At 65.1% G+C, this 57671-nt stretch carries 46 protein-coding genes and 1 pseudogene (2 of these 47 only partly in view); 23 read left to right on the forward strand and 24 right to left on the reverse strand.

Features of this window, described 5'->3' with window-relative positions; all coding sequences use genetic code 11:
* On the forward strand, positions 1-1489 hold the 3' portion of the coding sequence (locus FHS03_RS15505) for an HDOD domain-containing protein (RefSeq protein WP_183441848.1). 5 nt of this gene lie to the left of the window's left edge; only the last 1489 of its 1494 coding nucleotides appear in the window; the start codon falls outside the window, past its left edge; its stop codon occupies positions 1487-1489.
* On the opposite strand, the gene FHS03_RS15510 is transcribed toward FHS03_RS15505, so the two are convergent.
* Together FHS03_RS15510 and aroC are read right to left on the reverse strand one after the other, a co-directional pair.
* Positions 1490-2665 (reverse strand): MFS transporter, encoded by a 1176-nt coding sequence (locus FHS03_RS15510; RefSeq protein ID WP_183441849.1) that lies wholly within the window; start codon positions 2663-2665, stop codon positions 1490-1492.
* A gap of 72 nt (positions 2666-2737) precedes the next feature.
* The gene (gene aroC, locus FHS03_RS15515; protein WP_183441850.1) at positions 2738-3841 is read right to left on the reverse strand and encodes a chorismate synthase; all 1104 of its coding nucleotides are present in this window, start codon (positions 3839-3841) and stop codon (positions 2738-2740) included.
* A gap of 277 nt (positions 3842-4118) precedes the next feature.
* Here aroC and FHS03_RS15520 point away from each other — a divergent pair, with 277 nt between their 5' ends.
* Entirely contained in the window at positions 4119-6383 is a 2265-nt protein-coding gene (locus tag FHS03_RS15520; protein ID WP_183441851.1) for an EAL domain-containing response regulator, read from the forward strand.
* Between the two features lie 75 nt (positions 6384-6458).
* On the opposite strand, the gene FHS03_RS15525 is transcribed toward FHS03_RS15520, so the two are convergent.
* Positions 6459-6917, reverse strand: a complete 459-nt coding sequence (locus tag FHS03_RS15525) for a CBS domain-containing protein (protein ID WP_050408066.1) — start codon at positions 6915-6917, stop codon at positions 6459-6461.
* Between the two features lie 171 nt (positions 6918-7088).
* Between FHS03_RS15525 and FHS03_RS15530 the strand changes: the two genes are divergently transcribed.
* Together FHS03_RS15530 and FHS03_RS15535 are read left to right on the forward strand one after the other, a co-directional pair.
* Positions 7089-8399 (forward strand): O-acetylhomoserine aminocarboxypropyltransferase, encoded by a 1311-nt coding sequence (locus FHS03_RS15530; protein WP_183441852.1) that lies wholly within the window; start codon positions 7089-7091, stop codon positions 8397-8399.
* Position 8400: 1 nt separating this feature from the next.
* Positions 8401-9207, forward strand: a complete 807-nt coding sequence (locus tag FHS03_RS15535) for an alpha/beta fold hydrolase (RefSeq protein WP_183441853.1) — start codon at positions 8401-8403, stop codon at positions 9205-9207.
* Position 9208: 1 nt separating this feature from the next.
* Here the strand turns inward: FHS03_RS15535 and FHS03_RS15540 are convergent, their stop codons facing one another.
* Positions 9209-10579, reverse strand: coding sequence for a YihY family inner membrane protein (locus tag FHS03_RS15540; protein WP_183441854.1), 1371 nt, complete (start codon positions 10577-10579; stop codon positions 9209-9211).
* Positions 10580-10750: 171 nt separating this feature from the next.
* On the opposite strand from FHS03_RS15540, the gene FHS03_RS15545 reads away from it, so the two are divergent.
* From FHS03_RS15545 to FHS03_RS15595, 11 genes are read left to right on the forward strand one after another with little or no spacing between them, the layout of a single operon-like run.
* Positions 10751-11173: a helix-turn-helix domain-containing protein gene (locus FHS03_RS15545; RefSeq protein ID WP_183441855.1), complete on the forward strand. Its 423-nt coding sequence runs from the start codon at positions 10751-10753 to the stop codon at positions 11171-11173.
* A gap of 55 nt (positions 11174-11228) precedes the next feature.
* Complete coding sequence (gene wrbA, locus FHS03_RS15550) at positions 11229-11837, forward strand: NAD(P)H:quinone oxidoreductase (protein ID WP_050408069.1); 609 nt, start codon at positions 11229-11231, stop codon at positions 11835-11837.
* Positions 11837-12241: a DUF2069 domain-containing protein gene (locus tag FHS03_RS15555; RefSeq protein ID WP_183441938.1), complete on the forward strand. Its 405-nt coding sequence runs from the start codon at positions 11837-11839 to the stop codon at positions 12239-12241. The genes wrbA and FHS03_RS15555 overlap by 1 nt, the downstream gene beginning before the upstream one ends.
* A 21-nt stretch (positions 12242-12262) precedes the next feature.
* Complete coding sequence (locus FHS03_RS15560) at positions 12263-13693, forward strand: FAD-binding oxidoreductase (protein WP_183441856.1); 1431 nt, start codon at positions 12263-12265, stop codon at positions 13691-13693.
* Entirely contained in the window at positions 13690-14121 is a 432-nt protein-coding gene (locus FHS03_RS15565; RefSeq protein ID WP_183441857.1) for a DUF4124 domain-containing protein, read from the forward strand. Before FHS03_RS15560 ends, FHS03_RS15565 begins: the two co-directional genes overlap by 4 nt.
* Positions 14109-16709, forward strand: a complete 2601-nt coding sequence (locus FHS03_RS15570; protein ID WP_183441858.1) for an ABC transporter permease — start codon at positions 14109-14111, stop codon at positions 16707-16709. The genes FHS03_RS15565 and FHS03_RS15570 overlap by 13 nt, the downstream gene beginning before the upstream one ends.
* Positions 16709-17800 carry a lipocalin-like domain-containing protein gene (locus FHS03_RS15575; RefSeq protein ID WP_183441859.1) on the forward strand — a complete coding sequence of 364 codons (1092 nt, stop codon included), beginning with the start codon at positions 16709-16711 and terminating at the stop codon, positions 17798-17800. Before FHS03_RS15570 ends, FHS03_RS15575 begins: the two co-directional genes overlap by 1 nt.
* A 29-nt stretch (positions 17801-17829) precedes the next feature.
* Positions 17830-19680, forward strand: coding sequence for an ABC transporter transmembrane domain-containing protein (locus FHS03_RS15580; RefSeq protein WP_183441860.1), 1851 nt, complete (start codon positions 17830-17832; stop codon positions 19678-19680).
* Positions 19681-19694: 14 nt separating this feature from the next.
* On the forward strand, positions 19695-20792 hold the full coding sequence (locus tag FHS03_RS15585) for a threonine aldolase family protein (RefSeq protein WP_183441861.1): 1098 nt from the start codon (positions 19695-19697) through the stop codon (positions 20790-20792).
* Positions 20789-22288 (forward strand): DEAD/DEAH box helicase, encoded by a 1500-nt coding sequence (locus FHS03_RS15590; protein WP_183441862.1) that lies wholly within the window; start codon positions 20789-20791, stop codon positions 22286-22288. Before FHS03_RS15585 ends, FHS03_RS15590 begins: the two co-directional genes overlap by 4 nt.
* 48 nt (positions 22289-22336) lie before the next feature.
* Positions 22337-23308: a thymidylate synthase gene (locus FHS03_RS15595; RefSeq protein WP_183441863.1), complete on the forward strand. Its 972-nt coding sequence runs from the start codon at positions 22337-22339 to the stop codon at positions 23306-23308.
* A 6-nt stretch (positions 23309-23314) separates the two neighbouring features.
* Here FHS03_RS15595 and FHS03_RS15600 read toward each other — a convergent pair whose 3' ends face one another.
* The 4 genes and pseudogenes from FHS03_RS15600 to carA all read right to left on the reverse strand — a co-directional run bounded on the left by FHS03_RS15600 (position 23315) and on the right by carA (position 30826).
* A complete protein-coding gene (locus FHS03_RS15600; RefSeq protein ID WP_183441864.1) occupies positions 23315-23941 on the reverse strand; it encodes a DJ-1/PfpI family protein in 627 nt (208 codons plus the stop codon).
* A gap of 104 nt (positions 23942-24045) precedes the next feature.
* A complete protein-coding gene (locus FHS03_RS15605; RefSeq protein ID WP_183441865.1) occupies positions 24046-25806 on the reverse strand; it encodes a methyl-accepting chemotaxis protein in 1761 nt (586 codons plus the stop codon).
* Positions 25807-26513: 707 nt separating this feature from the next.
* A pseudogene (gene carB / locus FHS03_RS15610) lies at positions 26514-29676 on the reverse strand (carbamoyl-phosphate synthase large subunit); the annotation flags it as partial.
* Complete coding sequence (carA, locus tag FHS03_RS15615; RefSeq protein WP_183441867.1) at positions 29669-30826, reverse strand: glutamine-hydrolyzing carbamoyl-phosphate synthase small subunit; 1158 nt, start codon at positions 30824-30826, stop codon at positions 29669-29671. The pseudogene carB and the gene carA, both read right to left, overlap by 8 nt.
* A gap of 278 nt (positions 30827-31104) precedes the next feature.
* Between carA and FHS03_RS15620 the strand changes: the two genes are divergently transcribed.
* The 6 genes from FHS03_RS15620 to FHS03_RS15645 all read left to right on the forward strand — a co-directional run bounded on the left by FHS03_RS15620 (position 31105) and on the right by FHS03_RS15645 (position 39479).
* Complete coding sequence (locus FHS03_RS15620; protein WP_183441868.1) at positions 31105-31593, forward strand: dihydrofolate reductase; 489 nt, start codon at positions 31105-31107, stop codon at positions 31591-31593.
* Between the two features lie 30 nt (positions 31594-31623).
* The gene (locus FHS03_RS15625; protein ID WP_183441869.1) at positions 31624-32244 is read left to right on the forward strand and encodes a DUF4337 domain-containing protein; all 621 of its coding nucleotides are present in this window, start codon (positions 31624-31626) and stop codon (positions 32242-32244) included.
* A 134-nt stretch (positions 32245-32378) separates the two neighbouring features.
* Complete coding sequence (locus FHS03_RS15630; protein ID WP_183441870.1) at positions 32379-34634, forward strand: arginine/lysine/ornithine decarboxylase; 2256 nt, start codon at positions 32379-32381, stop codon at positions 34632-34634.
* Positions 34635-34845: 211 nt separating this feature from the next.
* Complete coding sequence (locus FHS03_RS15635) at positions 34846-36552, forward strand: DUF1800 domain-containing protein (protein WP_183441871.1); 1707 nt, start codon at positions 34846-34848, stop codon at positions 36550-36552.
* An 8-nt stretch (positions 36553-36560) separates the two neighbouring features.
* Positions 36561-37988: a DUF1501 domain-containing protein gene (locus FHS03_RS15640; RefSeq protein ID WP_183441872.1), complete on the forward strand. Its 1428-nt coding sequence runs from the start codon at positions 36561-36563 to the stop codon at positions 37986-37988.
* A 102-nt stretch (positions 37989-38090) separates the two neighbouring features.
* A complete protein-coding gene (locus FHS03_RS15645) occupies positions 38091-39479 on the forward strand; it encodes a sigma 54-interacting transcriptional regulator (protein ID WP_183441873.1) in 1389 nt (462 codons plus the stop codon).
* Here FHS03_RS15645 and FHS03_RS15650 read toward each other — a convergent pair.
* The 10 genes from FHS03_RS15650 to FHS03_RS15695 form a co-directional block, all read right to left on the reverse strand.
* On the reverse strand, positions 39436-40164 hold the full coding sequence (locus FHS03_RS15650; protein WP_183441874.1) for an amidohydrolase family protein: 729 nt from the start codon (positions 40162-40164) through the stop codon (positions 39436-39438). The genes FHS03_RS15645 and FHS03_RS15650 overlap by 44 nt on opposite strands.
* A complete protein-coding gene (locus FHS03_RS15655; RefSeq protein WP_183441875.1) occupies positions 40161-40718 on the reverse strand; it encodes a hypothetical protein in 558 nt (185 codons plus the stop codon). Before FHS03_RS15655 ends, FHS03_RS15650 begins: the two co-directional genes overlap by 4 nt.
* Before the next feature lie 26 nt (positions 40719-40744).
* Positions 40745-41524, reverse strand: coding sequence for a GIY-YIG nuclease family protein (locus FHS03_RS15660; protein ID WP_183441876.1), 780 nt, complete (start codon positions 41522-41524; stop codon positions 40745-40747).
* Positions 41521-42561 (reverse strand): PLP-dependent aminotransferase family protein, encoded by a 1041-nt coding sequence (locus tag FHS03_RS15665; RefSeq protein WP_183441877.1) that lies wholly within the window; start codon positions 42559-42561, stop codon positions 41521-41523. The genes FHS03_RS15660 and FHS03_RS15665 overlap by 4 nt, the downstream gene beginning before the upstream one ends.
* 8 nt (positions 42562-42569) lie before the next feature.
* On the reverse strand, positions 42570-44771 hold the full coding sequence (locus tag FHS03_RS15670) for a hypothetical protein (protein WP_183441878.1): 2202 nt from the start codon (positions 44769-44771) through the stop codon (positions 42570-42572).
* Positions 44772-44785: 14 nt separating this feature from the next.
* Positions 44786-46084: a hypothetical protein gene (locus FHS03_RS15675; RefSeq protein WP_183441879.1), complete on the reverse strand. Its 1299-nt coding sequence runs from the start codon at positions 46082-46084 to the stop codon at positions 44786-44788.
* Between the two features lie 5 nt (positions 46085-46089).
* Positions 46090-46821, reverse strand: coding sequence for a hypothetical protein (locus tag FHS03_RS15680; RefSeq protein ID WP_183441880.1), 732 nt, complete (start codon positions 46819-46821; stop codon positions 46090-46092).
* A 75-nt stretch (positions 46822-46896) separates the two neighbouring features.
* Positions 46897-47175, reverse strand: coding sequence for a hypothetical protein (locus tag FHS03_RS15685; RefSeq protein ID WP_183441881.1), 279 nt, complete (start codon positions 47173-47175; stop codon positions 46897-46899).
* 368 nt (positions 47176-47543) lie between these two features.
* Positions 47544-48299: a hypothetical protein gene (locus FHS03_RS15690; protein WP_183441882.1), complete on the reverse strand. Its 756-nt coding sequence runs from the start codon at positions 48297-48299 to the stop codon at positions 47544-47546.
* Positions 48300-48321: 22 nt separating this feature from the next.
* Positions 48322-48870 (reverse strand): Spy/CpxP family protein refolding chaperone, encoded by a 549-nt coding sequence (locus FHS03_RS15695; RefSeq protein WP_183441883.1) that lies wholly within the window; start codon positions 48868-48870, stop codon positions 48322-48324.
* A gap of 185 nt (positions 48871-49055) precedes the next feature.
* Between FHS03_RS15695 and FHS03_RS15700 the strand changes: the two genes are divergently transcribed.
* Positions 49056-49748, forward strand: a complete 693-nt coding sequence (locus tag FHS03_RS15700) for a response regulator transcription factor (protein WP_183441884.1) — start codon at positions 49056-49058, stop codon at positions 49746-49748.
* 4 nt (positions 49749-49752) lie between these two features.
* The gene (locus tag FHS03_RS15705; protein ID WP_183441885.1) at positions 49753-51189 is read left to right on the forward strand and encodes a HAMP domain-containing sensor histidine kinase; all 1437 of its coding nucleotides are present in this window, start codon (positions 49753-49755) and stop codon (positions 51187-51189) included.
* A gap of 3 nt (positions 51190-51192) precedes the next feature.
* Here the strand turns inward: FHS03_RS15705 and dcd are convergent, their stop codons facing one another.
* The 6 genes from dcd to lolD all read right to left on the reverse strand — a co-directional run.
* The gene (gene dcd, locus FHS03_RS15710) at positions 51193-51759 is read right to left on the reverse strand and encodes a dCTP deaminase (RefSeq protein ID WP_176345954.1); all 567 of its coding nucleotides are present in this window, start codon (positions 51757-51759) and stop codon (positions 51193-51195) included.
* Positions 51760-51855: 96 nt separating this feature from the next.
* On the reverse strand, positions 51856-52701 hold the full coding sequence (locus tag FHS03_RS15715) for an alpha/beta fold hydrolase (protein WP_183441886.1): 846 nt from the start codon (positions 52699-52701) through the stop codon (positions 51856-51858).
* A gap of 319 nt (positions 52702-53020) precedes the next feature.
* Positions 53021-55522 carry a DNA internalization-related competence protein ComEC/Rec2 gene (locus FHS03_RS15720; RefSeq protein ID WP_183441887.1) on the reverse strand — a complete coding sequence of 834 codons (2502 nt, stop codon included), beginning with the start codon at positions 55520-55522 and terminating at the stop codon, positions 53021-53023.
* A gap of 79 nt (positions 55523-55601) precedes the next feature.
* Positions 55602-56654, reverse strand: coding sequence for a hypothetical protein (locus FHS03_RS15725; RefSeq protein WP_183441888.1), 1053 nt, complete (start codon positions 56652-56654; stop codon positions 55602-55604).
* A 130-nt stretch (positions 56655-56784) separates the two neighbouring features.
* Positions 56785-57597: a TatD family hydrolase gene (locus FHS03_RS15730; protein WP_183441889.1), complete on the reverse strand. Its 813-nt coding sequence runs from the start codon at positions 57595-57597 to the stop codon at positions 56785-56787.
* 9 nt (positions 57598-57606) lie between these two features.
* Positions 57607-57671, reverse strand: partial view of a lipoprotein-releasing ABC transporter ATP-binding protein LolD gene (lolD, locus tag FHS03_RS15735; protein ID WP_183441890.1) — the 3' portion only. Its footprint extends 634 nt past the window's final position; 65 of the gene's 699 nt are visible here — the last part of the coding sequence; the start codon falls outside the window, past its right edge; the stop codon is at positions 57607-57609.

The following is a 57671-nucleotide window of genomic DNA, read 5'->3' on the forward strand; positions in this document are numbered from 1 at the left end:
CGGACAATTCATCGCCGGTACCAAGCTGGGCGAAAAGACCCTGAACAAGCTGTGGGAATGCACCCGGCTGCAGGGCGATATGCCGGGCTTCGCCAAGGCCATCACCGCCATCCTGGGCGCCATGCGCGGCGAAGACGACCAGGAATTCAGCATGGCCGGCACCGTGCTGTCCGATCCCGTCTTGACGCAGAAAGTGCTGCGCCTGGCGAACAGCAGCATGTATTCCGCCTTCGGCCAGCACGTCAACACCATCACCAAGGCCGTGCTGGTGCTCGGCACCGAGGCGATCGGCCACCTGGCCCTGGGCTTGAAGCTGATCGAAGAGCTGTCGAACGCCTCGCCCGATTCCGGCATCGCCCATATCGAGATGGAAAAAGCGGTATTGGCCGGCATGGTGGCGCGCGAAGTGGCCGGCAGCGCCGATCCGCGCTCGGCGGAAGAAGCCGTGGTGTGCTCCATGCTGCAAACCCTGGGCCGCATGATGCTGACCTTCTATATGCCGGAGCGCTGGACCGAGCTGCAGGAACGCGCCGGCGAAGGCAAGGAAGGCGATGCCGCGCTGGAGCTGCTGGGCCTGAGCATCGAGGAAATCGGGCGCGCCACGGCCATCCACTGGGGCTTGCCGAAAAACCTGATCGCGGGCATGCGCAATGTCGGCCCGATCGATCCCGACGCCGGCATCGGCCACCAGGACTGGATCGCCGGCATCTCCACCATGTCGCGCCTGTGCGCCGAGTCGCTGTGGCACGACAATGAAGCCGGCGCCGCCGAGGTGCTGCGCCTGACCGAGGACTATGCCGGCATGCTGGGCGTCTCGCCGCAGCAGCTGCAGACGGCCATCGAACAGGCCAAGGTGGTGGCGGCGGCCGATCTGTCGATCGCGCCCCTGTCCAAGCCCGCCGAGCGGCGCGCCAAGGCGCTGGCCCGCACGCGCCAGCGCCAGGAGGGCAATAAGATCCTGCTCAGCGGCTTGGCCGATATGCGCGACGTGGTCGATAGCGCCAGCCCGGGGCAGATGGTGTCGATCGCGCTGGAAACCGTGTTCCAGGGCCTGGACTTCTCGCGCGCCGTCGCCTTCGTGCACAACCGCCGCGAAGGCCGCTACGCCGCGCGCATGTGCTTCGGCGAAGGCATGAAGGAAAAACTGGGCCAGATGGTGTTTGACGACGCCTATGAACCGAACGTCTTCCATGCGGCGCTGACCAGCGACCGCGTGATCTTCATCGAAAATGCGCACGATCCGAAGTTTGCCGCCAAGCTGCCGGCATGGTGGAAAGCCACCCTGTCCGAGGCGCGCAGCTTCATCGTGCTGCCGCTGTCGGCGCATGGTCATCCGGCGGGCTTCATTTACGGCGACTGGGACGAGTCCTTCCCGCCGATCGAATTGAGCCAGACCGAATTCAGCCTGCTCAACGATATGCGCGCCCTGGTTGCCAAGGCGGTCGAGCACCGCCAGCAGCTGGAAACGGCCAGCAACCGCGTGGCCTGATCAGGCCACGCCCGCCGGCTTGCTTCCGGGCTGGCTGCGTGCCTGCCAGCGGAAAGACAGCGCGGCGGCGCCCAGCGACAGCGCCGCCAGTCCCGACGCCACATAGTAGACCGATTCCGGTCCCATCTTCTCCCAGCACTGCGACAGGAACAGGCCGCCCAGCGTGCCGCCCACGCCATAGGAAATGCTGATGTAGAGGGCCTGGCCGCGCGCCTGCAAGGGGCCGGCGAACCAGCGCTGCATGGTCATCACGGACGAGGAATGATGCAGGGCGAAAGTGGCCGCATGCAGCAGTTGGGCCGCGAGCAGCAGCGCCAGCGACGTTGCGCCGGCGCCGATCAGGGCGAAGCGCAGCACGGCCACCGCCAGCGTCAGATACAGCATGCGCCGCGCGCCCCAGCGCTTGAACAACGGCGCCTGGAAATAGAACAGCAGCACTTCAGCCACCACGCCCAGCGACCACATGGCGCCGATCATCGCCTTGCTATACCCTGCCCGCTCCAGATACAGCGAATAGAAGGTGTAGAGCGAAGTATGGGCCGCCACCATCAAGGCGGTCGACAGGAAGAAGGCCAGCACCTCGCGCTGGCGCAGCACGCTGAGCAAGGCTGGCGGCGCTTCCCGGTGCGGCGGGCGCGGCACGTCCTTGAGGCGGAAGGCGGCGCCGAAGACGCACAGCAGCAGGCCGCCCGCCACCCAGGGCAAGGCATTGGTGCCGTAGGCGTCGAGGGCGAACGCCGCGCCCATCGAGGAAATGATGAAACCGATCGAGCCCCATAGCCGAATACGTCCATAGTTACTTAGGTCGCCGCGCATCTCGGACAGCATCAGCGCCTCGCAGATCGGTCCCTGCGCGCTGGTGAAGAGATTCAGGAGCACCATGGCGATAAAGAAGTGGACGAAGGTAAAGCCGAAGAAGAAGCCGGAAAACGCCGTCAGCGCGGCCGCGCCGGTCAGGCGCAGCACCAGCACGCGGCGTTCGGAATGGTCGGCCACATAGCCCCAGACATTCGGCCCGAAAATGCGCAGCACCTGGATCAGCGACATCAGCACGCCGATCTGCGCCACCGTCATGCCCTTGCCGGCGAAGAACAGGCTGGCGTAGGTGGAGAACGTACCGGCGTGGGCGTAATAGCAGAACAGGAAGAGCGCGAAACTGACGGACTGGCTAGGCATGGCGGAGCGCCTCGCGGCGCGGTAAAAACAAAGGCCGCGCGTGGCGGCCATGAATCAAGGAAGCCGAAACGCTTACTTGTGCTTCGAAATATCCGGCGTGGACACGCGCACATCGCCGCACTGGGCGCGGTGCATCAGGGCGTGGTCCATCAGCACCAGGGCCAGCATCGCTTCGGCGATCGGCGTGGCACGGATGCCGACGCAGGGATCGTGGCGGCCGAAGGTTTCCACCATCACCGGATTGCCGTCCTTGTCGATGGAGCGGCGCGGCGTGCGGATCGAGGACGTGGGCTTGATGGCGATCGAAGCGGTGATGTCCTGGCCGGTCGAAATGCCGCCCAGGACGCCGCCGGCGTTATTGCCGACAAAGCCTTGCGGCGTCAGCTCGTCGCCATGTTCCGAGCCTTTCTGCGCGACACAGCGGAAGCCGGCGCCGATCTCCACGCCTTTGACCGCGTTAATGCCCATCATGGCGTAGGCAATGTCGGCGTCGAGCTTGTCGTAAATCGGCTGGCCCAGGCCCACCGGCACGTTCTGCGCCATCACCTCGATGCGCGCGCCGATGGAATCGCCATCGCGGCGCAGCTGGTCCATGGCCTCTTCCATGCGCGCGATCAGGGCCGCGTCGCCGGTGGCGGCGAAGAAGGGATTGTCGGCCACATGTTCCCAGCCCTGGAAAGGAATCTCGATATCGCCCAGTTGGCTCATGCAGCCCATGAAGACGGTGCCGTACTGCTGCTTGAGCCACTTCTTGGCAATCGCCGCCGCGCCCACCACCGGCGCCGTCAGGCGCGCCGAGGAACGGCCGCCGCCGCGCGGGTCGCGCACGCCGTACTTATGCCAATAGGCGTAGTCGGCATGGCCGGGACGGAAGCTGTCGACGATATTGCCGTAATCCTTGCTGCGCTGGTCCTGGTTGCGGATCATCAGCGCAATCGGGGTGCCGGTGGTCACGCCCTGGTAGACCCCGGACAGGATCTCCACCGTGTCCGGCTCCTGGCGCTGGGTGACGTGGCGCGAGGTGCCGGGCTTGCGGCGGTCCAGCTCAGGCTGGATATCGGCCTCGGACAATTCCAGCCCCGGTGGGCAGCCATCGATTACGCAGCCGATCGCCGGGCCGTGGGATTCGCCAAAAGTGCTAACGGAAAAGAGTTTGCCAAAAGAGTTGCCGGACATAATTTTCTTATCGTGGGTGGGCGGGAAAACAAGCCATTCTACCAGCCCTGCGCCCGCCTGCCCGCCTCCCAGTATCAAGTGCAAATTCCGCATGGAAACGACGTCCCATATATGCAAAATTTCTTATAAGAATTACACTGCTTTGCAGTACAATTCCACCTAAACTTGCATTAGGGAAGTCGGCGGTGTTGGGAAAGCGATGAATTAATCGTTCTCTTTAACAATTCGCTATATACTTAAACACAGAAACGCCCGTGCAATCCTGGAGAAGCCACACATGCCCCCATCGATCACGCCCCTTGACGAGAACGCCAAGGACGATCACGACGACCTGGTGTTTTTAGAGGAGCATCCGGCGCCCCAAGCGGCAGCCGCAACGCGCAGTGTCTGGCGGGTGATGATTATCGACGATGACGAAGACGTCCATTCCACGACCACCTTCGCCCTCGGCAACCTCGACATGCAGCATCGTCCGCTGGAGTTCGTGCACGCCTATTCGGCGGCGCAGGCGCGCGAGCTGCTGAAGCAGGAACAGGAAATCGCCGTCATCCTGCTCGACGTGGTGATGGAGCAGGACGACGCCGGCCTGCACCTGGTGCGCTATATCCGCGAAACGCTGCGCATGGCCGACGTGCGCATCATCCTGCGCACCGGCCAGCCCGGCTATGCGCCCGAGATCGACGCCATCCGCGATTTCGACATCAACGATTACAAGACCAAGTCCGAGCTCACGCGCATCAAGCTGTACACCACGGTGACGGCGGCGATCCGCTCGTATGAACAGATCCGCAAGATCAACGACAGCCGGCGCGGCCTGAACCAGATCATCAACGCCAGCACCGAACTGATGGCGCTGCACGGCGTGCACAATTTCGCCGCCGGCGTGCTGGCGCAGATCGCCACCCTGCTGGGCCAGGAAGCGAGCGGCGTGCTGTGCGCCCAGGAGTGTCCGGACAGCGGCTGCCGCGAACTGCACGTGATCGCCACGGCCGGCCAGTACCGCCACCTGGAAAACGCGGTGATGACCACCACCATCGATGCGCGCATGGCCGATTCGATGGAACGCACGCTGGCCGAGCACCGCAACCAGTACCGCGACGAATACGTCACCCTGCACTTCTCGGGCAAGGCCAGCCGCGCATTCGTCGCCTACCTGGACCTGCGGCGCGCGCCGACCGAACTGGAAGAGCGCCTGCTGGAAGTCTTCTGCGGCAATGTGGCCGTGGGCCTGGAGAATGTGGAACTGGTGTCGCACCTGCACAAGGCGGCCTTCTACGACACCCTGTCCAAGCTGCCCAACCGCACGCGCCTGATCGAGATCCTGGACGCCACACTGGCCGGCCCGGCCAAGCAGGACGCCACCCTGTCCCTGGTCGACCTCGATCACTTCGCCGAAACCAACGACGCCCTGGGCCACGAATTCGGCGACATGCTGCTGGTGGCGGTGGCGGCGCGCCTGCAAAACAGCCTGGGCCAGCAGCTCACGGTGGCGCGCATCGGCGGCGACATCTTCTGCCTGCTGGGCGACTCCAGCCAGATCAATCCAGCCTGCATCCTGTCGCTGTTCCAGACGCCGTTCAGCATCGAGGGCCAGGATGTGCAGCTGTCCGCCACCCTGGGCCTGGTGCGCCTGGCCGAGCATGACGGCAGCGGCGCCGATGCGCTGAAAGATGCCGACATCGCGCTGAAACGCGCCAAATCGCAGCAGCGCGCCGGCCACTTCTACTTCTCGCGCAGCATGGGCGTGGAAATCCGCGAACGCGTGCGCATGATGCACGCGCTGCGCACGGCCTTCGGCCAGAACCAGCTGTTTGTCGTGTACCAGCCGCAGATCGACCTGTTCTCGCGCCGCCCGGTCGGCGCCGAAGCCCTGCTGCGCTGGCAGACGCCGGACGGCAAATTTATCTCGCCCGACCGCTTCATCCCGATTGCCGAGTATTCCGGCCTGATCATCGAACTGGGCGAATGGGTGATGCGCACCGCCTGCCGCGAGCTGGTGGCGCTGCGCGCCGCCGGGCATGAAGACTTCACCATGTCGATCAATGTGTCGCAGGTGCAGTTCCGCCACCCGCACTTCCTCGATATGCTGCGCCGCGCCCTGAGCGATACCGGCGCGCCGCCCGAGTATGTGGAGCTGGAGATCACCGAATCCATGGCCATGGAAGAGCCGGACCTGCTGATCAAGATGCTGGCCCAGATCAAGCAGACCGGCGTCACCATCGCCATCGACGATTTCGGCACCGGCTTCTCCTCGCTGTCCTATCTGCAGCGCCTGCAGATCGACCGCCTGAAGATCGACCGCGCCTTCGTCACCGAAATCACCGGCTCGGCGCGCGGCAGCAGCATCGCCGAGATGGTGATCCAGCTGGGCCGCAACCTGGGCCTGGCCGTGATCGCGGAAGGCGTGGAGGACGAGCGCCAGGCGCAGATCCTGCACACGCTGGGCTGTCCGCTGGCCCAGGGCTTCCTGTTCGCCCGTCCGATGACGAACCAGGCCCTGCTGGGCTGGCTCGGCAACGATGCGCTGGCCGGCGTGGCCTGACGCAGCGCCGCTGCCCCAATAAAAAACGCTACCGGGTGGTAGCGTTTTTTGTTTGAGCGGCTGGCGCAAGCCGGCTCAGTTCTGCGCCTCATCGGCCGCTTCGGCCGGCCAGTCGCGGATATAGGCTTTCAGCATGCGGTTCTCGAAGCTCTGCGCTTCCAGCACGGCGCGCGCCACATCGTAGAAGGAAATCACGCCCAGCAGCGTTTTGGCGTTCATCACGGGCAGGTAGCGCGCATGCTTTTCCAGCATGATGCGGCGCACCTCATTGACTTCGGTATCCGGGGTCACGGTGATCGGATGGTCGTTCATATGCTTGCGCACCGTGCCGCCGCCCACCGAACCCTGGTTCGTATGCAGCGCCTGCAGCACTTCGCGGAAAGTCAGCATGCCGACCAGATCGCCGAATTCCATGACCACCAGCGAACCGATATCTTTCTCGGCCATGGTATTGGCCGCTTCCACCAGGGGTTGATCCGGCGAGATCGTGTAGAGAATATTGCCTTTGACTTGGAGAATTTCGGAGACTTTCATTTGGGGCCGTCCTGTGGATGATGTCGGTTTGGTTTTATTGTAAGCCGTACTTGGAATGTAGCGTAAGACAAATGAAAAATCCAGAGTTCCGCATAATTAAATAACAATACTATTCATCTCTTTGATAACGCTGTAGCATCCTGAGCATCCAATCACAGCGAAGGGAGCAATATGAGCGGTCCCCAGTACCCGGGTTTCGATACCCTTGCCCTGCATGCCGGCGCCGCGCCGGACCCCGCCACGGGGGCGCGCGCCACCCCGGTGTATTTCAGTTCCTCCTTTGCCTTCCGCGATTCCGACCATGCCGCGGCCCTGTTCAATATGGAGCAGGCCGGCCATGTATATTCGCGCATCTCGAATCCCACCAATGCCGTGCTGGAAGAGCGCATCGCCGCGCTGGAAGGCGGCGTGGCCGGCATCGCCACGGCCAGCGGCCAGGCCGCCATGCACCTGGGCCTGAGCACCATCGCCGGCGCCGGCTCGCATATCGTCGCCTCGCGCGCCCTGTACGGCGGCTCGCACAATCTGCTGGGCTATACGCTGAAGCGCTTCGGCATCGACACCACCTTCGTCGATCCGCGCGACCTGGACGCCTGGCGCGCCGCGATCCGTCCCAATACCAAGGTCTTGTTCGCCGAGACGCTGGGCAATCCCGGCCTCGACGTGCTGGATATTCCGCGCGTGGCCGAGCTGGCGCACAGCCAGCATCTGCCGCTGATGATGGACGCCACCTTCACCACGCCCTACCTGCTGCGTCCTTTCGACCATGGCGCCGACCTGGTGTTCCACTCGGCCACCAAATTCCTGTGCGGGCATGGCACGGCCATCGGCGGGCTGCTGGTCGATGGCGGCACCTTCGACTGGCAAGCCGCTTACGACCAGAGCGGTCGCTTTGGCGAGTTGTGCGAGCCGTATGATGGCTTCCACGGCATGGTCTTCGCCGAGGAATCGACTGTGGCGGCGTTCGCGCTGCGCGCGCGGCGCGAAGGCTTGCGCGACTTCGGCGCGGTCATGAGCCCCCACAACGCCTTCGCCGTGCTGCAGGGGATCGAGACCCTGAGCCTGCGCATGGAGCGCCATGTGGCCAATACGCGCAAGGTGGTGCAGTTCCTGTTGTCGCATCCGGCGGTGGAGTCGGTGTCTTATCCGGAACTGCCCGAGCATCCCGACTATGAGCTGGCCAAGCGCCTGCTGCCCAAGGGCTGCGGCGCGGTGTTTTCCTTCAACCTGAAAGGCGACCGCGCGGCGGGACGGCGCTTTGCCGATGGGCTGAAAGTGTTCTCCCATCTGGCCAATGTGGGCGACGCCAAGTCGCTGGTGATCCATCCGGCATCGACCACCCATTTCCGCGTCCCGGCCGATCAATTGGCGGCCTCCGGCATCGCGGAAGGCACGATGCGCCTGTCGGTCGGCCTGGAGGATGCGGACGACCTGATCGAAGATTTGGCGCGCGGCCTGAAACTGGCGCAGAAAGGAGGCTGAGATGCTGCTCAATGTACAAGGGGCGCAAGCCTACTGCTATACCGGCGGCAAGGCCTTCGATGCGCAGCTGCCGACGCTGGTCTTCATCCACGGCGCGCAGAACGACCATTCGGTGTGGGGCTTGCAGTCGCGCTACTTGGCGCACCACGGCTACAGCGTGCTGGCGGTCGACCTGCCGGGCCATGGCCGCAGCAAGGGCGCGGCCAAGCGCAGTGTCGAGGAGCTGGCCGACTGGCTGATCGCGCTGCTGGACGCGGCGGGCGCGCTGCGCGCGGCGCTCATCGGCCACAGCATGGGTTCCCTGGTCGCGCTGGAAGCGTCGCAGCGCGCGCCGCAACGGGTCAGCCATCTGGCGCTGCTGGGATCGACCTATCCGATGAAGGTGTCGGACGCCTTGCTGGAGGCGGCGCGCAGCGAGGAGCAGACGGCCATCGATATGGTCAATATCTGGTCGCTGTCCTCGCAAACCATGCCTTGCGCCGTGCCGGGCGTATCGCTCAGCGGCAGCGCGCGGCGGCTGATGCAGCGCATGTCGCGGCTCAATCCTGAACAGCTGTTCCATACCGACTTCAGCGCCTGCAATGCCTACGCCGGCGGCGAAGCGGCGGCGCGCGCGGTCAGCTGCCCCACCCTGTTCGTCTTTGGCGGCAAGGACATCATGACGCCGCCCAAGTCCACCAAGCTGCTGCGCGAAACGATTGCCCATGCGCAGACGGTGCAGGTGGACGCCGGCCACCAGATGATGGCCGAGCAGCCCGACGCCGTGCTGGCCGCGCTGCGCGGCTTCCTCAAGCAGGACAGCGCTTGAACTAGTCGCGGCTGTATTGGGCAAAGTGCTGGGACAGCGTTTTGCCCAGCCCTTCTTCCACCGCCGCTTCGGCCTGGCGCGCCAGCCCGGCGGCTTCGCGGCTGGCCTGCTGGTCGCGTTCATCGTCCGAATCGGCGATCACACCGGCGTTCAGGGCCATGCCGCCGAAGACGAACAGGCGGTAGACATCGGCCAGGGTCAACATGTCCGGATTGACCAGCAGCACCCAATGGTCGGCGCCATCGCTGGCGTGCTTGCCCCATTGGACGCGCGGCGGCGCCTCGACCTTGACCTTGCCGACCCAGCCCTGGCCCAGCATCTTTTCCAGCAGCACATCCATTTCATCGAAGCCTAAGCGGGTACGGGCGCGGATGGCGCCCGCGTTCACCAGCGCCGTCTCGCCGTGGCGGCTGGCGCCGTACAGCACCTTGAGCACGGCCATGGCGTCGACAAAGGCGCCGCCCGGCACTGCCTCATGCCACCAGCGTTCGTACTTCACCACTGGCAGCGCCGCCGTCAGCAAGGCGCCCAGCAGCGTCACCAGCCATGAGAGGTAGACCCACAGCAGGAAAATGGGCAGGGCCGCCAGCGCGCCGTAGATCTTGGAATACGTCGGAAACTGGGCGATGAAGAAGGCGAAGCCGCGCTTGGCCAATTCGATGCCGAGCGCCGCCAGCAGACCGCCGCAGATGGCGTCGCGCCAGTCCACCATGCGGTTCGGCACCGCCATATACAGCAGCGTGAACACGGCTGTGGTCAGCCCGATCGACAGGATGGTGGCAAACAGCGCGCCATACACATCGCCCACCAGATTGCTGGTGGCGCTGAAAAAGTGCGAGGACAGCGTCAGCGACACGCCCGCCACCAGCGGCCCGAGCGTGATCAGCGCCCAGTAGACCAGGATGCGCCGCGTCCAGCGCCGCTCGGCCTTCACGCGCCAGATGCGGTTGAAGGCCTTTTCGATGGTGGCCATCATCGCCACGGACGTCAGCAGCAGCGTGATCGCGCCCACCGCCGACAGGCGCGTGGCCTTGTCGGCGAAGGTGGTCAGGTAATTCAGGATGGTGTTCGAGATCGCCTTCGGCATCAGGCTCTGGATGAAATACGCCTCCAGCGCCGTGCGGAAGCTCTTGAACATCGGGAAGGTGGTGAAAATGGCAAGGGCGATCGTCAGCACCGGCACCAGGGCGAAGACGGTGGTGAACGTCAGGCTGCCCGCCACTTGCGGCAGGCTTTCCTCGCGCAGGCGGCGGCGGGCGAACAGCACCAGATCGCGGATCTCGTGCCAGGACAGCGCGCGCAGCTCGGCCATGCCGCTGTGGTAGCGGCCGGAAAGGTGTTGGAAAACGGGAGAGATGTACTTTGCAACCATGTAGTGTTTTGTTTTATCGTTGGCAGACGGTCTATATGCCGCCCTCTAAAGCGCCATATGATAGCAACAACGCCGCCGCAGGCTCGTTATCTCTACATTAATAGCTGTGCCATCATTACTATCCTTGCAATAGAAACGTGTATTCTTGAAGCTGATACAGGAGGGCAAGCAATGGAACCCCTGACGGATAACCCAGTGATTGCAGAAATCACCCACCATTTCCTGGCTCTGCAGGCATATGTGCCGCTTCGCCCTATTCACACCGAAGAGAGCTATGAACAAGCGATCGGCAGCTTGAATGCGCTGCTGGACCAGGGCGCGGCAAACGATGGCCATCCCCTTGCAGACTTGGTCAACGCCTTGGGCGCCATGATCGAACAATATGAGGCGATTCACTACCCTCAGGAAGCAGTCTCTCCGACAGATATGCTGCGTATGCTGATGGATCAGCATCGGCTTTCGCAATCCGACTTACCGGAAATTGGCGCGCAAAGCGTGGTGTCGGAAGTACTGAGCGGCAAACGCGAACTCAACGTCCGCCAGATCCGGGCACTTGCGGCTCGTTTCAAGCTCCCTCCTGGTGCGTTCTTCTGATTCCCGCCCGCGTCATTCCTCTCGGAGCAAGGGCAATATGACATAAAATAGCAGGATGATTTCATCCAACCTGACTATTCTTGTATTGTTTTATTCGAGGCATGGCTCTACCCGCAAGCTGGCCGAGTTGATTGCGCAGGGTGTGGAGAGCGTTCCGGGCTGCGATGCCCGCCTGCGCACCGTGCCCGCCGTGTCCACCGTGGCCGAGGCGACGGCACCGGAAGTGCCGGCCGAGGGCGCGCCCTATGTGGAGCTGGATGATTTGCAGGATTGCGCCGGATTGGCTCTCGGTTCGCCGACCCGTTTCGGCAATATGGCTGCGGCCATGAAGTATTTTTGGGATGGCACCTCGGCCCAGTGGCTGTCGGGCACCCTGGCGGGCAAGCCGGCCTGCGTGTTCACGTCCACCGGCAGCCTGCATGGCGGCCAGGAGTCGACGCTGCTGTCGATGATGATCCCGCTGCTGCACCATGGGATGATGATCATGGGCCTGCCCTACACCCATCCCGAGCTGATGACCACCGCCAGCGGCGGTTCGCCCTACGGCGCCAGCCACTGGTCTGGCCTGGATGGCAAGAAGCCGCTGAGCGAGGATGAAAAGCGCCTGGCCGTGGCGCTGGGCCGCCGTCTGGCCGAAACGGCAGTGAAGATGCGGAGCGCATGATGCAAGACCTAAAACAGAAAATCTTCCACTGGGGCGCCATCGGCAGTCTGGGCCTGCTGATTCTGTGGTGCGTGGCCTGGGAAATGTGGATCGCGCCTTTGAAGCCGGGCGGTTCCTGGATGGTGCTGAAGGCGGCGCCGCTGCTCTTTCCCCTGCTGGGCGTGATCAAACGCGATCTCTACACGCTGCAGTGGACGTCGATGATGATCCTGCTCTATTTCACCGAGGGCGTGGTGCGCGGCTGGAGCGACAAGGCGGCGCCCTGGCTGGGTTGGGGCGAGGCGGCCATCGTGGTGGTCTACTTCCTGTGCGCGATCCTGTATGTGCGGCCGTACAAAAGGGCGGCCAAGAAGGCGGCCAAGGAATTGCTGGACAAAATCAACCCCGTCAAGCATAGCGATTAAGCGGCCAGCCCGCAGCACCACATGAGCGCAAACTCCCCCCAGACCTCCTCCGATTTTCTCGCCGCCTGCCGCGCCTTGAGCGGCGCGGCCCATGTGCTGGACGATCCGGCCGATATGGCGCCCTTCCTGCGCGACTGGCGCGGGCGCTTCACCGGCCAGGCCTTGGCCGTGCTGCGGCCCGGCAGCGTGGACGAGGTGGCGGGCCTGGTGCAGCTGTGCGCCGCATACCGCATTCCCCTGGTGCCGCAAGGCGGCAATACCGGTCTGGTGCTGGGCAGCGTGCCCGATGCCAGCGGCAGCGCTGTGGTGCTGTCGCTGGCGCGCCTGAACCGGGTGCGCGCCATCGATGCGGTCAACCGCACCATGACGGTGGACGCGGGCTGCATCCTGCAGCAGGTGCAGGAGGCGGCAGCGGTCGAGGGTTGTCTATTCCCCCTGTCGCTGGCGGCCGAAGGCAGTTGCACCATCGGCGGCAACCTCTCCACCAATGCCGGCGGCATCGCCGTTCTGCGCTACGGGAATACGCGCGAGCTGTGTCTGGGCCTGGAAGTGGTCACGCCGCAGGGCGAGGTGTGGAGCGGCTTGCGCGGCCTGCGCAAGGACAATACCGGCTACGATCTGCGCGACCTGTTCATCGGCGCCGAAGGCACGCTGGGCGTCATCACGGGCGCGGTGCTCAAGCTGTTCCCCCAGCCGAAAGCCAGCATCACGGCGCTGGCCGCCCTGCCCTCGCCGCAAGCGGCCTTGCAATTGCTGACCATGATGCAGGATAGCTGCGGCGCCAGCCTGACCGGCTTCGAACTGATGTCGGCTTACTGCCTGGAGCTGGTGGCACGCCATTTCCCGCAATTGCAGCAGCCTTTCGCGCACAAGCATGCGCAATACGTGCTGCTGGAGCTGTCCAGCAGCGAATCGGAAGAACACGCCGTACAACTGCTGGAACGCGGCATCGGCGCGGCGCTGGAGGCTAGCGTCATCGAGGATGCGGCCGTCGCCTCGTCGGTGGCGCAGTCGCTGGCCCTATGGCAGTTGCGCGAGCATATCCCGCTGGCGCAGGCGGCCGACGGCAAGAACATCAAACACGATATTTCGCTGCCGGTGTCGCGCATCGGCGAATACATCGCCCATACCGAGCCGCTGCTGCAGCAGGCGTTTCCAGGCTGCCGCCTGGTGTGCTTCGGGCACCTGGGCGACGGCAATCTGCATTTCAATGTGGCGCCGCCGGCCGGCATTGCCAGCGAAGCCTTCCTGGCGAACCAGGACGCGGTCAACCGCGTGGTGCACGACGCCGTGGTGGCGTTCGGCGGTTCGATCTCGGCCGAACATGGCATCGGCGCGCTGAAACGCGATGAGCTGGCGCGCTATAAATCGCCGGTGGAGCTGAACCTGATGCGCGCCATCAAGGCCGCGCTGGACCCGCTGGGCATCATGAATCCAGGGAAAATCCTATGAGTCGCCTGTTCTGTGTTCTGGCTGGACTGTGCCTGGCGGCGCAGGTTTCGGCCCAGACCATGCACAAATGCGTGGTCGATGGCAAAACGATGTATAGCGAAGCGCCTTGCGCCGATGGCCGCGGCACGACGCTGGCCACGCCGCCCGTGCCGCCGCCCGATCCGCAAGCCAAGGCCGAGCTGAAACTCCAGCAGCGCGAGTTGAAGCAGTTGCAGAAAGAGCGCAAGCAGCGCGCAGCCCGGGATGAAGCGGACCTGCAAAGGCATGAGCACCGCGCCGCCGAAAAACGCAAGCGCTGCGACCGGCTCGCGCTCGACAAGAAATGGGCGGACGAAGATGCCCGCGCCGCCGTCGGCTCGAACGCCGACAAAGCCAGACAACGCGCCCAGCGCACCGGCGAAAAGCTGGCGCTGGAATGCCCGCGTTGAGTCCCGCGCCCGGCAAGCAGCAGGCCGCCGCGCTGCGGCGCCTGTCGCGCTGGCTGCTGCTGGGCGAATGGCGCGCCCATCCGCTGCGCGCGCTGATGGCGATTGCCGCCATCGCCGTGGGCGTGGCGCTGGGCTTCGCCATCCACCTGATCAACGGCGCCGCCTTCAACGAATTCTCCACCGCCATCAGCAGCCTGTCCGGCCAGGCCGATCTGCAGGTCAGCGCCACCGAAGCGTATTTCGACGAAGAGATTTATCCGCGCCTGGCGCAAAAGCCGGAAGTAGCCGTGGCCTCGCCGGTGTTGCAGCTGGATGCCGTCGTCCCTGGCCAGAAACAGCCGCTGCGCATCATCGGCATGGACAGCTTCCGTTCGATGTTCATCACGCCAGATCTGCTAGCTGTGCCGGCCAGCGGCGACCCGACCGACAGCATGGCGGCCGACGCCCTCTTCCTGTCCGGCGCGGCGGAAAGCTGGCTGGGGCCAAAGGCGGGCAGCATGGTCGCCTTCCAGTCCGGCACCCGGCCCGTGGCGCTGCGCTTCGCCGGTTCGCTGCAGCGCGCCCGTGTCGGCCAGCGCCTGGGCGTGATGGACCTGGGCGCCCTGCAATGGCGCTTCAATAAGCTGGGCCAGTTGTCGCGCATCGACCTGAAACTGCGCGATGGCGTGGACCGCAAAGCTTTCCAGGCGCAGTTGACGCAGGAACTGCAAGCCGCCTACCCCGGCCGTTTCCGCGTCAGCCAGCCGAACGACGAGAACCAGAATAGCCGCAACAGTAATCTGAGCCGGGCTTACCGCGTCAATCTCAGCGTGCTGGCCTTGGTGGCCCTGTTCACCGGCGCCTTCCTCGTGTTTTCTACCCAGGCCCTGTCCGTGACGCGCCGCCGCAGCCAGTTCGCCCTGCTGCGCGTGCTGGGCCTGGAGCGCCGCCGCCTGCTGCGCCAGGTGCTGCTCGAAGGCCTGAGCCTGGGCATTCTGGGCGCGGCGCTGGGCATCGGCGCCGGCTACGCTTTTGCCGCCGCCGCGCTGCGCTTTTTCGGCGGCGACCTTGGCGCGGGTTATTTCTCGGGCGTGCAGCCGGCGGCGCAATTCGACCTCGGCGCCGCCATCGTCTACTTCCTACTCGGCGTGGGCGTGGCCTTGCTGGGCTGCGCCGGTCCGGCCTGGGAAGCGGCGCGCGCCACGCCCGCCGTGGCGCTCAAATCCGGTTCGGACGAAATGGCGCTCAGGCGCCTGGCCAAGGCCTGGCCAGGCCTGGCCTGCCTCGCGGCGGCCGCGCTGATGGCGCTGGCGCCGCCGGTAACGGAACTGCCGCTGTTCGGTTATCTCTCGATTGCGCTGCTGCTGATCGGCGGCATCTCGTTGATGCCGCGCCTGGCCGCCCTCACCTTCCGCCTGGCGCACCGGCGCTGGCAGGCGGCAATGGCCGGCCGCAGCGCACCGCCCGCTGTGCCGACCTTGACCCTGGCCCGTCTCGCCAATGCCTCGGGACAGGCGGGTGTGGCGCTGGGCGGGGTGCTGTCCAGTTTCAGCCTGATGGTGGCGATGGCCATCATGGTGGCCAGCTTCCGCGTGTCGGTGGACGACTGGCTGCTGCAGATCCTGCCCGCCGACCTGTACGCCAATGCCGGCGCGGGCAGCACGGCCGGCCTGTCGCCGCAGAACCAGCAAGCCATCCGCAGCCTGCCGGGCGTGGCGAAAGCTGATTTCATGCGTCTGCGCTCCGTCTCGCTGGCGCCCGACCGCGCCAATGTCATGATTATGGCGCGCAATATCGATGAAGCCCACCTGGACAAAGCCATGGTGCTGACCAGCGAGGTGCGGGTCCAGCCGGCAGGCCGCAAGCTGCCGCCGGTCTGGGTTTCGGAGGCGATGGCCGACCTGTATCGGGCCAAGCCGGGTGGCGTGCTGACCCTGCCACTGCAGGGCCGGCCGCATGAATTCTTCGTCGGCGGTATCTGGCGCGACTACGCGCGCTCCACCGGCGCGGCGATAATCCAGCTATCCGACTACCGCGCCATCACCGGCGATATGGAAGTCTCCGGCACCGCCATCTGGCTGGAGAAAGGCGCCAGCGCCGCCACAGTTCAGCAGCACCTGAAAGCCCTGGAGTTCGGCGGCGCGCTGGAAGTCACATCGCCCGGCGAGCTGCGCGCCCTGAGCCTGAAAATTTTCGACCGCAGCTTTGCCGTCACCTATCTGCTGGAGGCCATTGCCATCGTCATCGGCCTGTTCGGCGTGGCCGCGACCTTCTCGGCCCAGACCCTGGCGCGGGCGCGCGAATTCGGCATGCTGCGCCACGTCGGCCTGACGCGGCGCCAGATCCTGGGCATCCTGGCGCTCGAAGGCGGCACGCTGACGGCGCTGGGCATCGCCACCGGCTTTGTGCTCGGTCTGGCCATCAGCGTGATCCTGGTCTACGTCGTCAATCCCCAATCCTTCCACTGGAGCATGCAGATGCACTTCCCCTGGGCCTTGCTGGCCAGCGTGGCGGGCGCCCTGCTCGTCGCGGCCGCGCTCACCGCCCTGTTCGCAGGCCGCCAGGCCTTGTCGGGCGGCCCGCTGCGCGCCGTGCGGGAGGATTGGTGATGCGCATCTTATTGGCCCTGCTCCTGCTGTTCGCCAACGCTATCGCATTGACCGCGCCGCCCCAGTTTACGCCGGTCACGCCGCTGGCGCCGGGCAAAACCCTGGACTTCCCCCATGATTTCGGCGCGCATCCCGGCTTCAAGACTGAATGGTGGTACGCCACCGGCTGGCTGACCACGGCCGATGGCAAGGCGCTGGGCTACCAGGTCACGTTCTTCCGCAGCGCCACCGGCCATGATCCGGATAATCCCAGCCGCTTCGCACCAAAACAGCTGGTGATCGGCCATGCCGCCCTGTCCGATCCGGCCATCGGCAAGCTGCTGCACGACCAGCGCAGCGCGCGCGAGGGCTTCGGACTGGCTTTCGCCAAGGAAGGCAATACCGACGTCAAGATCGATCACTGGCGCATGCGGCGTGGCGAAGATGGCAATTATCAAGTCGACATTGACGCCGCCGATTTCAGCCTCCATCTGCAGCTTGCACCCAGCCAGAAACCCCTGCTGCAGGGCGAAAACGGCTTCTCGCGCAAAGGACCGCAACCGCTCCAGGCCAGCTACTACTACAGCGAGCCGCAGCTGCGCACCAGCGGCAGCATCAAGGCCAAGGATGGGACGGTGCGCGCGGTCAGCGGCGTGACCTGGCTCGATCACGAGTGGTCCAGCCAGGTGCTCGACGAAAACGCGGCGGGCTGGGACTGGGTGGGCATCAATCTGGACGACGGCGGCGCGCTGATGGCTTTCCAGATCCGGAGCAAGGGAAAAGACGGCGCAAGTGGTAAACTATGGGGCCATGCGACATGGCGCGACGCATCCGGCAGGATCACGCACTATGCGCCGGACCAGGTCAGCTTTACCCCGCAAGCGCGCTGGCGTTCGCCGCGCACCAATGCCGAGTATCCCGTTGCCACCCAGATCGCCACCGGCAGCACGCTGTGGCAGGTCGCGCCCTTGCAGCAGGACCAGGAGCTGGACTCGCGCCGCTCGACCGGCTCGGTGTATTGGGAGGGCGCGGTGACGGTCAGCCGCGACGGCAAGCCGGTCGGCCGCGGCTACCTGGAGTTGACGGGCTATGCCCGTCCGATGAAATTATAAAGACGCTTACTAACAATACTGCGAACACAATGAGCAACAGCAACACAGCCAATACGGCCACCAACAACGCAGCGAGCAAGCCGCAGTCCGAAGCACGCGAATTGGAGAAAGGCAGCCTGGGCGCCCTCAAGGGCCTGGCGCCTTTTCTCAAGCCCTATTTGCGCCAGTTCGTCATGGCCGGCGTCGCCCTGGTGGTGGCGGCCAGCGCCACCCTGGCCATTCCCTACGCCTTCAAGCAGATGATCGATCTGGGCTTCGGTTCGCACGCGGGCGTGCATAGCGCCGAGCATGTGAACCTGGTGTTCCTGGCCCTGTTCGCGGTCGCCAGCGTGCTGGCTTTGGCGACGGCGGCGCGTTTTTATACCGTGTCCTGGCTGGGCGAGCGCGTAACGGCCGATATCCGCGCTGCCGTCTACCGCCACGTGGTGCAGCAAAGTCCTGAATTCTTCGAAACGACGCAGACCGGCGAAGTCCTGTCGCGCATCACCACCGACACCACCCTGATCCAGTCGGTGGTCGGCTCCAGCATTTCGATCGCGCTGCGCAATGTGCTGCTCTTCCTGGGCGGCCTGGTGATGCTGTTCGTGACCAGCCCCAAGCTTTCCTCCATCATCATCGGCCTGCTGGTGCTGACCGTGCTGCCGATCATGATGTTCGGCCGCCGCGTGCGCAAGCTGTCGCGCGACTCCCAGGACCGCGTGGCCGACGCCTCGGCCATGGCGGGCGAAATCCTGAACGCCATGCCGACCGTGCAGGCCTTTACCCACGAGAAGCAGGAAACCGCGCGCTTCAGCGCCTCGGTGGAAGACGCCTTCAAGACCGCGATGAACCGCATTCGCGCCCGCGCCATGCTGACCATGCTGGCCATCGTGCTGGTATTCGGCACCATCGTCTTCGTGCTCTGGCTCGGCGCGCACGCTGTGCTGGAAGGCTCGATGACGGGTGGCGACCTGGGCCAGTTCATCCTGTATGCCTCCATCGTGGCGGGCGCGATCGGTGCCCTGTCCGAGGTGATGGGCGAGGCGCAGCGCGCCGCCGGCGCCACCGAGCGCCTGCTGGAGCTGATCTCGGTGAAGTCCGAAATCCAGTCGCCCGCGCAACCGCTGGCGCTGCCGCCGCGCGCCGCCAACGGCGCGGCCCTGAGCCTGCATGACGTCAGCTTCTCCTACCCTTCGCGTCCCGAGACCAAGGCGCTGGCCCAGCTTGCGCTGGAAATCAAGCCCGGCGAGACCGTGGCCGTGGTCGGCCCTTCCGGCGCCGGCAAGACCACGCTGTTCCAGCTCTTCCTGCGCTTCTACGATCCACAGCTCGGTTCCATCCGCCTCGACGGCGTGGACATCAAGCAGCTCGACCTGGAAACCCTGCGCGGCGCCATCGGCATCGTGCCGCAGGATACGGTGATCTTCTCGGCCGATGCGATGGAAAACATCCGCTACGGCCGCGCCGACGCCAGCGACGAGGAAGTGATCCAGGCCGCCAAGCTGGCCGCCGCCCATGAATTCATCGAGCGCCTGCCGAACGGCTACAAGTCCTTCCTCGGCGAGCGCGGCGTGCGCCTGTCCGGCGGCCAGCGCCAACGCATCGCCATCGCGCGCGCCCTGCTGAAAAATCCCCCCCTGCTGCTGCTGGACGAAGCGACCAGCGCGCTGGACGCGGAATCCGAGCGCCTGGTGCAAAGCGCGCTGGAAGCGGCCATGGTGGGCCGCACCACCATCATCATCGCCCACCGCCTGGCGACGGTGCAACGCGCCGACCGCATCATCGTCATGGAAGACGGCAAGATCGTCGAAACCGGCAACCACCAGTCGCTGGTGGCGCTGGGCGGCATCTACGCCAACCTGGCGGCGCTGCAGTTCCACAACGTCCACGTTACCCATTAAGCGGCTGCCCGACCATGACCGACGCTGAACTGCGACAGAACTGCCATACGGTGCTGCCCGGCCACCGCCAGCCCACGCCCGCCGAAACCTTCGCGGCCATGGCGGCGTGGTGCGAGGCCAATCAGGTCGTGCACGATGTGTATGGCGAGGGCGAACTGATTCAGTCCTTCGAACGCAAGGTGGCCGATCTGCTTGGCTTCGAGGCGGCGGTGTTCTGCATCACCGGCACCATGACCCAGGTCACGGCCCTGCGCTTGGCGTGCGCGGAACGCGGCAGCCGCCTGGTGGCCCTGCATCCGAGCGCACATATCCTCAAGCACGAGAAGGGCAACCACCAGTTGCTAGGCCATTTCGATGCGCTGCAACTGGGCGATCCCTTCCGCCCCTTCACGCTGGACGAGCTGCAAGCCCTGCCCGACCGCCTTGGCGCCGTGGCGCTGGAACTGCCCGCGCGCGAGATCGGCGGCCAGTGCCCGGCGTGGGAAGAGCTGGAAGCGATCAAGGCGCACTGCCGCCAGCAAGGCATCCACCTGCATATGGACGGCGCGCGGCTGTGGGAAGCGGCGGCGGGCTATGGCCGTCCCCTCAGCGATGTGGCGGCGGGCTTCGATTCCGTCTACGTCTCGCTGTACAAGGGCATCGGCGGCCTGGGCGGCGCGCTGCTGCTGGGCAGCGCCGCCTTCGTGGCGCGCGCCCAGGAGTGGTTCCGCCGCGAAGGCGGCAATATCATCCACCGCACGCCGTATGTGGTGGCCGCCGCCATGCAATTCGATGCGCGCCTGGCGGCGCTGCCGGCCTGCATGCGCCGCACCGAATGGCTGTATGGCGAGCTGGCCCGCTTCCCGCTGTTCAAGCTGAATCCGGCGCGGCCGCAGGCGAATATGCTGCACATCCACATGCCGGTCAGCCGTGAACGCGCGCTGGAAATCCGCAACCACATCGCCGAACGGCATGGCGTCTGGCTGTTCAACCGCGCCTCGCATTCAGTGCTGCCGTCGCACAGTTATGTGGAATGGTATGTGGGCGACAATATGCTGTCGCTGGCCGACGAGCGCGTGCTGGAAGCCTTGAAGCTATGGCATGCGGCACTGGACGAAGGAGGCCCGGCATGAGCTTCGCTTCCCTGTCCCTGATCGATCCCCTGCTGCGCACGCTGGAAGAACTGGGCTACGACACGCCCACGCCGGTGCAAAAGCAGGCCATTCCCGCCGTGCTGGCGGGACGCGATCTGCTGGCGGCCGCGCAGACCGGCACCGGCAAGACCGCCGGTTTCGCCCTGCCACTGCTGCAGCGTCTGACCATGGACCCGGCGCAGGCCGGCGCGCATGCGGTGCGCTGCCTGGTGCTGGTGCCGACGCGTGAGCTGGCGGAACAGGTCTACGAGAGTTTCCGCAAGTACGGCGGCAAGCTGCCGTTGCGTTCCTACGTCGCTTATGGCGGCGTGCCGATGGAACCGCAGATCGCCAAGCTGCGCAAGGGTCTGGACGTGCTGGTGGCAACGCCAGGCCGCCTGCTCGACCTGCACCGCCAGGGCGCGCTGCTGCTCGACCAGCTGCAAACCCTGGTGCTGGACGAAGCCGACCGCATGCTGGACCTGGGCTTCTCGCGCGACCTGGACGCCGTGTTCGCCGCCGTGCCGAAGGCGCGCCAGACCTTGCTGTTCTCGGCCACCTTCTCGGACGCCATCCGTGGCATGGCGGCGGGACTGCTGCGCGATCCGCTGTCGATCCAGGCCAGTCCGCGCAATACCACGGCCAAGGCGGTCCGCCAGCACGTCATCACCACCGACAAGAAATCCAAGCCGGAGCTGTTCCTGCACCTGCTGCGCCAGCGCGGCTGGGGCCAGGTCATGGTCTTCGTGAAAACCCGCAAGGGCACCGACCAGCTGGTGGCCACGCTGCAGGCGGCCGGCGTCAGCGCCGACGCCATCCACGGCGACAAGCCGCAGCCGGCCCGCCTGCGCGCGTTGGAACGCTTCAAGGCCGGACAGGTGCAGATCCTGGCGGCCACCGACGTGGCGGCGCGCGGCCTGGATATCCAGGCGCTGCCGCTGGTGGTCAATTTCGACCTGCCGACCGTGGCCGAGGACTATGTGCACCGCATCGGCCGCACTGGCCGCGCGGGCGCCGAGGGCGAGGCCATCTCGCTGGTATGCGCCGACGAAGTGGAGCTGCTGCGCGCCATCGAGACCCTGATCCGCCAGGTGCTGCCGCGCACTGAGGAAGACGGCTTTGAGGCCGACCACCGCGTTCCCTCCACCGGCACACCGACGGCCCAGGCGGGCGGCAAGCCGCGCTCCGGCGCGGCCAAGCAAGGCAAGAGCGGCGCCACGGCAAGGCCCGCGCAAGGCGCAGCAGGGGCAAATGGGAAAAGCACTCGCCCAGCGCAGCCACGGCCAGCCAGTCCGGCTGCCGCCCCGGCGCGCGACAAATCCTTCCCGGCGCGGCCAGCTCGCTCTCAGCCTGGCGGCGTGGCGCGCAGCCAGGCCGGTACGGGCGCCCTCCCGCAGGGCAAGGTCGTGATGGCAGCGGGACGCGGCGCCAAATCGGCGGCCAAGGCGGCCGCGAAATCGGCCAGTAAAGCCGGCGGACGTCCGCCCAAACGCTAAGAATATGACAGGGCCGCCTGCGCGGCCCGGCAACACTCGGAGAATTGAATGAAGCAGTATCTGGAACTGATCCAAACCGTAATCGACCAAGGCAGCTGGCAGGACAACCGCACCGGCATCCGTACCCTGAGCATGCCGGGCGCGATGATGCGCTTCGACCTGAAGGAAGGCTTCCCCGCTGTCACCACCAAGAAGCTGGCCTTCAAATCCGTGGTCGGCGAGCTGTGCGCCTTCATGCGCGCCTCGCGCAGCGCGGCCGATTTCCGTGCCCTGGGCTGCAAGGTGTGGGACCAGAACGCCAACGAAAACCAGCAGTGGCTGAACAACCCCTATCGCACCGGCCTGGACGACCTTGGGCCCGTGTATGGCGTGCAGTGGCGCCAATGGCCCGGCTACAAGCTGCTCGACGCGGACCAGGGCGCGCAGATCGCCGACGCGCTGCGCAACGGCTTCCGCCAGGTCGCGCCGCTGGAGGAAGACGGCATCAAGAAAGTCCTGATGTACAAGGCCATCGACCAGTTGCGCGAATGCCTGGACACCATCGTCAACAATCCGTCCAGCCGCCGCATCCTGTTCCACGGCTGGAATCCGGCCGTGCTGGACCAGGTTGCCCTGCCCGCCTGCCACCTGCTGTACCAGTTCATTCCCAATCCGGGCACCAAGGAAATTTCGCTCTGCCTGTACGTGCGCAGCAACGACCTGGGTCTGGGCACGCCATTCAACCTGGCCGAAGGCGCGGCCCTGCTGGCCCTCGTCGGCCGTCTGACCGGCTACACGCCGCGCTGGTTCAGCTACTTCATCGGCGACGCCCACATCTACGAAAACCATATGGAGATGGTGCAGGAACAGCTCAAGCGCGAGCCTTTCCCGGCCCCGCGCCTGCTGATCTCCGAGCGCGTGCCGGACTTCGCCAAGACCGGCAAATACGAGCCGGAATGGCTGGAGAAAGTGGAGCCTTCCGACTTCAGCCTGGAAGGCTATGAGCACCACGCGCCGATCACGGCGCCGATGGCGGTGTAAGCGCGCTTACTCCGGCTGCATCGACGCCACGAGCGCGTGGAAGTATTGCGGCTCGCGGGTTTTGAACAGCTGGAACCAGGCTTCCAGCGTTGCCGGCTTGAACACGCCAATCAGCGCCAGCACTTCGCGCGTGAATTCCAGCGAGGCCAGACCGGAGGCGGTCACCAGATTCCCATCGCGCCAAGCCGGTGCATCCTGGTACAGGGCGGCGCCTTCGTAGGATGGGAAGGACGCCGTCAGGTGCTCCTTGTTGTTCGCCGTATGGCGCCGTGCATTCAGCGCACCGACGCGGGCCAAGCCATCGGCGCCGCCGCAGATGGCGGCGACTTTATGGCCGTCCGCCAGCGCCTTCTTGGCAAAGCGCAGGAAAGCGTCCGCCTGCGGCTCGCCCCACAGTTCGCTGCCCGGCAGCACCAGCAGATCGCCGTCTTCCAGGTGCAGGGCTTCCAGCACCAGATCGGGCTTGATCTCCATGCCGCCCATGGTGCGGATGGGCGCGCTGTTCAAGCCAACTTTGAGTATTTCGCATTCGATGCCAGGGTTCTGGAAGAAGCGCTTGCTGTTCAGCTCCGCGGTAAGCAAACCGATTTCCCAATCCGCCAGAGTGTTCAGAACGGCCAGATAGACTTTCATAGCATTCCCTTTGCAAAAAACACACTATAGCCGATTTGCCTAGACCTCACCGGGCGTAAAAAAGGCCGCCCGAAGGCGGCCTAAAAGCAGCAGCACAACAACGCTTAAAATTCTTCCCAATCCTTTTCGGCGGCCTTCACGCCAGCGGTGGCGCGTTGGCGGGTTTGCGGCTGGATGGGCGCGGCGGCCGAGGGGGCGGGCAGCGCCGCTGCCTTGGCGGGCCGCGATTTGGCGGCGGCTGATGTCAATGCTTGCGAGGCGATGACGGCGGCCGCGCTGTAGGTGCGCGCCGCTTCGCCATCGAGCTTGAACACGCTGACGATTTCGCTCAGTCCCTTGGCCTGGTCCTGCAGGGCGCCCGCCGCCGCCGCGGCTTCCTCCACCAGTGCCACATTCTGCTGGGTGATATCGTCCATCTGGCCGACAGCCTTGTTGATCTGTTCCAGACCGTGGGTCTGCTCCTGGCTAGCCTGCGTGATTTCGCCCATGATATCGGTCACGCGCTGGATGCTGGCCACCACTTCCTTCATCGTTTCGCCGGCCTGGTCGACCAGGCGCGCACCGCTGCCTACCTGGTTGACCGAGTCGTCGATCAGGGTCTTGATTTCCTTGGCTGCGGCGGCCGAGCGCTGGGCCAGGTTGCGCACCTCGGTCGCCACCACGGCGAAGCCACGTCCCTGCTCGCCGGCGCGCGCCGCTTCCACAGCAGCATTCAACGCCAGGATATTGGTCTGGAAGGCGATGCCGTCGATGACGCCGATGATGTCCACGATCTTGCGCGAGGAACTATTAATCGAGCCCATGGTCTCGACCACCTGGGACACCACATCGCCGCCCTTGATCGCCACTTCCGAGGCCGATACGGCCAATTGGTTGGCCTGGCGCGCGTTGTCGGCGTTCTGCTTGACGGTGGAGGTCAGCTGCTCCATCGAGGACGCGGTCTGCTCCAGCGAGGAGGCCTGCTCGCAGCTGCGGTCGGACAAGTCCATATTGCCGGCCGCGATCTGGGCCGAGGCGCTGGAAATGGTGTCGCTGCCCTGGCGCACTTCCGCCACGATGGAAGCGAGACTGCCCTTCATCTTGCCCAACGCCTGCAGCAGCGCGCCGATCTCGTTGCGGCTGCGGCTTTCGATGCGGCCGGTCAGGTCGCCTTCCGCCACGCGCACGGCGATGGTCATGGCCTCACCCAGCGGCACGGAGATGGCGCGCACCAGCACCACGCCGACCGCGCTGCCGATCAGCACACCCACCAGCAGCACGCCGATCACGGTATAGCTGGTATTGCGCAGATTGGCCGCCACGCTCTCCTGGTTGGCGACGGCGGTCTGCTCGTTGAATTCGGCCAGGGCTTTCAGCGCGCCGTCGCCGATGCGGTAGGACGGGTTGATATTCTTGATCAGGATGCCCTCGGCGTCATCCCAGCGATTTTCCTGGATGGCCTGCGCCGCGGCCTTCACATAACTCACGCCCAGGCCATTGCTTTTGTCGAACCAGTCCTGGGCCATGCGTTTTTCCTGGTCGGTCTTGATGCTGCCCAGATAATGCTCCCAGCGGCTCGAGGTGCGCGCCGTGATCTCGTCGATCTGGCCGAAGTGCACCGACAAAGGATGGTCATGCAGCTTATGCCATTCCAGTCCCGGATTGTGCTGCAAGGCTTGCAGGATCTGGCTGCGGCTGGTTTCCATATCCAGCCGGATGGCGTTCCGCTCGGTGACGTTCTTCTGGTCGTGCAGCGTGATGTCCTGAATCAGCGATACCGAGTACGAAGAACTATAGCTGCCCAGGGCGCCGATCAGCACCATCATGCCGATCAGGATGCCCAGAGCGCCGATCACCAGGGTTTTGATTTTCAGATTCGCTAACATGACTACTCCTTTGACATTCAAGGGCGGGCCGCCTGGCCCGCCTCCCGGTTATTACCCTTGCAGATAAAGTTTCTGGAAAAAGCGGTGCACGCCGGCGCGCAGCTCTTCCACCTGGTCGAACTCGATGTAAGTCACGTCGCACAAATCATCGAGTTCGCGCAGCAGCGTGGTCTTGATGGGCGCGCCCTGCCACACTAGGAACAGGATAGGAGTCCGGCGGCCTTTGAATATGTGATAGCTCAATTCAAATGCACTGCTCTCGCTCATGCCCACGCGGATGTTGATCAGCGCGTCGGCCTGCTCCAGCAATTGCAGCCGGTGGCGGCGGAAGTTCTGCGGCGTGAAGGCCTGCTGCTGGCTTTGTTCGAAGGACTGGCGGAAGGTATCCGCGCTTTCCGCCTGCAAGCCAGTCAGGTAGTCGAATGCATGCGGCAAGCCGTTGGCGCTGTCGATCAATTGCATGATCTCGGCCACCATCGCTTGCTGCCGCTGGTCGGATTCGGTAAAGGGCTGGCGGATGAAGAGCTTGAGCGGCACGCCGCCCACGGCCCGTTCGCGCCGCGTGGCGCGCCGCTCCGGCAGCTGCAGCGTGGCCGCCGCCAGATCGGACGGCGCCGGCTGCTGGCGGCCGGCCAGGGCCAGCGCATGGCGCGCGGCGTCGGCGCAGGCATGCATTTCCTGCAGGGACAGCAGGGTCAGGCGCTCCGCGTGCGGCAAGGCTTCCAGCACCGCCTCCGCCGCCGCGATGGTGGTGAGCAGCACCGCGCCGCTGCCCATCGCCGCCACGCGCAGCTTGCGCGAGGCGGCGATGGCGCCGCGTTTTTCATCGACCGTGATAATCGCCATGGCAAGCTCCTTGCGCTCCAGCAGAGCCATGATTTCCTCGTCTTCCAGCGACACCACCGGCACTTCGCCCGCCTCGATCACCATGGCGGTGACGCGGCTGGCGGCGATCTCGAAGCCCGCGCCATACAGATTGCGCGCCAACGCCACGGCACGCGCCTGGTCGCCGCGCCGCACGCGCAAGTACACCCGGCCCTGGCGCGGCAGGCGCACGCCCGCGCCCAACTGGGCCTTGAAGAAGGCTTCGCCAAAGGTCGCGCCGCTGCCCATCACTTCCCCGGTCGATTTCATCTCGGGACTGAGGATGGGATCGACGCCGGGGAATTTGGCGAAAGGCAGCACCGATTCTTTCACGCTATAGCTGCCCAGCACCACCTCGCCGCCGATCTTTTGCTGCGCCAGCAGCTGGCCGGCCATGCAACGCGCCGCGATGCGCGCCAGTTGCAGGCCAGTGGCTTTGGAAACGAAAGGCACGCTGCGCGAGGCGCGCGGATTCACCTCCAGCACATACACCACATCCTGCATGCGGCCATCGATCTTGCGCGCCTGCACCGCGAACTGCACATTCATCAGGCCCACCACGTTCAGGCCGTGCGCCAGGCGCTTGGTCTGGCGCTTGATCTCGATCACGGTGGCGGCGCTCAGCGAATACGGCGGCAGCGAGCAGGCCGAGTCGCCGGAATGGATGCCGGCCTGCTCGATATGCTCCATCACGCCGCCGACCAGCACTTCTTCGCCATCGCAGATGCAATCGACATCGACTTCGATGGCCTCGTCCAGGAAGCGGTCCAGCAACACCGGCGAATCGTGGGAAACCTTGACCGCCTCGCGCATATAGCGCTCCAGGTCCGCCCTTTCATGCACGATCTCCATGGCGCGGCCACCCAGCACGTACGAGGGACGCACCACCAGCGGGTAGCCGATTTCCTCGGCCATGCGCACCGCATCGGCCTCGTTGCGCGCGGTGCGGTTGGGCGGCTGGCGCAGATCCAGGGTGGCCAGCAGCTGCTGGAAGCGTTCGCGGTCTTCGGCGGCGTCGATCATATCGGGCGAGGTGCCGATGATCGGCACGCCGTTGGCCTCCAGCTCCAGCGCCAGCTTCAGCGGGGTCTGGCCGCCGTATTGCACGATCACGCCCTCGGGCTTTTCCAGCGCCACGATTTCCAGCACGTCTTCCAGGGTCAGCGACTCGAAATACAGGCGGTCGGAGGTATCGTAGTCGGTGGACACGGTTTCGGGATTGCAGTTGACCATGATGGTTTCATAGCCGTCCTCGCGCAGGGCCAGGGCCGCGTGCACGCAGCAGTAATCGAACTCGATGCCCTGGCCGATGCGGTTCGGTCCGCCGCCCAGCACCATGATCTTGCGCTTGCCGCTGGGCTGGGCCTCGCATTCCTCGTCATAGGTCGAATACATATACGCGGTGCGCGTGACGAATTCGCCAGCGCAGGTATCGACCCGTTTATACACCGGGCGCACCTTCAGCGCATGGCGGCGCGCCCGCACATCGTGCTCGCTCACGCCCAGCAGATGGGCCAGGCGGCGGTCGCCGAAGCCCAGTTGCTTGAGGCGGAACAGCTCATCGCGCTCCAGCGCGGACAGGCGCTGGTTCCGCAGCCATTGCTCGACTTCCACCAGCTCCTGGATCTGGGCCAGGAACCAGGGATCGATGCGCGACAGGGCCTGCACCTGCACCAGGTTCATGCCCTGGGCGAAAGCCTCGCCCACATACCAGATGCGCTGCGGGCCGGGCGCCGCCAATTCCTGTTCGATCACATCGCGGCCGGACTGGCTGCCGCGCAGACCATCCAGGCCAACATCCAGGCCGCGCAAGGCCTTCTGGAAGGATTCCTGGAAGGTGCGGCCCATGGCCATCACCTCGCCCACGGATTTCATCTGGGTAGTCAGGTGCTGGTCGGCGCCGGGGAACTTTTCAAAAGCGAAGCGCGGCACCTTGGTCACGACATAATCGATGGAAGGCTCGAAGGATGCCGGGGTCTGGCCGCCGGTGATATCGTTCTGCAGTTCGTCGAGCGTGAAGCCGACGGCCAGCTTGGCCGCCACACGCGCAATCGGGAAGCCGGTCGCCTTCGACGCCAGCGCCGAGGAACGCGAAACGCGCGGGTTCATTTCGATCACGATCATGCGGCCGTCGGCTGGATTCAGCGCAAACTGCACATTCGAGCCGCCGGTGTCCACGCCGATCTTGCGCAGCACCGCCAGCGAGGCGTTGCGCATGATCTGGTATTCCTTGTCGGTCAGGGTCTGGGCCGGCGCCACGGTGATCGAATCGCCGGTGTGCACGCCCATCGGGTCCAGGTTTTCGATGGAGCAGACGATGATGCTGTTGTCCTTGCGGTCGCGCACCACCTCCATCTCGAATTCCTTCCAGCCCAGCAGGGACTCCTCGATCAGCAGCTCATGCGTGGGCGACAGCTCCAGGCCGCGCGAACAGATGCTGTGGAATTCCTCTTCATTGTGGGCGATGCCGCCGCCGCTGCCGCCCATGGTGAAGGACGGGCGGATGATGGCCGGGAAACCCAGCTTCTGCTGCGCGGCCCAGGCCTCGGCCATGCTGTGCGCAATGCCCGAGCGCGCCGACTCCAGGCCGATCTCGCTCATGGCCGTCTTGAACTTGGCGCGGTCCTCGGCCATGTCGATGGCTTGCGGCGTGGCGCCGATCAGCTCCACGCCATAGCGTTCCAGCACGCCTTCGCGGTGCAGGTCGAGCGCGCAGTTGAGCGCCGTCTGGCCGCCCATGGTGGGCAGCACGGCTTGCGGCCTTTCCTTGGCGATGATGCGTGCCACCGTTTCCCAGGTGATCGGTTCGATATAGGTGGCGTCGGCCATCACCGGGTCGGTCATGATGGTGGCCGGATTGCTGTTGACCAGCACCACCTGGTAGCCCTCTTCGCGCAGCGCCTTGCAGGCCTGGGCGCCGGAGTAATCGAACTCGCAGGCCTGGCCGATGACGATGGGACCGGCGCCGATGATGAGGATGCGCTTGATGTCGGTACGTTTAGGCATTGCGCTGATCCTCCATCAGGTGAATGAAGCGGTCGAACAGGGGCGCCAGGTCGTGCGGGCCGGGCGACGCTTCGGGGTGGCCCTGGAAGCAGAAGGCCGGACGGTCGATGCGCATGAAACCTTGCAGCGAGCCGTCGAACAGGGATATATGCGTGGCGCGGCAATTGCGCGGCAGCGATTCGGGATCGACGGCAAAGCCATGGTTTTGCGATGTGATCATCACGCGGCCGTTGGTGATGTCCTGCACCGGATGGTTGGCGCCGTGATGGCCGAACTTCATCTTGATGGTACGCGCGCCGGAAGCGAGCGCCATGATCTGGTGGCCGAGGCAGATACCGAAGGTGGGAATGCCGATGTCGATCAATTGGCGCGCCGCCTCGATGGCGTAGGTGCAGGGCTGGGGGTCGCCGGGACCATTGGAAAGGAAGACGCCGTCAGGCTTCAGCGCCAGCGCGGCCTCGGCCCCGGCGCGCGCGGGCAGCACCGTGACGCGGCAGCCGCGCTGCGCCAGCATGCGCAGGATGTTCTGCTTGACGCCGAAATCGAAGGCCACCACATGGTAGCGCGGCGCTTTCTGCACGCCGAAGCCGGCGCCCAGGCGCCACTCGGTTTCATGCCACTCGTAAGCCTGCCCGGTGCTGACGGTGCAGGCCAGGTCCATGCCGTTCAGGCCGGGGAAGGCGCGCGCCAGCTGCAGCGCTTCCTGCTCGGTGCCGCCCGCCACGATGGCCGAGGACTGCGCCCCGCCGTCGCGCAGGATGCGGGTCAGCTTGCGTGTGTCGATGCCGGCGATCGCTACCACGTTCTGCGCGCACAGCCAGTCCTGCAGGCTTTGACCGCTGCGGAAATTCGAGGCCAGGGCCGGCACATCCTTCACCACCAGGCCGGCGGCGTGGATGCGCGCCGATTCGCCATCCTCATGATTGACGCCAGTATTGCCGATATGCGGGTAAGTCAGGGTCACGATCTGCCTGCTGTAACTGGGGTCGCTCAGGATTTCCTGGTAACCCGTCATGGCGGTATTGAACACGGCCTCGCCGCTGGTCCGGCCGGCCGCGCCGATTGCCACGCCACGGAACACCGTGCCATCCGCCAGTGCCAGGTAGGCATGATCCGCGCTCGCGGATCGATGCGTGAGAGGATGCTTCATTAGTGACTCCCTTCGCGTTTATGCAGTACTGGCAAGGGTTCTTGCCGTTTTCCAAGTTCATGAATGCGTGGCCGCGCAGATTCACAATACGTTAGAGAACACAGCATGAAACTCTCGAAAAGTCACCCCGCTGAAAATAGTAGGCGCAACAATAATCACTTGATATTTCCATGCATCACTTTCGCAACATGGTGTTGAAACAAGCTTCACAGAGTGGAAACAAATCGGCGATATAATTGCCTCCCGCGGGTTCATTGCCCTGTTTAACCTTTACTTATATGACCCTGCTCACGATCATCGTCGCCACCGACGCCGCCAACGGCATCGGCATCAACAACCGGCTGCCCTGGCACCTGCCGGAAGACCTGGCGCACTTCAAGCGCCTGACCACGGGCCATGCCATCATCATGGGCCGCAAGACCTTCGATTCGATCGGCCGCCCGCTGCCCAACCGCCGCAATATCGTGGTCACGCGCAATGCCGCCTGGCGCCATGAGGGCGTGGAAGCCGTGCCGTCGCTGGAGGCGGCGCGCCGCCTGCTGCATGGCGAGGCCAAGGCCTTCATCATCGGCGGCGCCCAGATTTATGCCGAAGCCCTACCCCTGGTGGACCAGATCGAACTGACCGAGATCGGCCAGAGCTTCGATTGCGACGCCTTCTTCCCGGCGCTGAACAAGAGCGAATGGCGCGAAACCGGCCGCATCAAGCATTGCAGCGATGCCGGCCTGCCTTACTCTTTCCTGACCCTGCGCCGCCAGTCGGCCTGATTTTTACTTTTCAACAGAGGATCGCCCCCCATGTCCGGACACGGTTTTCACGTCCACGGCCCGCACGACCACGCCGTGGAGCACGCGGCACACAGCAGCGACAAATTCTCCGGCAATATCGCCGTGACCACCGCCATCCTGGCCACCATCGGCGCCATGTTCGGCTACCAGGGCGGGGCCACGCAGAACGATGCGGCCCTGTTCAAGAACAATGCCGCCATCGCCAAGACCGAGGCGGCCAACCGCTGGAATTACTACCAAGCCAAGTCGAACAAGCAGAATCTTGCCGAACTGGCAATGACGCTGCCGAATGTGGATCCGGAAAAGTACAAGGCCGATGTGGCCCGCTATAAATCCGAGAAGGAAGGCATCAAGAAGGAAGCCGAGGAGTGGGAAGCCAAGTCCGCCGAGTGGGACAAGAAGTCCGACGCCGCCCTGCACCAGCACCACCAGTGGGCGCTGGCGACGACGGCCGAGCAGATCGCCATCTCCCTGGCCGCCATCACCCTGCTGACCAGCCGCCGCTGGCTGCAGGGCGCGACCTATGTGGTGGCCGCCGGCGGCATCGCCCTGGGCCTGTTCGCCTGGCTGCATGTGGACCCGATCGGGACCCTGCTGGCCAAGTTCGGCGGCGCGGCCGCCGGCCACTGAAACGCTTGCAAATTATTTTCCCGCAGTGCCACATTTTCTGCGAGAATCCCGTTCTTATTTTTTTGGCGCACCCCAGCGCCCCGCACCGCCCCGGTAAAGCAATCGACCGGGGCGTTCCTCTTTTGGAGACTTAGATGAAATTTCGTTTCCCCATCGTCATCATCGACGAGGATTTCCGCTCTGAAAACACGTCCGGCCTGGGCATTCGCGCCCTGGCCGCCGCGATGGAAAAAGAAGGCATGGAAGTGCTGGGCGTGACCAGCTATGGCGACCTGTCCCAGTTCGCCCAGCAGCAATCGCGCGCCTCGGCCTTCGTGCTGTCCATCGACGACGAAGAATTCGGCGGCGGCACGGTCGAGGAAACCGATGCGGCCCTGAAGTCGCTGCGCGCCTTCGTCGAAGAGATCCGCTACAAGAACGCCGACATCCCGATCTATCTGTACGGCGAAACCCGCACCTCGCGCCATATCCCCAACGATATCCTGCGCGAGCTGCATGGCTTCATCCATATGTTCGAGGACACGCCGGAATTCGTGGCGCGCCACATCATCCGCGAAGCCAAGTCCTATCTGGACAGCCTGTCGCCGCCCTTCTTCCGCGCCCTGGTGCACTACGCCAACGACGGCTCCTACTCCTGGCACTGCCCCGGCCACTCCGGCGGCGTGGCCTTCCTGAAATCGCCGATCGGCCAGATGTTCCACCAGTTCTTCGGCGAGAACATGCTGCGCGCCGACGTCTGCAACGCCGTGGAAGAATTGGGCCAGCTGCTGGACCACACCGGCCCCGTGGCCGCGTCCGAGCGCAACGCCGCCCGCATCTACAACGCCGACCACTGCTATTTCGTGACCAACGGCACCTCGACCTCGAACAAGATGGTGTGGCACTCCACGGTTGCCCCCGGCGACATCGTGGTGGTGGACCGCAACTGCCATAAATCGATCCTGCACTCGATCATCATGTGCGGCGCGATCCCTGTCTTCCTGATGCCGACCCGTAACCACCTCGGCATCATCGGCCCGATCCCGCTCGAAGAGTTCAGCATGGAGAGCATCCAGCGCAAGATCGAGAACAATCCGTTCGCGCGCGACGCCGCCAACAAGAAACCGCGCATCCTGACCATCACCCAGTCGACCTACGACGGCGTGGTCTACAACGTGGAAACCCTGCGCGAAATGCTGGACGGGAAAATCGACACCCTGCACTTCGACGAAGCGTGGCTGCCGCACGCCACCTTCCACGACTTCTACAAGGACATGCACGCCATCGGCAAGGACCGTCCGCGCGCCAAGGAGTCGCTGATCTTCTCGACCCAGTCGACCCACAAGCTGCTGGCCGGCCTGTCCCAGGCTTCGCAGGTGCTGGTGCGCGATTCCGAGTCGGTGCAGCTGGACAAGGACGCCTTCAATGAAGCGTACCTGATGCACACCTCGACCTCGCCGCAGTACTCGATCATCGCCTCGTGCGACGTGGCCGCGGCCATGATGGAAGCGCCGGGCGGCACCGCCCTGGTGGAAGAATCCATCCTGGAAGCGCTGGACTTCCGCCGCGCCATGAAGAAGATCGACGAGGAATGGGGCAAGGACTGGTGGTTCAAGGTCTGGGGTCCGGACAGCTTCGCCGAGGAAGGCATCGGCTCGCAGCAAGACTGGATCTTCACCGAAGAGAGCAAGGAATGGCACGGCTTCGGCGACCTGGCGCCGGGCTTCAATATGCTCGATCCGATCAAGGCCACCATCGTCAACCCCGGCCTGTCGCTGGACGGCCAGTTCGGCGAAACCGGCATTCCCGCGTCCATCGTGACCAAGTACCTGGCCGAGCATGGCGTGATCGTGGAGAAGTGCGGCCTGTACTCCTTCTTCATCATGTTCACCATCGGCATCACCAAGGGCCGCTGGAATACGCTGCTGACCGCGCTGCAGCAGTTCAAGGACGATTACGACAAGAACGCGCCGATGTGGCGCATCCTGCCGGAGTTCTCGGCCGCCAATCCGCGCTACGAGAAGATGGGCCTGCGCGACCTGTGCCAGCAGATCCACGACTTCTACAAGGCTTACGACGTGGCGCGCCTGACCACGGAGATGTACCTGTCCGACATGGTGCCGGCGATGAAGCCATCCGACGCCTTCGCCAAGATGGCGCACCGCGAAATCGAGCGCGTGGCGATCGACGACCTGGAAGGGCGCATCACCTCCATCCTGCTGACGCCTTACCCGCCCGGCATTCCTTTGCTGATTCCGGGCGAGCGCTTCAACAAGACCATCGTCGACTACCTGCGTTTCGCGCGCGACTTCAACGAACGCTTCTCCGGCTTCGAGACCGACGTGCACGGCCTGGTCAAGCGCGAAGTGAACGGCAAGCGCGACTACTTCGTCGACTGCGTCAAGCAATAAAGCGGCACATAGCCCAGCCCGTGTCCACCTTGGTGCCAGGCACCAAGGTGGACACGGGCTGGGCCGTGGGAGGCAGCCTTCGGGCTGCCTTTTTCTTTTTCTACTATCAAAAAGATCAGCTTTGTTGCGGCGCACGATTGGGCGTTGCCTCACCCCAAGGCACGGCTAGCAATTTAGAATTTTGCGCGTTGCAATATTGTAGAAATTAAAAATGCCCGCGCCCAGTTTTCGCCCGTATAGCATCACGTTCGTTCTCCTGCTGACCGCCTGCGGCGGCAGCACGGACCGTCCACCCCAGCACGATGAGGCCTTGCCGCCATCCCGCCTGGGCCAGCGCAGCGCCGCCCCGATGGCGGCCGCCGTATCCATCACGCCCCAGGAGGCCTCACGCTTCCTGGCCCAGGCCAGTTTCGGCCCGACCAGCCAGTCCATCAGCGAAGCAGCCAAGCTCGGCCCTGCCGCCTGGCTGGACAACCAGTTCGGCAAACCGCAGCGCTACCACCGCAGCTTTGTCGAGGCCCGCAGTACCGGCGGCAAGGCGCTGGACTACTATGTGTACGATTCTTTCTGGCAGCAGGCCGTGCGCGGCGAAGACCAGCTGCGCCAGCGCATGGCATTCGCGCTATCGCAAATCTTCGTGATCTCCATGCTGGATGATAACGTCGGCGCCAACCCGCGCGGCGTGGCCAGCTACTACGATATGCTGGCCACCCAAGCTTTCGGCAATTTCCGCCAGCTGCTGAAAGCGGTGGCCCTGCATCCGATGATGGGACTGTATATGTCCCATCTGCGCAACCAGAAGGAAGCGCCGGGCCGTTTGCCGGACCAGAATTTCGCGCGCGAGATCATGCAGCTGATGTCGATCGGCCTGTATGAGCTGAACCAGGACGGCAGCTTGAAGCTGTCCGGCGGCCGGCCCATCGAAACCTACGACAACGAGGATGTGGCCGGGCTGGCCAAGGTATTCACCGGCTGGAGCTGGGCCGGCCCGGACAAGGCGGCCGCGCGCTTCTACGGCCGCACCGCGGCCCCGAACCGCGACTGGGAGCCGATGCAGCCCTATCCCGAATTCCATTCCAGCGGCAGCAAGCAGGTGCTGGGGCGGAAAATCAGCGACGGCAACCCCTACGTGGAACTGGAAGCCGCGCTGGATATTCTGGCCGCGCACCCGAATGTCGGCCCCTTCATTGGCCGCCAGCTGATTCAACGCCTGGTGACCAGCAATCCCAGTCCCGCCTATGTGGGCCGCGTGGCGGCCGCCTTCAACAACAATGGCAAGGGTGTGCGCGGCGATATGAAGGCGGTGATCCGCGCCATCCTGCTCGATGCCGAGGCGCGCCGCCCCCCCAGCGGCAATAGCGGCGGCAAGCTGCGCGAGCCGGTGCTGCGCCTGGCGAACTGGATGCGCGCGTTCAACGCCACATCGAAATCGGGCTACTACCAGATGTGGCATCTGGACGATCCGGTGCGCGCTCTGGGCCAGACCGCGATGCGTTCGCCGACGGTCTTCAATTTCTATCGCCCGGCTTACACGCCGCCCAATTCGTCCATCGCCGCCGCTGGACTGGTCGCGCCCGAGTTCCAGATCACGGCCGAGCCTTCAGTCATCGGCTATCTGAACTATATGCAGTTTGCCATTCCCCATGGTCTGGGCCGGGACTACGATATCCGCGCCGATTACCGCAACGAATTCCCCCTGGCCATGCAGCCGGAGCAGCTGGTGGAACGGCTCAATCTGCTCTTGCTCAATGGCGCCATGTCACCGGGCCTGCGCCAGCAGATCGTGCAGGCCGTAAACAATGTGCCCGTGCCGGCCCGCGCCAGCCAGGCGCGCTATATCAGCGACAAACAATATGACCGTGTGCACCTGGCCATCTACCTTGCCATGAGTTCGCCCGAATACCTGGTGCAGAAATAAGGATAGCCATGACCCCTACTTCTCCGGCACGCCGGCGCTTCGTTTCGTCCCTGCTGACCTTGGCCGGCGGCGCCGCCACGCCCATGGCCCTGAATCTGGCAGCCATCCATGCCGCTGCCGCCGCCTCGGCCAGCGATTACCGCGCCCTGGTCTGCGTCTTTTTGGGCGGCGGCAACGACCATTACAACACCGTGCTCGCCACCGACCGCGCTTCCTGGGCGGCTTACCAGGGCGCGCGCAATACCGGCGGCGGCATGTCGATCGCGCTGGCCGCACCAGGCCAGCCGGGCGGCGTGCTGCCGCTGACGCCCGCGACGCCACACGCCGGGCGCAGCTTCGCCCTGCATCCGCAGTTGCCGCAGCTGCGCGGCTTGTTCGATGCCGGACGCGCGGCCGTGGTGGCGAATGTGGGCACCTTGCTGGCGCCGACCAGCCGCGCCGACTATCTGCGGCGCGGCCCGCTGCTGCCGCCCAAGCTGTTTTCGCATAACGACCAGCAGGCAATGTGGCAATCCTGCCAGCCCGAGGGCGCGACGCACGGCTGGGGCGGCCGCCTGGGCGAGCTGCTGGCTTCGGCCAATAGCCAGGCCAGCTTCACCTGCATTTCCACCGCCGGCAATGCCGTCTTTGGCGCGGGCCGGCTGTTGACGCCGTACCAGATCAGCGCCGAAGGCGCGCTGCCCGTCAACCGCCTCGACCAGCCGCTCTTCGCCAATGCGCGCCATCCGCTGCGGGCCATCATCAGCAATCCGCACAGCCACCTGTTGGAACAGGAATACGCCGCCGTGATGCGCCGCGCACTGGAGGCGCAAGCCCTGATGGGCGCGGCGTATGCGCCAGCCGGGCCGGGCGGTGTCCCCAATCCCGGCAACTATTTCAGTCCTGACGCCGGCGCGCCGCGCGTCAACCCATTGGCCGTGCAACTGCACACGGTGGCGCGCATCATCGCCGGCCGCGCCACGCTGGGCATGCGCCGCCAAGTGTTCTTTGTGCATCTGGGCGGCTTCGACACCCACGATTTCCAGCGCAACCGGCATGCCGAGCTGATGGCGCGCCTCGATCATGGCCTGGCGTATTTCGACGGTCTGATGGCGAATCTACGTGGCAGCAATTTGCGCGAGCAGGTCACGCTGTTCACGGCCTCCGACTTTGGGCGCACCCTGAGCAGCAATGGCGACGGCACGGACCATGGCTGGGGCGCCCACCATTTCGTGCTGGGCGGCGCGGTACGGGGCCGTAATCTCTACGGGGCCTTCCCGCCCATCGGCCTGGGCCATGACCACGAGGTCGGCCAGGGCGTGCTGCTGCCCCAGTTTTCGGTGGAACAGTATGGCGCCACGCTGGCCAGTTGGTTCGGCGTCTCCGCCGGCCAGCTCAGCGATATCTTTCCCAATCTGGGTAATTTCAATAGCCGCAATCTCGGCTTCATGGCCTGATACGGTTGCGGCGGCTCAAAGCCGCGCCAGTCGCCGCGCCTATATTAGGGAGGCGCCGCCACACGGCTTGGCGGCGTTTTTCCAACCCAGGCAGGGGGCCGTATGGCGCTCGCGGTATGGCTGCACAATGGCGATCCGGCGCAGCCGTCCACGGCCGGCGCGGCGGCCGCGCTGCGCCAGGCACTGCTGCGGGCAGCCGTGCACGTGCAGGCCCAGCCGCAAGACGGGGGCTATGGCATCGTGGTCTTCGCCCAGGCCGATGCGGCGCTGCTGGAGCGCTTGCGTGCCCTGGCCGCCTCGGCCTGCGTGCTGGCGGTCGGCTGCGAGCCGCTGAGTCCGGCCACGATGTGGCGTGTGCTGCAAGCCGGCGCCTGCGATGTGCTGCTATGGGCCGACGCGCAGGCATGCGGCGCGCAAGTGCTGGCCCGGCTGCAGCGCTGGCATGCGGTGCAAGCGCTGCTCGCTTCGCCCGCCGTCAGCGGCTTGCTGGTCGGCGACAGCCCTTGCTGGCGCGCCCTGCTGCGCGGCGTCGTCGAGGTGGCCGCCTTCACCACCTCCTCCGTCCTGATCACCGGCGAAACGGGCACCGGCAAGGACTTGATCGCGCAAGCCATCCACCGCCTGAGCGGACTAGCCGGCGAGTTGACCGTGCTCGACTGCTCCACCCTGGCGCCCGAGCTGGCCGGCAGCGAGTTCTTCGGCCACGAGCGGGGCGCCTTCACCGGCGCCGTGCAGGCGCGCGACGGCGCCTTCGCGCTGGCCGACGGCGGCCTGCTGTTCCTGGACGAGGTGGGCGAACTGCCGCTGGCCATGCAAGCGCAGTTGCTGCGCGTGATCCAGGAGCAGAAATACAAACGCCTGGGCAGCAATACCTGGCAGCCCAGCCGCTTCCGCCTGGTGTGCGCCACCAACCGCGAGCTGGAGGCCGAAGTGGCGCGCGGCGGCTTTCGCGCGGACTTGTATTACCGCATCGCGGCCTGGCGCTGCCGCACCCCGCCCTTGCGCGAACGGCGCAGCGATATCCTGGCGCTGGCCAGCCATTTTCTGCGCCAGCTGGCCGCTGGCCGCGACTATGCGCTGGACCCGGCGCTGCGCGATTACCTGCTGGCGCGCGACTATCCCGGCAATGTGCGCGAACTGCGCCAGACCGTGGCGCGCATCTGGCACCGCCATTGCGGCCCCGCTCCGATCACCCTGGGCGCCATCCCGCCCGACGAGCGCCCCGCCGGCGAGCCGCCCTGGCCCGACGCGCAATTCATGGCGGCCATCCGCCACGCCCTGGACCGGGGCCAGAGCCTGGGCCGCATCGGCCAGGCGGCGGCCGACGCGGCCATCCGGCTGGCGCTGGAACAGGAGGACGGCAATAACCAGCGCGCCGCGCTGCGTCTGGGCGTGACCGACCGCGCCCTGCAACTGCGGCGCAAGGCCCAGGCCGACAGTGCGAAAACTAGTCCAGATGCGCCAGGCGCAGCAAGTTCCCACCCAGGATGAGCGCTTCGTCGCGCGGACGCAATCCCAGCAGGCGGATCTTGTGCAGCTCCAGCGCCGGATGCAGCCAGGGGCCGTCGGAACCGAACAGCAGCTTGTGCGGGCCGGCGCGGCGCACGGCCTGCCGCAGCAGGTCGAAGCGGCGCACGCCGGCGCTGTCGGCATAAATATTCGCATGCCGCGCCAAATGGTCGATCAGGGCCAGTTGCGCGGCCCAATCGTCGGCGAAGCTGCCCAGATGCGGCAGGATGAAATTCACGTCCGGGTATTGCTCGGCCAGCAGCTCGGCCACCGCCACCTCACCCACCGGGTCATACAGCACGGGCAGGCGGAAACGCCGCGCCGCCTCGCATACCTCGCCGCTGATGCGCGCATCGTGGCGATGCACCTTGATGCCGACAAAGCCATAACGCTCCACCGCCCGCTGCACCATGGCCGCGATGCGTCCCCGGTCGCGGCGGGCGTGCACAAAGGCGAAGCCCAGCAGGCGCCCGGGAGCGGCGGCCACGATCTCCGCCACGGCGGCGTTGGCCAGCGCATAATCCGAATGGAAGCTGGCAAACAGCACGCTGCGGTCGATGCCGGCCCGGGCGGCGCGCGGCAGATAGCGCGACAGCGCGGTATCGCTGTCCCATGGTCCGCTCAAGCCGTCGCCCGGCCCCGCATGGCAGTGGCAATCGACGATCATGTCCAGGTCCCGAAGTGGGGAGCGTGCTGGCGCAGCGCCTGCAGCAAGGCTTGGCGCACGGCGGCCGGACTGCCGTCACCCTCGCCCGCCGCGCGCGCCGCGCTGCCGGCGATGCGCACGAAGCGGCGCGCCATTTCAAATTCGCGCTCTTCCATCGCCAGTTCGCCGAACTCCAGCTCCAGCGCCTTGCCCAACGCGCCGCCCAGGGCCGAGCCCAGCGCCGTCCCGACGCCGGGTATCGGTATCATCGATCCGAGCGCGCCGCCGACAAAAGGCAAGGCCTGCTTGGCCACGCCTTTCAGCACGCCGCCCAGGGGCTTGACCGCCTTGCCGATGGCGGAACCGGCTTTCTTCACGCCCTTCCACACGCTCTTGAACACATTGCCCAGGAATTGTTCCAGCTCCGCTTCGCTGGAGACGGACAGCAGCTCCATCGCCAGCGCCATTTCCTGCGCTTCGCTGAACAATCTTTCGCTTCGGCCAAATTCCATGATTTCGAAGCCGCCCGCCGCCTTGGCGCGGCAGGATGGGCAGCCGCAGTCCGATTTGTACATGCTGTTCTCCTCGATTAAGTCCAACTTCAAGTCCAGATTTCGCCGAGCACTTCCAGTTCCAGCTCGCGCCGCTGATTGGTCAGCACGCCGGGACTGCTGCGGAACATATCGTCGTGGATGCGGCGCTCGATGGCGCGGCGCTGCGCATCGCCGATGCCGCTGGGCGCGATATACACCTGGTGCGCGCTGAGCGGCAATCCCATCATCTGCCCGCACAAGGCATGCTGCTGCAGGCGCCGGCGCAGATTGTCGGTCTGGCCGCTATAGGCGCGGCGCTGGCCGTTGACGGTGAATTCGATCAGGTAAAAGCCGGCGCCCGCGGTGCGCGGATCGGCCAGCGCGCTGGCCACATTGCCCATGGCGACATAGCTGGGGCGCTGGGCAGCTGGCAGCCGACCCAGGGTGGCCGCCAGCGTGGGCGGCACCTCATAGCCGTCGTCGTCCTGCGCGTCGTCCGCATAGCCATCGTCCGGCATGGAAGCCGGTTCCAGCGTGGCATAGGGATCGCGCAAGACATAGCCATACGGGCCATATAGCCAGCTGCCGCCGTAGTCAGGCCTTGGCCGCGGATGGCGCTGGCGGAAGCGCGGATGGGGCGCCGGCCAGGGCGGCAGCCGTCCTGGCGCGCGCGGAGCGGAACCGCGTGGACCGGCGGCCAAGCCGCGCGCGTTGCCTCGGCTGCGCGGCTGGACCAGCGCGCGGCCACCGGCCATGCCGCCGCCCCGTGCCGAGCGCCGTCCATACATCTCGCCTTCCAGCTCCCATAGCTCCGGTGCGAATGGCAGGGATTCGAATTGCTGATTCATGCTAGCTCCTTCATATACGAAACAACAACCATGGCCGCCAGGGCCACCTCCTGCACCGTATGGTCGGCGCGCAGCAGGAACATCAGCGCCATGCGCCGTCCGGCATCCTGCAGCAGGCACTGCACGCCCCGGCGGCGTAAGGCTTCCTGCAAGCGGAAACCGTCGCAGCCCGCTGGCAGCACCACGCGCTGCACAGGAAATTCACCGCCTTCGCAGCGCAAGCCGGCCAGCGCCAGGGCGCTGCGAAACTGGCGGCAGCGCTGGCGCAGCAAGCCACGCAAACCGTCGCCGCAACTGCGGTTCAGCAGCAAGGCACGGCGGCCGGCATTGATCTGCGCCAGCGAGGGCGGGCTGCAATGCAGGCGCGTGGCGCTGCCGGCCTCAAACCGCTCGATCGCCGGCGCCGGCCCCGCCAGCACGGCCAAGGGCACGCCAAAACCTTTAGCCAGGGAGGCGCCCACCAGCACCGGCATGCCCTGCAAACGGTGCAAACGCGGCGAACCACCGCCGTGCCGCCCCAGCACGCCCAGAGCCTGCGTATCGTCCAGCACCAGGCAGCCTCCCATGGCCTGGGCCAGCGCCGCGTACTGCGCCAGCGGCGGCGGCCGCGCCGCGCCCGGCGTGTAGCCATCGGCCAGGATCACGGGCATGCGCCCCCTCTCGCGGCAATGGCGCGCCGCCCGCCGCGCCGCCGCCAGCGAACCGGCGGCAAACGGCTGTACCTGCATCCTTTCCGGCGCCAGCGCGGCGGCGCAGACAGCGCCCCAGCGCGCCAGCGGATACGCCCCGCCGTCCACCAGCACCGTGCAGCGCGCGCGCGCCAGCATGCGGAACAGGTCGAAAAACAAATGCAGGGTCGAGGGCAGCAGACTCGCCGCCGCACAACCCTGCAAGCCTGCCAGCTCACCGGCCAGCTCGCGCGCGCCAGGCGGCTCGGCCAGCGCGGCCGGCTTGCCCAGGCTCAGTTGCCGCCACGGCGTCAGTTGCGGCGTGGCGTGGTGCATGCCCAGATACAGGGCGCTGCTGAAGTCCGCCATGCCTTGCCTCAGGCATTGCGCTGCTGCTGGCTCAGGCGCTGGCGCAGCAAGACCGAGGGCAAGGTCGAGTCGGCGGCCGCATCGCTCCCATCCACCGATAGATCGACCCCGGTCGCCGCGCGGTAAGCGTGGATATAGCCCTGCGCCTGCGGACGCCAGAAGCGCGCCCAGTTGAACGCCTGGGTCGACTCGTAGATATCGCTCCAATTGCCGTAGCGGATGGACAGGAAGAGCTGCTCGCCGAACATCGCCAGGCTGCGAAAGTGCATCACGCTGGTGTCGGTCCAGCCCTGCAGCTTTTTCATCGCATCGACGCGGTCCATCCACGGTTCGGGATAGGCCACCATGACCCGCGTCGGCAGGAATTCGCGGAACTCCGGCCGCGCCAACAGCCATTGCTGCATCAGCATTTCGATGCGCGCCGTGGACGGCAGGTCGCCATACTGGTTATGCGCTCCCTGCGACAAGATCAGGTGCACCTCTTTCAGCGCATTCAGCACGGGGAAGGCGTCGGCCTTCACGGTGGTGTCGTCGTCCTGCTTGTAGAAGGAAGTCAGGAGACGCAGCAGATGGTGGAAAGCCTCCAGGAACTGCGAGCGGCTGTCGGCCGGACGGAAATGGCGCACGGCCTTGCCGTCCAGGCGGATGCCGTAGTGGTGGTCGTACTCGTAGTTGCGGCGCACCACGGTCAGCCGGTGCTGCTCGTCCTGGGTATAGCCCCACAGCAGATTGTTCAGCGGCCGCAGCATGTCGATCTCGGTATTGGCCAGCGGATCGAGGCCGATGCCCGGCGCGCGCAGGTTCTGGAAACGCTGGGTAATGGCGTTCATGGTCTGCACCAGCATGCCTTCCTCGTGCCAGTAGGACCAGATCAGCTCCAGCAGGCAGGGATTGGCCAGGCGCTCCTGGATGATGCCGAAGCACAGGTCGGCCTCATGCTCCATGCCGCTGCTCATGGTGATCGGAATATCGGGCAGCTTGCGGCGGATCACCGCCAGATAGGGCAAGGTCGGCACGCCGTCCACCGATTCCAGATAGTCGTTGGTCAGCACCTCGGACAGATTGCTGGTGTTGGGGATATCGCGCCGGTCCAGATAGGCGGCATCCTCGGTCGGATCGAAGGCCAGCGGCGTATTCAGCACGCCGCAATTGACCATGACGAAGGCCTCGGTCGCCGCTTTCAACACGCGGTAAGACTCGGCATCGTTGAAAGGCAGGGCGCGGCGCAGTTTCAGCGACTGGAAAGCCTTGTTCTTGTTGGGGAAACGGGCTCGTTCGAATTCCGTCAAATCCCCGCCGCCGCCGCAAAACAGCTGGTCGATAAACTGCAGGTAATTGTTGAAGGAGAGCGCCTCGGTGCTGTTGCGGATCAGCGTCCACAGCGGCAGGTCTTCGGTCGGCTCGGTCTCGGTGCGGGTCAGCGACACGCCCACGGTGCCGCTGATGGGCGAAGGCGGCCGGTCCTCGGCATCGAACTCGCGCAGCAGGGCCAGGGAAGCGGGGGCCGCGGCCAGACCCACGACGGCGGGGCCGCCGCCCACCGTATGCGCGGCCGGGCCGCCCGCCATGCGGCGCGTGGGATCGTTGTCGCCGCGTCTTGCCAGTTGCAGCAGGCCTTCGAATTTCTGCGGTCCGGCGCGGCGGACGGTGCTGATGAAGGTAAAGCGCTCGCCGGACCGAGCCACCCAAGGCAGCTTGGGTATCACCTGCACCCGGCTATCGAGCACGCGGTCGACGCCATTGAAGCTGACAAGGGCCAACGCCTTGTTGCCGACAAAGCCGCCGCGCGTATTGACCGGCTGACCGTCGCACTCCCACTCGATATCGACCACGGGGCGGATATCGAGCTCGAAGCAAGCCATTTCGGTGCAACCGGCGCGCACGGTGGCGCAATGGAACAGCACCGGCTCATTTGAGACGAAGGGCGTCACGTTATCGAAGGCCACGAAGTACACGCCGCTATCCAGATCGGAGAAAGTCAGCTTTCCTTCAAGGCCGGAAAAACCCTCGGCCAGGAAGGTATGGTTGGCCGGCTCCCAGTTCTGCATCACCTGATCGCTGCAGCCGGCCAGCGCGACACCATGGGCATCGCGCCCCAGATACAGGCGGAAAGCGGCATTTGCCAGCGGTACCCCACTGCTGCTGTCATGCACGCTGACCTGGATTGCGCCGCGCCTTTCCTTTGCTGCCGCCGCATTCTTGGTACTCATGTCTATCTCCTCAGTTAATCGGAATTCATGCTCCCGCCGGCGCACTGCGCGCTCACTTCCAGCGTGCTGCGCAAGGCCCAGTGCGTGAGCAGGCGCGACAGCAATACGCTTTCATGCTCGGGACTCAGGCGGCCATTGGCCCGCGCCTGCCCGATCACGGCAAAAACCAGCGTAGGCGGCGCTCGGTACATCAGCCACGGCGTGGCGTTCCAGCGCAGGAACAGGCTTTCCAGACGCACCGGCTGGCGCGCCCGCACCGTCAGCGCCTCCTGCAGCGAATGGCCGCGCAGGGCCGCCGGCCGGTGCTGCGCCAGCAGTTCCGCCAACGCCGGCAGGCTGTCGTCCAGCTCACGCAATAGCGTCTGTTCCGCCGCGCTCTGCCCCGCCAGCGGGTAGTAGGATTCCCACAGCCTTTCGATGCGCCGCCATTGCGGATGCGGATACAGCCTGCGCCCCATGGCGCAACTGAGCTTGACCCGTATCCAGGGCGCGGGATGGGGATCGTCCGCATTCAGCCGGAATACGAAAACGCGCGGCAGGCTGACCACGCCGATCAGACCCAGGGTGGCCACCACGCCGACCCGCGCCAGCGACCAGAAATCGGCCACCACCTCGGAAATCCAGCGCTCCCACAGCCGCCACACGCGCGCCTGGCCGGCATGGGCGCCTTGCAAGGCCTGCAGCACCGGCCGCAGCGAGTTGACCAGATCGAGCAAGGCCGCGCCCTGGTGTCCTACCTCATGGAACAGGGACGAAGCCACGCTGCTGCCGACCATGCGCTCGCGCGGCACCCGCACGATGGCGACCGGATTGTCGCCGCCGCCAGGCAGGCGGGTGCGGGCGCGCCGGATCGCCGCCCCCGGCCCCCGGTCCAGATAGCAGATGACGGGCGGCGGCCGGTAATAGGCGCCCGGCAAGGCCAGCGCGTCGGCCGAAGCGACATCCAAGCCGGACAGCCAAACCCCGTTCTTATGCTCGCTGCGCTGCGTGATTACGTCGTTGAACAGGTCGAACTGGGTCAATGCGGCATTGAAGCGCAGACGCAGCACAGTGAAGCGGCGCTGGGCCTCGGCCGCCGTGGCGCGCTGGGCCTCGGCGCTGCGCAGCCAGGCCAGGAACTCCTTTACCATGGCGCGCAGCTCGCGCCGCCCTTGCAGCAGATAGCGCTCGATGGCCGATTGCGCCGCTGGCAGCAAGGCCGCCGCCGGCACCATGGGTTCAATCAGCACAAAGGGCTGCACGCGGGCCAGCCGGGCCAGCAGCGAGCGCGCTTCTTGCGCCAGCATCCACGAGGCGTAGGAGCCGATGGCCATGGCTGTCAGACGCCGTGCACCACGATATTGCGGCCCTGGCGGGTCCAGCGTCCCCCGCCCCCTGCGCCGCGCTGGCCGCCGGCGGACGCGCCTTGCGCACCGCCCGCTCCCAAACCACCGCCCTGGGACGCCATGCCCTGCGAACCGCATTGCCCGCCCATGCCACGCCCCTTGCCCAGCAGGCCAGGCGCGTACTTGCGCGCCGCCGCCGTGGCAGCCGCCTGGGCGATCTGGCGCGGATCGCCGCCCTGAGCCTGCGCGGCGCGGCTGACCGTATCGGAGGCCAGCTTGACGAAGTTGCGCGCGCCTTCGAATTCGCGGTCCTCGCCGAGGAATTCGCCTTCCGCCTCCAGGCCCAGCGCGCCGCCGGCCGCCGAAGCCAGCCCGCTGCCGATCTTGGCGCCCAAGGGGCCGCCGAAATACCCGCCGATGGCGCCGCCGGCCAGCGGCAAGGCTTTCTTGGCCACCCCTTTCAGCACGCCGCCCACGGCCTGCCCGACCGGCGACTTGATGGCCGAACCGACGGCCGATGCGGCCTTGCGCAGGAAGCTGCCGAGGAACTGCTCCAGCTCGGCCTCGTTGGTGACGGACAGCAGCTCGTTGGCCAGTTCCATTTCCTGCTGCTCGCTCAGCAGCCCGCTCTCGCCGCTCCACTCACCCTGGCCGAACTCGTACTGCTCTGCCTCAAAGCCCATTTCCTGGCCAAATTCCAGGGTCGTGCGATCAATGTCATGCATGATTGGCTCCCAGTGATTAACAACTGCAATGAACAACACTCCATCCGGGGCGGGATGCCCGCCCCGGCCAGTCCTTCATCTGCCTCCATGGCGCAGCAGGCCAGGCGCATGGCGCCGCGCCGACTGCATCAAGCCTGAACGCACCCGCGCCGCGGCATCGTCGCCGGGCGCTGCCAGCGCGTTGCGCGCGGTGTCGAGGGCGAAGCGGGTGAAATGCAGGGCCAGCTCGAATTCCTTGTCCTCGGGGCTCAAGCCTTCCAGCTCCAGGCCAAACAAGCGCGCGGCCTTCAACTTGGCGTCGCGCGCGCGCAGGGGAAAGACGGCTGCCGCCGCCGGATACAGGGCTTGCAACAAGGGCCGTGCAAGCGCGCCGCCGGCCCGCCATCCGCGCCAGCTCGGTGAGCGTGGAAGCGATTTCGGCGCCGCTGCGGGCAGCCAGCAGGCGCGCGCCGAAGCCGATTTCGGCATCCTCCGCGCGCCAGGAGGCGCCGCCCTCCGGTCCGGACAGTTCCAACTCTGGGTAGTAATCGATCAATCGGCTTGCCATGGCTTGCTCCGGCTGGCGGGCGGCAACAACCGCCCTCCGCCGCTTAAGTGCAAGCGCCATGCCATGCACGGCATCAGCAGGAAAGGAAGGGAAAGCCGCGCTGGGCGGCGAAGGGAAATTCGCCCGCTGGCCTGGCCGGGCGAAATGCGGCGAAGCGGCTTTCGCCGCCTTGCGCTCAGGCTGCGATAACCACCGTCAGCAGGGCGACATAGCCGTCCGTTGCATTGCCGCTGATGGTAGCGAGCTGCAACGGGTAGCCATCGCTGAAGACATCGTCGGTGGCATAGCTGACCGGGAAAGATGGTGGTGAAAAAGTGTTGATCAGATTGCCGCTGCTGCCAGCGTTCGGCAAGCCGTTGGCAAGCGCTTTCAAGAAGCTGCTCAATTGCGTGCTGGAGTCCGAGCTATCGCTGCCCAAGGTCTGCAGCAGGCTTTTGAACGAGATTTCCAGCGTCGTGCTGTCCGATTCCGCCTCGTCCTCGGATGAGGCGCCGCCATCCAGCTTGGAAATCAGGCCTTGCAGATCGCTGGCCAGCTTGCCGGGGCCGCCGCCCGGTCCAGGTCCACCCGCGCCACCGGGGATGCCGCCCTGGCCTGCTTCGCCATATGGAGGCGGCCCGCCCTGCACGCCGCCCTGTTCATGCAGGGCCGCCATCAAATCCTGCAAAAAGCCGCCCAAGGCCTGGGCCGCGTTGCTGGTGCCGCTGGTACTGCCGGTGCTATCCGTACTTTCACCCGTGCTGCTTGCATCCCCGGCGCTGCTGACACCTATCGATTGCAAGGCATCGGCGACAGCGTTCACCAGGCCAGCGCCGTCGGGAGGCGGCGGCCGGCGCACCGCGACGCCATCCGTACTGCTGTTCTGCGCCGTCTTGCCGGTGTAGGCCAGCTGGCTGGCGGCGCTGCTGGAATTCAGGGAAGTGATATTCATACTTTGCTCCTTAACGGTAAATTCAAGGACGTGGCGGCCGCGCCGTCCCGCGCTCTTCGATCTGCTTGCGCTGCTCGGGGGTCAGCAAGGACAGCAGTTTCTGATCCGTGCGCACTCTTTGCAGCTGCATATTCGCCATCGCTTGTGCCGCGGCCTGCGCCTGCCTGGCCGCCGCCGCGTCGTCATATTTGTCGGCCAGGCGCATATCGTGCAGGGCGCGGGCGGCCTTTTCGTGGGCCTTCGCCTGTTCGCGCAGGTACGGCGCCTGGGCGTGCAAAATGGCGAAGACCTTGTCCTGCTGCACCTCGCTCAATTGCAAGCCATGCAGAAATGGCGGTTCGCCACGCGGACCGGGACCGCGATGCGACCCACCCGGCGGTGGAAAGCCCGGTCCTTTCATGCCTCCCTGCTCTTCCGGCAAGCTTTCAAAACCGCCATCGGGGGGGGACATTTCCGGACCACCGCGCTGCATGCCGCGCGGCGGCGCCTCGCCGGCGGCAAAAGCGCCCAGCGGCAGGGCCAGCGAAGCGGCGAGCGCGAATCCTTGCAAAGCTTGTTTTGTGTTTTTCATTTGCTTCAGTCCTATGAGTGGATCGGAGCATCCATTCTCGGCCGGGCAGGTGTAAAGCGCTGTCAGGCAGACGTAAAACCATGTAAAGATGGTCCGCTTCTCCCATGTAAAAGCAGGTAAAGCGGAACCGGGGAGCGGGGCTTCTTTGTTATGATGGCCTGATCCCATCCCATGAAAACACGGCAATGAGCAAGGTTCTGTTGATAGACGACGATATCGAACTGGTAGGCATGTTCCAGGAGTATCTGGAACAGGAAGGCTTCAGCGTGCGCACCGCCAACGACGGCGACAGCGGCGCGCGCGAAGCGCTCAGCGGCCAGTACGCCATCGCCGTGCTGGATGTGATGATGCCGCGCATGAACGGCCTGGAAACGCTGCGCCGCATCCGCGCCGCCAGCCACCTGCCGGTGCTGATGCTGACCGCGCGCGGCGACGATACCGACCGTATCGTCGGCCTGGAACTGGGCGCCGACGATTATGTGGCCAAGCCCTGCACGCCGCGCGAATTGACGGCGCGCATCCGCGCCATCCTGCGCCGCACCCAGAATACCGGCAACGAGAATAACGCTTCCGTCCAGCCGCTGAGCGTGGGCCAGCTCACCATGTGGCCCGAGCAGCGCCGCGCCACCTGGGCCGGCAATGCGCTGGAGCTGACCAGCACCGAGTTCAACCTGCTTGAGGTCCTGGCGCGCAATGCCGGCAAGCAGGTCAGCAAGAGTACCTTGTCGGAACAAGGTCTGGGGCGGCCGATGGCGCGCTTCGACCGCAATATCGACGTGCATCTGAGCAGCCTGCGGCACAAGCTGGGCACCATCGCCGACGGCCGTTCCTGCCTGCAGACCGTGTACCGCATGGGCTATCAGCTCATCAAGGAGTAGGCGCGTGGGCAGGTTGTTCTGGAAGTTCTTCTTTTCCATCCTGCTGGCGCAGTTTGCGGCCACGGTGGCCATCGGTGGCGCGGTCTGGCTCAAGGAACACAACGCGCGCCAGCAAAAGCGGCTGGATCTCGATACCAGCCCGCCCGCCGAGATGGCCATCGAATCGGCCGTCGCCACGCTGAAGTTCGGCGGCGCCGGCGCGCTGCGCCAGCTGCTGGAGAATATGGACCGCCACCGCGTGTATGCGGTCGACGACAGCGGCAAGGAGCTGCTGGGCCGCGTCGTGCAGCCGCCGATACTGGCGGAGGCGCGCGCCTTGCTGGGCAAGGGTGACCTGCGTGTGGTGCGCAAGGTCGCCACGCCGGGCGGCCATCCCTACCTGCTGTTCCTGCCTTCGCGCGAGCATTTTCGCGGCCTGGGCATCGACCTGCCGCCGCTGATCGGCCCGCCGGAACGCGCCGTTCCCGGCGGTCCCAATGGCGTGGAGCGGCCGCCTGGCCCGCCCGGTCCGCGCTTCCATCCGCTGACGCCCTTCATTCCACTGGCGGCGGCAGTCCTCGCCAGCCTTTTATTCGCCGCCCTGCTGGCCTGGTATTTCTCGCGGCCGATCCGCGCGCTGCGCCAGGCTTTCGAGGCTGCATCGAGCGGCGACCTGGCGCCGCGCTTCGCGCAAGCGCCCAGCCGCCACGCCGATGAGCTGAGCGATCTGGGACGCGATTTCGACCGCATGACGGCGCGCCTGCGCAGCCTGATCGACGGCCAGACCCGCTTGCTGCACGACGTCTCGCACGAGCTGCGTTCGCCGCTTGCGCGCCTGCAGGCGGCCATCGGCCTGGCGCACCAGCAGCCGGAAAAGATGCGGTCCTCGCTGGAGCGCATCGAAAGGGAGAGCGTGCGCATGGATAAGCTGGTAGGCGAACTGCTCACCCTCTCGCGCCTGGAAGCGGGCGCCTACAGCCCGGGCAAGGAAGATATCGGCATGGCCGAACTGCTCGACCAGATTCTGGGCGATGCCGAATTCGAAGCGGCCTCGCACGGCCGCGCCATCACGCAGCAAGGCAATGCCGACGTGCTGGTCAAGGGCCAAGCCGAATTGCTGGCGCGCGCCATTGAAAACGTGGTGCGCAACGCCATCAAGCATAGCCCGGTGGGAGAGTTGGTGATTGTGGAACTGGCGGCGCATCCGGAGCAGGCGCCGCGCCAGCTCAGCATCCGCGTGCTGGATCGCGGCCCGGGCGTGGCGGAAGAGGATCTGGCGACGATCTTCCAGCCCTTCTTCCGCAGCAGCGGCACGCAAAAGGACGTGGAAGGCCACGGCCTCGGCCTGGCCATCGCGCAGCAGGTGGTGCAGCAGCACGGCGGCAGCATCCAGGCTGCCAACCGCGAGGGAGGCGGCTTGCGCGTGGAAATCCTGCTGCCCGCCCAGCCCCTTGAATATTGAAGCTTAAGCCTTCGGCAGGGTCACGCCGTGCTGGCCCTGGTACTTGCCGTTGCGGTCCTTGTACGAGGTTTCGCAGATTTCGTCCGACTCGAAGAACAGCACCTGGGCGCAGCCTTCGCCGGCGTAGATCTTGGCCGGCAGCGGCGTGGTGTTGGAGAACTCCAGCGTGACATAACCTTCCCATTCCGGCTCGAACGGCGTGACATTGACGATGATGCCGCAGCGCGCGTAGGTCGATTTGCCCAGGCAGACCGTCAGCACATTGCGCGGAATGCGGAAATACTCGATGGTGCGGGCCAGCGCGAAGGAGTTCGGCGGGATGATGCAGACATCGCTTTTCACGTCTACGAAGGAGTTCGAATCGAAGTTCTTCGGATCGACGATGGTGCTGTTGATATTGGTGAAAACCTTGAATTCGTCGGCGCAGCGGATATCGTAGCCATAGGACGAGGTGCCGTAAGAGATCACCTTGCGGCCATCGACCATGCGCACCTGGCCCGGCTCATACGGCTCGATCATTCCGTGTTGTTCCGCCATCCGGCGTATCCATTTATCGCTTTTAATCGTCATCGCAAGGCCATTTTCTCTAGATTGCAGGGTGGGCGGACGCTTGCGCGCCCGCAGTTTGGCAGCGATTTTACGCGAAAGGCCCGGCTTTGAACATTTTTAGCCGGCCAGACTTGCTTCCGGCTGCCCGCCGCACAGGCTCAGATGCGGGCCAATCAACGCGCAAATCATCTCGCGCGTGGCCTGGGCGGCGGCCGTCGGCGATTCCATCGGGAAGAGATGGCCGCCCGGCAGCAGGCGGAAATGCTCGCCCACCAGCGCCCGGGTCGCATCCAGGCCAGCCTGGCGGTTTTCCACCGACACCGTGCCGCCGACGAAACCGACCGGCACCGGGAAATCGCCCGCCACCAGGCTGCCGATATGGTGCGGCAGGCTGCGGTACACGGCCGTTTCGTTTTCGCGGGTGAAGCGCAGTTGCACGCCTTCCGGATGCGGCTTCAGGCCAGCCTCGATATAGTCCTGCAACACGCCCGGCGCCCAGGCGGCGAAGATATCCTTGCTGGCGAAGTGCCGCAGGGCCGCGGCGGGGTCGGGCCAGACATTGCGCCGGCGTGCCGAAAAGCGCGCCGGCGAATAGCGGTCGGCCACCATGGTGCGCTTCAGAAGGCGCCACATCAGGGCGCGCCAGCCGCCCACCACGGGCGAATCGAGCAGCACCACGCAGCGCACCAGGTCCGGACGCGCGGCAGCGGCCATGAGGCTCAGCATGCCGCCCAGCGAATGGCCGACCAGGATCACCGGCTCTTCCTTATAGCGCTTCACCAATTCGTCCAGCAGCTCGCGCACCAGCGCGTGCCAGCCATCCTGCACCGGATAGACGGGGTTGTGGGCGTGCATATCGAGGGCCTGGATGTCGAAGTCCTGGCCCAGCAGTTCAAACAGCTGGCGGTAAGTCCCCGCCGGATAGCTGTTTGCATGCGAAAAATGGATTTTTGGCTTGCTCATTGTGATGTGTGCGCCCAGCCGTGGCGGGCGGTCTCCTGATTATTATCATTTTATTGTAAGGAGACTAGCCCGGAAATATTGGTAGAAAGGCTCTAAGTTCCCTGCTCCGGCCGCGGCTCGGGCGTTTCTGGCGCATTCGGCTTTTCCACGATGATGAGATGGGTACTCTGCACTTCGCGGTGTTCCTGCTTCACGACCTGGGTGGCAACCGCTTTCGCTGGAACGACAGGCTTGGGGTGGCGGGGAAAGAGCATGGCCTCACGTGTGAAAAAGTCAAAGTTTCACCGATGTGGGCGCGGCGGCGCCAATTTCAAGGATGCTAAGGTCCGTACCAGTAGCGCGCGTGGCTTTTGCGGTACTCATCGACTTCCATCTTGTCAGTGAAGCGCAATGTGATGGCGCCGGATTCATCGCTGCGCAGGCGGCGGATGCCATTGGCGGCGTAGCGCGCGTAGACCTCCGGCTTGGGATGGCGGTAGCGGTTGCGGTAGCCGGTCTGAAAGATAGCGATAGAAGGCTGCACCGCCGCCAGAAACGCCGGCGTGGATGAGGTGCCGCTGCCGTGATGGGGCGCGAGCAGCACGTCGGCCTGCAACTTCTCTCCCGCACCGCGCAGCAGCTCGGCCTCCTGGTCGGCTTCGATATCGCCGGCCAGCAGCAGCGAGGCATTCCTCGTGCTGACGTGCAGCACGCAGCTGCGGGCATTGGTCTTAAGCTTTTCGTCGCCGTAGCTGGCGGCGGCAGGATGCAGCACCTCAAAGCGTACGCCATCCCACTGCCAACGTTGGCCCGCCTCGCAACGCCGGTGCTGGCGCGCCGCATCCAGCACCGCATGCCCATCCGGCAGCGAAGACAGCAGCCAGCGGACGCGCACATTCTGCATCACGGTCAGCGCGCCGCCGACATGGTCGGTATCGCTATGGCTGATGAGCATTCCATCCAGCTGGCCGATGCCGCGCGCCCGCAAATACGGCACGATGACGCGGTTGCCGCCATCGGCGTCGGGCGCATAGGTCGGGCCGGCGTCGTACAGCAGGCGGTGGCCCGAGGTTTCCAGCAGCAGCGCCATGCCCTGTCCCACGTCGAAAGCAGTCACCTGCAATTCGCCGTCCTGCGGATGGACCGGTTCGGCCGTCAGCAAGGGCAGCCAGCTCGCCAGGCCCAGCCAGCGCGTCGGCCATCCCCTGGGCGCGAGCAGCCACAGGGTTCCCACTAAAGTCCAGGCGAAGAGCCACCACGGCGGCATGGGGGCGGTCCAGACCGAAAATTCAACGCCGGACAACCAGCGCAGCCCGGCCGCCAGCACGCGTATGGTTTCGTGCGACGCCAGCAGCAAAGGCCCGGCCAGCGGATCGGGCAGGAAGCTGCCCAGCAGCGCCATGGGTGTCACGACCAGGCTCACAAGCGGAATCGCCACTGCGTTCGCCACGGGGCTGAGCAGCGAGACCTGGGCAAACAGCAGCATGGTCAGCGGCACCAGGCCCAGTGTCACGGCGTATTGCGTGTTCAGCGCCTCGCGCAGGCCTTGCCCGATACGCTGGCGGCGCGTCAGCGACGTACCGCGCCGTTTGCGCCGTCTTGCTTCACCCGGCGCTAGCAGCCCTGCCCCATCGCCGGCCTGGGCCTCGTTCTTATGAAGAGCGGTCCGTCCCAGCGAGGCATACAGGATGATCGCCACCGCGCCAAAGGAAAGCCAGAATCCCGGCTGCTGCACGGCCCAGGGATCGAGCAGCACGACAATGCCCGCCGCCAGCGCCAGCACATGGGATACCGCAGTCAAGCGGCCGCACCACAGTGCCAGCGCGATCACGGACAGCATATACAGCGTACGCTGCGCCGGGACGCCAAAACCGGCCAGCAGCACATACACCAGCCCCGCCAGCCATCCGGCGACGGCCGCCAGCTTTTGCGCCGGCAGCAGCAAGGGCAACTGGTGCTGAGTAAAGAAGGAATGCCGCCACAGCCATGAGGCCAGCCAGGCGGCAAGCCCCGCGATCATGGTGATATGCAGGCCGGAGATGGAGATGAGATGGCTGATGCCCGTGCGGTTGAACACCTGCCAGTCCGCCTGCGGAATGGAACGCTGGTCGCCCACCACCAGCGCCACGATCACACCGGCATAAGGTTTTCCGTTCAATGTGCGCTGAATCTTGTCGCGCAAAACAGAGCGGCAATACTCAACGACGTTATGGGCGTTGAAGACAAAGCTGCTCAAAAGCCGCTGGCTGCCATCGTCACGCACATAACCGGTGGCACGCACGCCCTGCTCCAGCAGCCACAGTTCATAATCAAAGCCATGCGGATTCGCATTCCCGTGTGGCCGTTGCAAGCGCACCTTAAACCGCCAGCGCTGGCCCGGTTGCACGTCGTCGATCGCATGCGCCGCGCCGAAACGTCCCGCGTACCATGAAAGGACGATGCGCGGCGGGACGATTGCCAGCGGCAGCGGACGATGGCTGGCATCTACCGCCTCTTCAACGGCGAAATTGAAGCGCATGCCGCGCTCAAAGCGATACGGCAGATTGTCGATCACGCCTGTTACGATGAAATCGCGGCCCTCATCAGCTTTCGCCAGCGCCGGCTCCAGCGCTATCTGCGCTTGCCACCCGGCCCAGAAAAAGCCCAGCAGGCAACCGAAGACGAAGCGTAAAAATGGTCTGCACAACAGCGGCTCGCGCATTGCGCGTTGCAAGCTTAAAGCCTGCAACAGCAAAGCGAGCAGGCTCGCGGCCAGCATTCCTTCAGCGGCATACGCGGGTAAATCCGACTGCATCTGAAGGACCGCCGCGCCAGCGATCACACCGAGCAACAAGCTACGCATTCCCACCCCCCTTGCGTCAACAATAAGGGCGAGTATTGGCTCTGTTCAAAAACGCTCGTTGATGTATACCTATCTTTATTTAGAATAGCTTACCGAACAAGCCTTTCAGAGTGGTCTGCTGGTCAGGGCCATAATTTATCAAGATGCGCGTGGCGTCGCATCCGCTCGCTGCGGGAGCGACCTTGTCCTGCGATTTTAGCCAGCTTACGGTGAGGTCAGTCTCGAAAGCCTTGCCGAATTCCGAGGTCGCGCCATTGCTGGTTCCCCAGCCGCCCGTCATCATCACGCTTTGCGCTCCGCCCCAGGCTAGAGGATGCAGGCCGTCCCGTTTTTTGGTATTCCCGCAAGTGCTGGCGCCCACAACACAGTTCCCGGCCAGCACCTGGGCCAAGGTAGCCTTGCCCGCGGCTACCTGGTCCATGAGCATATAGTTGGCTGGGATGACCAAGTTGTCTCGCGTCGCTTCGGAAACCAGAATGGCTGCCATGATGTTACCCAACGCATAGGTGGATTGATCGTCGCCCGTTATGCCGCCACCGCCGCCATACACGGCCTGCACGCGGTCCAGCGTCAGCGGGTTTGACTTCAGCGAATCGGCCAATTCGTACATCTCCGGATAGGTGCTGCCAAAGCAGGTACTGGCGTTGCCATCTTGCTTTCCCCAGAAGTAGACGTAATTGTTATGCTCGCCACCGAGGCAAGAGCGGTAGTAGATTGCTTTACCCATCGAAAAATAATGTGCGGTCAGACCGGTGCCGTCGCAGGTCATCTTGACCAGTTGGCGGAATTTAGTCTTGTTTTTGAAGTCGCCAAAATAATTGGTGGCGCCGGGAGGCGTGTTAGGTATTTCCGGATTCACGCCGGTGCAACGTCGCGGGTTGGTCGGTAAGGCTTGGGGCTGGAGCGCGGTATCGGCATTTTTTTTGTCGAGCGTCGCCTGCAATGCCGCCTGACGCAATACCTCGCCTGTCGCCAGCAAGGGTGGCGCGGTGGAGCCGATTTTCGCTTTCACTGCAAAACAGCTTCTTCTTTCATCGGCGGCAACGCTTAGCGGCAGTAAGGCCGTGATGCACAGAGCTGCCAGTCCGACACCGGCGCGCACGCGCCGGCTGCTATGGTAAATGGTTAACATATGATCGCCTCCAGTTGATAGCGCAACGCAGCGGCGCCGGAATGGAAACCGCCATGCGTCAGATCACGATAGGGCGAACGACACAGTCCAAACTGACAGTTGCTGACATATCCGGCGCTGCCGCTTTTGCTTATGCGGGCGATACAAATGCAGTCGGCTGCATGCGCGGCAGACTGGCGCAGGCGTTGGCAGCGGTGGCAGATGCGACTTCGCCGATATCGATGCCGCGCAGTTCGGCCAACACTGCGGCGATGCGCGGAATCTGATCGGGGGAGTTGCGGCCCGGATGAACCCAGGCGGGTGAGATATCGGGCGCGTCCGTCTCCAGCACAATGGACGACAGCGGCAATTCGGTCGCCAGGCGGCGAATCTGCAGGGCGCGCGTAAAGGTCATGGCGCCGCCGAATCCCAGTTTGAAACCAACGTCGATAAAGCCCTGCGCCTGCTGGAAGCTGCCGTTGAAGGCGTGGGCGATGCCGCCCGCCGGCGGAATCTGGCGCACATGCTTGAGCACCTGGTCCTGTGATTTGCGCACATGGCAAAGCACGGGCAGGCTGAAGTCGCGGGCAATCTTCAACTGCTCGCGCAGGAAATGGATCTGCTTCTCGCGCATCTGCGGTTCGCACAGCATGGGGATGAAGAAGTCCAAGCCGATCTCGCCGATCGCCACGTAGCGCGGATCGGCCATGGCCTGTTCGACCTGCTGGCGCATGAAGACCAGATCATCCTCGCTGGCCTGCGGCACGTAGATGGGATGGATGCCCAGCGCGTAGCAGGCATTCGGCGCAGTATCGGCCAGTTGCTTGACGATGGAGAAGTTGGCCTTCTCCACCGCCGGAATCACGATCATGTCCACGCCCTGCGCGGCAGCCTGCTTAGCCACGGCCAGCGACTCGGCGCCGAATTCGTGCGCATCCAGATGGCAGTGGGTATCGATCCACATGGCGGTCTCCTAGCCCGCGCGCAAGCCTTCTTCGCTCATGCGCATCATACGGTCGCAGCGCTTGGCCAACTCGG

Source organism: Pseudoduganella violacea (assembly GCF_014191875.1).
Classification (GTDB): domain Bacteria; phylum Pseudomonadota; class Gammaproteobacteria; order Burkholderiales; family Burkholderiaceae_D; genus Rugamonas; species Rugamonas violacea_A.

Coding starts and splice junctions, on each gene's coding strand:
- FHS03_RS15600 (WP_183441864.1), bottom strand. CDS start 23,941: ATGAAAGTCTATCTGGCCGTTCTGAACACTCTGGCGGATTGGGAAATC.
- FHS03_RS15730 (WP_183441889.1), bottom strand. CDS start 57,597: ATGTGGATCGATACCCACTGCCATCTGGATGCGCACGAATTCGGCGCC.
- FHS03_RS15640 (WP_183441872.1), top strand. CDS start 36,561: ATGACCCCTACTTCTCCGGCACGCCGGCGCTTCGTTTCGTCCCTGCTG.
- dcd (WP_176345954.1), bottom strand. CDS start 51,759: ATGACGATTAAAAGCGATAAATGGATACGCCGGATGGCGGAACAACAC.
- FHS03_RS15530 (WP_183441852.1), top strand. CDS start 7,089: ATGAGCGGTCCCCAGTACCCGGGTTTCGATACCCTTGCCCTGCATGCC.
- FHS03_RS15560 (WP_183441856.1), top strand. CDS start 12,263: ATGAGCGCAAACTCCCCCCAGACCTCCTCCGATTTTCTCGCCGCCTGC.
- FHS03_RS15665 (WP_183441877.1), bottom strand. CDS start 42,561: ATGGCGGACTTCAGCAGCGCCCTGTATCTGGGCATGCACCACGCCACG.
- FHS03_RS15605 (WP_183441865.1), bottom strand. CDS start 25,806: ATGTTAGCGAATCTGAAAATCAAAACCCTGGTGATCGGCGCTCTGGGC.
- carA (WP_183441867.1), bottom strand. CDS start 30,826: ATGAAGCATCCTCTCACGCATCGATCCGCGAGCGCGGATCATGCCTAC.
- aroC (WP_183441850.1), bottom strand. CDS start 3,841: ATGTCCGGCAACTCTTTTGGCAAACTCTTTTCCGTTAGCACTTTTGGC.
- FHS03_RS15725 (WP_183441888.1), bottom strand. CDS start 56,654: ATGTTAACCATTTACCATAGCAGCCGGCGCGTGCGCGCCGGTGTCGGA.
- wrbA (WP_050408069.1), top strand. CDS start 11,229: ATGATTTCATCCAACCTGACTATTCTTGTATTGTTTTATTCGAGGCAT.
- FHS03_RS15545 (WP_183441855.1), top strand. CDS start 10,751: ATGGAACCCCTGACGGATAACCCAGTGATTGCAGAAATCACCCACCAT.
- FHS03_RS15635 (WP_183441871.1), top strand. CDS start 34,846: ATGCCCGCGCCCAGTTTTCGCCCGTATAGCATCACGTTCGTTCTCCTG.
- FHS03_RS15590 (WP_183441862.1), top strand. CDS start 20,789: ATGAGCTTCGCTTCCCTGTCCCTGATCGATCCCCTGCTGCGCACGCTG.
- FHS03_RS15660 (WP_183441876.1), bottom strand. CDS start 41,524: ATGAATCAGCAATTCGAATCCCTGCCATTCGCACCGGAGCTATGGGAG.
- FHS03_RS15670 (WP_183441878.1), bottom strand. CDS start 44,771: ATGAGTACCAAGAATGCGGCGGCAGCAAAGGAAAGGCGCGGCGCAATC.
- FHS03_RS15625 (WP_183441869.1), top strand. CDS start 31,624: ATGTCCGGACACGGTTTTCACGTCCACGGCCCGCACGACCACGCCGTG.
- FHS03_RS15575 (WP_183441859.1), top strand. CDS start 16,709: ATGCGCATCTTATTGGCCCTGCTCCTGCTGTTCGCCAACGCTATCGCA.
- FHS03_RS15555 (WP_183441938.1), top strand. CDS start 11,837: ATGCAAGACCTAAAACAGAAAATCTTCCACTGGGGCGCCATCGGCAGT.
- FHS03_RS15715 (WP_183441886.1), bottom strand. CDS start 52,701: ATGAGCAAGCCAAAAATCCATTTTTCGCATGCAAACAGCTATCCGGCG.
- FHS03_RS15595 (WP_183441863.1), top strand. CDS start 22,337: ATGAAGCAGTATCTGGAACTGATCCAAACCGTAATCGACCAAGGCAGC.
- FHS03_RS15510 (WP_183441849.1), bottom strand. CDS start 2,665: ATGCCTAGCCAGTCCGTCAGTTTCGCGCTCTTCCTGTTCTGCTATTAC.
- FHS03_RS15585 (WP_183441861.1), top strand. CDS start 19,695: ATGACCGACGCTGAACTGCGACAGAACTGCCATACGGTGCTGCCCGGC.
- FHS03_RS15565 (WP_183441857.1), top strand. CDS start 13,690: ATGAGTCGCCTGTTCTGTGTTCTGGCTGGACTGTGCCTGGCGGCGCAG.
- FHS03_RS15520 (WP_183441851.1), top strand. CDS start 4,119: ATGCCCCCATCGATCACGCCCCTTGACGAGAACGCCAAGGACGATCAC.
- FHS03_RS15695 (WP_183441883.1), bottom strand. CDS start 48,870: ATGAAAAACACAAAACAAGCTTTGCAAGGATTCGCGCTCGCCGCTTCG.
- FHS03_RS15570 (WP_183441858.1), top strand. CDS start 14,109: ATGCCCGCGTTGAGTCCCGCGCCCGGCAAGCAGCAGGCCGCCGCGCTG.
- FHS03_RS15540 (WP_183441854.1), bottom strand. CDS start 10,579: ATGGTTGCAAAGTACATCTCTCCCGTTTTCCAACACCTTTCCGGCCGC.
- FHS03_RS15720 (WP_183441887.1), bottom strand. CDS start 55,522: ATGCGTAGCTTGTTGCTCGGTGTGATCGCTGGCGCGGCGGTCCTTCAG.
- FHS03_RS15700 (WP_183441884.1), top strand. CDS start 49,056: ATGAGCAAGGTTCTGTTGATAGACGACGATATCGAACTGGTAGGCATG.
- FHS03_RS15690 (WP_183441882.1), bottom strand. CDS start 48,299: ATGAATATCACTTCCCTGAATTCCAGCAGCGCCGCCAGCCAGCTGGCC.
- FHS03_RS15630 (WP_183441870.1), top strand. CDS start 32,379: ATGAAATTTCGTTTCCCCATCGTCATCATCGACGAGGATTTCCGCTCT.
- FHS03_RS15650 (WP_183441874.1), bottom strand. CDS start 40,164: ATGATCGTCGATTGCCACTGCCATGCGGGGCCGGGCGACGGCTTGAGC.
- FHS03_RS15645 (WP_183441873.1), top strand. CDS start 38,091: ATGGCGCTCGCGGTATGGCTGCACAATGGCGATCCGGCGCAGCCGTCC.
- FHS03_RS15580 (WP_183441860.1), top strand. CDS start 17,830: ATGAGCAACAGCAACACAGCCAATACGGCCACCAACAACGCAGCGAGC.
- FHS03_RS15620 (WP_183441868.1), top strand. CDS start 31,105: ATGACCCTGCTCACGATCATCGTCGCCACCGACGCCGCCAACGGCATC.
- FHS03_RS15535 (WP_183441853.1), top strand. CDS start 8,401: ATGCTGCTCAATGTACAAGGGGCGCAAGCCTACTGCTATACCGGCGGC.
- FHS03_RS15655 (WP_183441875.1), bottom strand. CDS start 40,718: ATGTACAAATCGGACTGCGGCTGCCCATCCTGCCGCGCCAAGGCGGCG.
- FHS03_RS15525 (WP_050408066.1), bottom strand. CDS start 6,917: ATGAAAGTCTCCGAAATTCTCCAAGTCAAAGGCAATATTCTCTACACG.
- FHS03_RS15675 (WP_183441879.1), bottom strand. CDS start 46,084: ATGGCCATCGGCTCCTACGCCTCGTGGATGCTGGCGCAAGAAGCGCGC.
- FHS03_RS15680 (WP_183441880.1), bottom strand. CDS start 46,821: ATGCATGACATTGATCGCACGACCCTGGAATTTGGCCAGGAAATGGGC.